Origin of the sequence: Congregibacter sp. (genome assembly GCF_965662665.1) — a bacterium.
Classification (GTDB): domain Bacteria; phylum Pseudomonadota; class Gammaproteobacteria; order Pseudomonadales; family Halieaceae; genus Congregibacter.
Map to the genome: position 1 here is coordinate 57,672 of NZ_CBFIIF010000006.1, position 57,671 is coordinate 115,342.

The window sequence follows — 57,671 nt, forward strand, 5'->3', positions numbered from 1 at the left end:
AAAACACAGCGGGCAATTGGTCCGAGCGGCGGTAGAACTGGCAAAAGCCTGGCGCACCGAGCGCTCCCTACGCCAGCTCGAAGCGCTGCTGGCCGTCGCCGACAAGGAAACCTCTCTCGTCATCTCCGGAAACGGAGATGTTATCGAACCGGAAAACAATCTGATCGCCATCGGCTCCGGGGGATCCTTCGCTCAGGCTGCGGCTATGGCTTTGCTGGATAACACAGAGCTCAGCGCCCGGGATGTTGTGGAGAAAGGTCTCGGCATTGCCGCCGACATCTGCATTTACACCAACCAGCAGCGCACCATCGAGCAGCTGGACTACTGATCAAATCACTATGCGGACCCCAAACATGTCGAACATGACGCCTCGCGAGATTGTCCACGAGTTGGACAAGCACATTATCGGCCAGCAGGACGCGAAGCGAGCCGTGGCCAACGCCCTGCGCAGCCGCTGGCGCCGTATGCAGGTCGAAGAGGCGCTGCGCGCCGAAATCACACCGAAAAACATTCTGATGATTGGCCCCACGGGCGTCGGTAAAACCGAAATCGCACGGCGCCTCGCAAAGCTTGCGAACGCTCCCTTTGTAAAAGTAGAGGCCACTAAGTTCACCGAAGTTGGTTATGTTGGTCGCGACGTAGAGTCTATCGTCCGCGATCTGGTCGAAATGTCGGTAAAAATGCTGCGCGAGCAGGCAATCGAAAAGATGCGTTTCAGGGCCGAAGAAGCGGCCGAGGAGCGCATCCTCGACATCCTGCTCCCCGGCGCCCGAGATCCCAAGGGTGACGAACCCAGCCAGGGCGACGGTACACGGCAGCTGTTGCGCAAGAAACTTCGCGAAGGCGATCTGGACGAGAAAGAAATCGACCTGGAGTTGAGCACCCCGAGCAGCGTCGAAATCAGTGCCCCCCCAGGCATGGAAGAAATGACCAACCAGCTGCAAAGCATGTTTTCCAACATGGCTCGCTCACAGCCTAAAAGCCGCAGGCTACCCATCCAAGCCGCCTTCGCTGCACTGTGTGACGAAGAAGCCGCCAAGCTGGTCAATGAGGATGAAATCAAGCAGCAGGCGCTTCAGGCTGCGGAGCAAAACGGCATCGTATTTATTGATGAACTGGACAAGGTTGCGAAGCGCGGTGAGACCGCGGGCGCTGATGTCTCTCGTGAAGGTGTGCAACGGGACCTGCTGCCGCTCATCGAAGGCTGCACGATAAGCACCAAATACGGCATGTTAAAGACCGACCATATCCTGTTTATCGCCTCGGGAGCCTTCCATCTTTCCAAGCCTTCGGACCTGATCCCCGAATTGCAGGGACGTCTGCCGATTCGCGTCGAACTGGCAGCTCTATCACCCGACGACTTCCGTCGTATTCTGGTGGAGCCGGATGCTGCACTCACGAGGCAGTACAGCGCACTGCTGGCCACCGAGGGTATGACGCTGGAATTTACTGAAGACGGTATTGCGCGCATCGCTGAACTTGCCTGGCAACTTAATGAGAGCACCGAGAATATTGGTGCGCGACGCCTGCACACGGTCATGGAGCGCTTACTGGAAGATGCATCGTTCAGCGCCGCTGATGACGGCCTCAGCGCAAGTGTTCTCGCTGTAGACGCCGCTTATGTCGATGGGCAGTTGTCTGATCTGGCCATGGATGAAGATCTATCCAGGTTCATCCTGTAAAGGAACGGGAATGACCGACGCTCCCCGCCCGATTCACATCCGCCTGCGCAAACAGTCTCGCGTGCTGGAGCTCGAGTACGCAAATGAGCAGGTCTACAGTCTGAGCTGGGAGTATTTGCGGGTTTACTCCCCCTCTGCCGAAGTGCGAGGGCACCACGAGTCTCAGGCCGTTTTGCAAGCTGGCAAACAACAGGTGGGCGTAAGCGAGCTCAAGCCTGTGGGGCACTATGCCCTTCAGATTGTCTTTGATGACGGGCACGACAGTGGCTTGTATGCCTGGGACTACCTCTATCGCCTCTGCACTCAAAAGGCAGAACTCTGGCAAGCCTATCTGGATGACCTCGCCGAGGCAGGCGCTTCCCGAGAACCCGATACTCAGGTGCTGCACTTCCAACCCTGATTGATCTCAGCCCTCCGGGCAGTAACTGCTCACAGTTCGTCTTATGAACAGGCACTGCTTATAAGGAGACTACAAGCTACAATGCAATCTCGCAGTTAGGACGCAGAGCATGAGCGAAGAAGACACTACGCACTTTGGCTACCGGGACGTGAAGACCGATGAAAAAGCGGGCATGGTTCGCGGGGTCTTTGACTCCGTAGCCAGTCGCTACGACGTAATGAACGACCTGATGTCCGCCGGTGTCCACCGCATCTGGAAGCGCTTCACCATAGAGCTCTCCGGTGTACGCCGAGGCAATCGCGTGTTGGACATCGCCGGTGGCACGGGTGATCTGGCCGCCAAATTTGCACCCATGGTCGGTGAGGAAGGCGAGGTGGTACTCGCTGACATCAATGCAAGCATGCTTATGGTCGGCCGTGACCGCCTGATCGATAAAGGTGTCCGCGGCAACCTCCATTATGTTCAGGCCGATGCCCAGTACCTCCCCTTTCCCGATGATCACTTTGACTGCATCACTATCGCCTTTGGTCTGCGCAACGTTACGGACAAGGACCTGGCGCTGCGTTCGATGCTGCGAATACTCAAACCAGGGGGACGGCTGCTGGTGCTGGAGTTCTCCAAGCCGCGCAATCCCTTACTCAGCCGTGCCTACGATGCCTATTCTTTTAGTGTCCTGCCGTTCATGGGTAAGTTGGTAGCCGGTGATTCCGAAAGTTACCAATACCTTGCAGAGTCCATTCGCATGCATCCCGACCAGGAGACGCTGCGCCAGATGATGGAAGACGCCGGCTTTGCTCGCTGTGATTATCACGACATGACCGGCGGCGTAGTCGCAGTACATCGCGGTGTCAAAAGCTGACAATGAACGACATCCGCATGCCCACGCTCCACACCGCTGGACTGGCCGCCGCCGAGGCGGCTGCCAATGCAGCGCTGCGCTTATCACCCCATAGCGTAGAGGCACTAAAGCCCATTGCCGGTCGAGTGTTGGCTCTGGAGTGCACCCGCCCGGCGATTACCCTCTATCTTCACAGCGAAGCGAACGGCGAATTACGACTGCAGGGTGTGCATGATGGTCCGATAACCACCCGCGTCACAGGAACTGCTCAGGATTTCGCAAGCCTTGCCCAGTCAGAGGACCCCGCAGCCGCGCTCATTAACGGCGGCATCCAGCTCGAAGGTAATAGCAGCACGCTTATCGATATGCAGCGCGTATTCAACGATCTGGATATCGACTGGGAGGCGCCTCTGGTAGCAGGCCTGGGCGACGTCGCAGGCCATCAGTTGGCGGGTATGCTCGGCGCGGCGTTTCACTGGTCGAGGCAGTCCGGAGATAATCTCAGACGGCAACTCGAGGAATTCGCCACAGAAGAAGCGCGTATTGCCCCCCCTAAGCTCGCGCTCGAACACTTTTATGAGGATGTGCAGCAGCTTAGTGAGCGCAGCGAGCGCCTGGAACAACGGGTGGAACGTTTGCGAATGCGTTTAGAGCGCCTGCGGCCCTCCTGATGTCGAGTCTTGTGCGCAGCCTGGAAATCATCCGCGTAGCCGGCCGCTACCGACTGGATGAATTGCTTCCGGAGCAGGCCAGACATCCCGTGCTAACCCCGCTGCTGCGACTGAACCCCTGGCGTCTGGGCGCGGTTTCCGGCACCCGCGGCGAACGCTTGCGCCGCGCGCTGGAAGATCTAGGCCCGGTCTTCATAAAATTTGGTCAAATGCTTTCGACGCGTCGCGACCTGCTTCCCGAGGACATTGCCGACGAGCTGGCCCTGCTCCAGGATCAGGTCCCCCCCTTTGATCAGGCCATTGCCGTCGACATCATAGAAACCGCTCTGGGCGGCAAGGTCGACACGCTCTTTGAACGTTTTGACCGCGAGCCTATGGCCTCCGCATCCGTCGCCCAGGTACACGGCGCCCGAACCCGGGAAGGCCGGGAAGTCGTCGTTAAGGTGATTCGTCCGGACATTGAGCCGGTAATCCTCAAAGATATGGCGCTGCTTGCGCGCATTGCGCGCTTTGTGGAGCGCTGGCTGCGGGACGGCCGGCGTCTGCGTCCCGTCGAAGTGGTGCGGGATTACCGACAAACTATTCTCGATGAGCTGGACCTCGGCCGCGAAGCTGCCAACGCATCACAACTGCGGCGCAACTTTGCCGACGGCAGCATGGTCTATGTCCCCGAAGTTTTCTGGGACTACAGCCGTCGCAACGTCATGGTGATGGAGCGAATTTACGGCATTCCCGTGACCGACCTGGAGACGCTTCGTGCAAAAGATGTCGATCTCAAGGTTCTCGGAGAACGGGGCGTAGAGATATTCTTTACCCAGGTTTTTCGTGATAGTTTTTTCCATGCGGATATGCATCCGGGGAATATTTTTGTGGATGCTTCGGACCCCAAAGACCCCCGATACATCGCCATCGACTGCGCCATCATTGGCTCTCTAAGCGAAGATGACCAGTACTACCTGGCGCGCAATTTACTGGCCATTTTCCGTCGTGATTACCATGAAGTTGCGCAACTCCATGTGGAATGCGGCTGGGTGCCTCCGGACACGCGGGTTCAGGATTTTGAATCTGCCATGCGCGCAGTCTGCGAACCGGTGTTTGAACGCCCCATCGCTGAAATCTCCTTCGGACAGCTGTTGGTTTACCTGTTTCAAACCGCGGCGCGCTTCGACATGGAGGTCCAGCCAAGCCTGGTGCTCCTGCAGAAAACTCTCCTGAATATTGAGGGGCTGGGTCGACAGCTGTATCCCCAGCTCAATCTTTGGGACACCGCCATGCCCTTTTTGGAAAAGTGGGTGGGCGAACGCTATTCCCCTCAGAGTGTGATTAAACGCCTGCAGCAGCAGGCGCCTAATTGGCTGGAACAGCTTCCCCAACTGCCCGAGGCATTGAGGTCAAGTCTCCAGGTCCAGCGCGACACCCAAAAACGTAGTGAGCAGTTGCTTGCGGTAGAGCGCAAGGAGCGGCGCCAGCAAGATCAGCGAGCGCGGCGATGTTATCTGGCCGCCATGGTCTGCATTGTCGCCGCGGGAGCTGCTCTGCCGGCAGTACGCAGTATGCTGGAGCAGGCGCCCACCGTAAGCTGGATTTTACTCGCCGTGGCTGCCGGGCTTGCCTGGCCCAGTCAGAGTGTCTAAATCGCAGCGCTCGCGCTCGGTTATGCGATAATCCTCCGCCTGATGGAAAAGCCCAACACAGCCGACTACCTCGACGAGCTTCGCTGGAATGACGATGGCCTCGTGCCAGCGATTGCAAAGGATCACAAGACGGGCAAAGTATTAATGATGGCCTGGATGAATGCCGAGTCCCTGCGCTGCACGGTTGAGGAAGGGAGAGCTGTGTACTGGTCCCGATCCAGACAGGCTTTGTGGCGCAAGGGCGAGAGCTCGGGCAATACCCAGGAGCTCAAAAGTCTTCGGCTGGACTGCGATGGCGACACCCTGCTGCTGGAAGTGGAGCAAATTGGTGGAATAGCGTGCCACACAGGCCGCGAGCACTGCTTTTACCGCCAGTTTGTTGATGGTGAATGGCAGACGGTTGAACAGGTTCTTAAAGACCCTAAAGAGATTTATGCAGCAAGCAGCTGACAATGAGGTGCTCAAAGCACTGGACAAGGTTCTGCAAGAGCGCAGAGCTGCGTCGGGTGACAGCTCCTATGTAGCGAGCCTCTATGAGAAGGGGCTCAACAAGATTCTGGAGAAGATCGGCGAGGAAGCGTCCGAAGTGATTATCGCTGCCAAGGATTGTGAGGGAACCCAGGGCCAGGAAGCGCTTCTGGGCGAAGTCGCGGACCTCTGGTTTCACAGTATGGTCCTCCTCGCACAACAGGGCCTGACGTCTGAGGACGTTCTGGCAGTTTTAGAAGAGCGTTTTGGCTTGTCGGGCCACGAAGAGAAGGCCGCGAGAAGCTAGTTACCCGTACACACCAGGTACTGACGGGCGTCATAAAAGTCATTTAGAGTCGCGGCAGCCACGAGCCGCTGCGATAAAAAGGAGAGAGTCATGGGATTAGGTGGAATCAGCATTTGGCAGTTGCTCATTATTCTGGCGATTGTGGTCATGCTATTTGGTACCAAGCGTTTACGCAGCCTGGGATCGGATCTTGGCAGTGCGGTAAAGGGCTTTCGAAGCAGCATGCAGGACGAAGGCGATGAACAAGCCGAGCAAAACGCGGCCGAGGGTGACGAACCCGAGACCAGTGATGCTGCAAAGAACAAGACTGACGTCTAGATCTTAAAACGTACCTCCGCGCACTCGCTAGAGCAGTAATTTCGCATGTTCGATATCGGCTTTGCCGAACTACTTATTATTGGTGTCGTCGCTCTGATCGTCATTGGTCCGGAGCGCCTGCCTGATGCGGTGCGCACTGCCAGCGCCTGGCTAAATCGCATTCGTCGCGGTTTTAACGATATCAAGCAGGAAGTTCAGCAGGAGCTGCATAACGACGCGGTTATGAAAGACCTGAGAGCGCTTAAAGATACCGGCGACGAGCTACGTCGCGAAACCCAATCGCTGGGTTCTGACTTAGCTAGCGGGCTCAATGTGCCCGAACCCTTAAACGATGCGGGGGAGTCCGAACCGGTGTCAGCAAAAGAGAAGCCGCTCAGTCAGGATGCGGCCGAAAGCACCGTAGAAGGACCCTCTGCATCGTCAGAGGGTGAGCTCTCAGAATCTGCGGACAACAAAACCGGTGACTGATACCGAGAACGATACGCCGCTGCCCCTGGTAGCGCATCTCACCGAGCTGCGAGACCGCCTCCTGCGCGCAATTCTTGCAGTGCTTGTCGTGTTTATCTGTCTTTTCCCGTTTGCCAACGATATTTACACGTTTGTTTCGGAACCTCTGCGGGCACTGCTGCCCGAGAATGCCAGCATGATTGCCACGGACGTTGCCTCACCGTTCCTCACACCCTTCAAACTAACGCTGTTTACTTCGCTCTTCGTCGCCATCCCCTATGTGCTCTTCCAGATTTGGTCATTTATCGCGCCGGGCATGTACAGCAAAGAAAAACGCTTTGCCTTGCCGGTGCTCGCGAGCTCCGTTCTGCTCTTTTACTGTGGCGCCGCATTCGCCTACTTTGTAGTGTTTCCACTGATTTTTGCCTTCTTTACCAGCGTGGCTCCCGACGACATCACCATCATGACGGACATCAACAGCTATCTAAACTTTGTATTAAAGCTGTTTTTTGCCTTTGGTCTGGCGTTTGAGATACCCATCGCAGCGCTCATCGCTATTTGGGCAGGCATCACTACCCCCGACGATCTAGGGCGCAAACGCCCGTACATCATTGTCGGCTGCTTCGTCTTTGGAATGCTCTTAACACCGCCGGATGTAATCTCCCAGGCTCTCCTTGCCATTCCCATGTGGCTGCTGTTTGAAGCGGGGGTAATTGCCGGCCGCCTGGTGTTAAAGCCGCAAGCTGGGTCCTGAGCAGCACCTTTTACATCATTTAAAGCATCGCAAAGCTGCTTGTGAAGGTGCGCAGGAGCGATACACTGTGAACTTTCTTAAAATCCGGATCCTCAAGCCATGACCCGTTCCCTGCGGTTGCTCAGCACATTTATTTTTCTCACAGCCATGCTATCGGCTAGCGTTTTCGCGCAAGACGAGGCAAGCGAGGTGCCTGCCGCCCCGGCAGAAGAGCAGGCGGAAAAAAAAGCCGAGGAGGTCGAGGAGGAAGCTGAAGTTGAGGCTGATACCGAGACCATGCGCGAGATAATTGAGACCGAGAAAAAGTCCGAAGCAGTCATCCGCGAAAAGGTTGCTGAACTCGGGAGTACCGAAGAGCTCCCCAGGACTCCGCTTCAACTGCTCGTATTGCTGGCAGATGCGGGCGCTCAAAAAGACCGGGAGCGCGCCGCCAGTTATCTGGATATGCGCTACCTGCCGGAAGACGTCGCCCAGTGGGCCCCCGTGGACCTCCTGGATGCGCTGCGGATTTTGTGGAACCAGCAAAACCTCATCGACATAACCAGCCTGAGCGATGAGCCAGAGGGCAAGCTCGATGATGGCCTTCCGTCCTACCGCGATCTTCTGGGCGTCATACGTAAAGACAATGGCGATGAAGTCCCCATCCTGTTGCAGCGAATTCCCGATGGCGCCGGAGGTAAGACCTGGAAAATCTCCAACGCCAGCGTCGCTGAGATCCCCGGGCTTTGGGAAGATCTGGGTTACGGTAAGTTCGCCGTATGGCTGGAGCGACATCTTCCGGACTATCGCGTGGCCGGCCTGGAAAGCTGGCAACTCATCGCAGGCATCGTATTTCTGATCGCAGCCTGGTATCTCGCCATTCTGGCCAGTTACGTACTGATGCGTATCGCCTTACTGGTCCCCAACCGCTTTCCCCTGGGTATCGAGAGCTTCTTTCAGGGGTCTCTGCGTTACTTCCTGTTCCTGCTGATTTTTCGATGGCTCATGGACCAGCTGGCGCTGTCTTTGGCGGCGCGGATCTACCTAAATTCCTCGGGCGTCGACTACATCGCCTTTACGATACTGCTTCTCGGCACGATCTCTCTGGTACGGGATTACAACATCCGACGTCTGGAGCGCGCCGGTAACCGGCAATATGTAGCGTTGCTGAAACCCTTCACAACCATTGTGAAGTTTGCAGCCATACTCGTCGTCGCACTGGTATGGGCGGAGCGCGCCGGCTACAACATGTCCACGATCATAGCGGGCCTGGGCGTGGGCTCCCTGGCAGTGGCACTTGCCGCTCAGAAGACCCTCGAGAACATCATTGGCGCAATTACTCTCTACTCTGCGCGACCCGTAAATCCCGGCGATCTATGCCGCTTTGGCGACATAGTGGGCTTCGTCGAAGAAATTGGCCTGCGATCAACCATGATCCGCACGCTCAACCGAACCATGTTGGCGGTGCCAAACGCCGTGTTTTCATCGGTAGAAGTTGAAAACTTCAGCCATAGGGATCGTATTCGCTATTACCAGCACATCGAACTACAAATGACTACGGCGGATCAGCTGCGCGTAATCCTCGCGAGGTTGAGGGAGCTGTATCTTTCTCACGAGGACGCCATGCAGGAGACCGTCAGTATCCGTCTTAAGCAGGTCGAGGCTGCAACCGCTGTCATTCGCATCGATGTGGGTATACGCACCACAGACTATCAGCGCTTTCTTGCAGTCGCCGAGGATCTCAACTTACGCATGATCGAGCTGGTCCACGAAGCCGGCGCTGTGTTTAGTGGTCCCGGGCAAGTGCTCCAAGTGCGCGATTTCTACCGCGCTTCGGAAGAAAAAATTGCCGAAGTACACGCGCAGCTTGAGAGCTGGAAAAGTGAAGAGAGGCTACCCTTTCCTGACTACACCGCCGCCGAGAAAGCCGCCCTGCAGGGAGCCATTGAGCTGCCAAATCGCAAGGACAACTTCTGAAAACTGCAAAGAAAGAAAAGGCCGCTGGCATCGCCCCACTCCGAGCGCTGGTCGGTCAGCTTGCACCTTACCGATGGCGGCTTGTAGCAGCAGCCATCGCGCTTATTTTTACTGCGGGCGCCACGCTCACTCTGGGCAAGGGCCTTCAACTACTTATTGATCGTGGATTCGGTGGGGATGATCCGGGAGCCCTGGGTGATGCGGTGCGTATTGTTATGCTCATCACGACGGCGATAGCCATCGGCACCTTCTTTCGCTTTTATTTAGTATCGTGGTTGGGAGAGCGCATCAGCGCGGATCTTCGCAGTGCGGTGTTTAGGAACATCGTCCGCCTGCATCCCGGGTTTTTTGAAGAGAACCGTTCCGGTGAAATCATGTCGCGATTAACCGCAGACACGACCGTGTTACAGACGATCATTGGATCTTCCATGAGTATGGCACTGCGCAGCTCTCTGACCCTGACCGGCGCTATCGTGATGATGCTCATTACCAACTTTAGGCTGACCTTGTTTATTGTCGCGACGGTACCCATGGTGCTGCTGCCGGTGATGATTTTTGGTCGGCGGGTTCGCACGCTCTCCAGCAGCAGCCAGGACAGCGTGGCAAGCGTGGGCTCCTATGCCGGCGAAATCATTCAGAACATCCGCACCGTTCAGGGCTTTAATCGAGAAGGTGCCGAATCCCAGGCCTTTGATGCGGAAGTTGAAAAAGCCTTTGTCATCGCCCGCTCTCGCGTACGGCAACGGGCACTGCTCATCGCCTTCGCCATCATTGTCTTGTCGGGCGGCATGATCGCCATGATGTACTCCGGGGGCCGGGACGTCATCAGCGGCGCTATGACCGGCGGCGAACTTGCCGCATTCATGTTTTACGCGGTAATGGTAGGCACGGGGTTTGCGACGCTGTCCGAGGTTTGGGGTGACGTCCAGCGTGCCGCCGGGGCGACGGAACGCCTGTTGGAGCTGATAGAAACAGATAGCGCTCTACCCGATACCGGCGACCGGGAATCAGTCTCAAAGAATCCTGCCATGCTTTTACGGGATGTTTCTTTTAGCTATCCCTCTCGTCCCGATACGCTGGCGCTGGACAATGTGTCGCTCAACATTGAGGCGGGAAAAAGCCTGGCGTTGGTGGGTCCCTCCGGGGCAGGCAAGACAACCCTGTTCGAGCTGTTCCAGCGCTTCTACGACCCCCAGTCCGGTGCCTTGTTACTGGATGGCATTGATCTTCGAGAAATGTCTCTGGCTCAGCTGCGCGCCAATCTCGCCATCGTTCCGCAACAGCCCACACTTTTCAGCGCCGATGTTCGCTACAACATTGCCTATGGAAAACCCGACGCCAGCGATGAGGAAATACAAGCCGCGGCGCGACGTGCCCATGCCCACGACTTTATCACCGCCCTGCCCGAGGGCTACGGCAGCTATCTGGGCGAACAAGGGGTTCGACTATCGGGAGGCCAGCGTCAACGCATTGCCTTAGCCAGAGCCATGCTCACCGATCCCAAGGTGTTATTACTTGATGAGGCAACCAGCGCCCTGGACGCCGAGAGCGAGCACCAGGTGCAACAGGCCATTAGCGAACTCATGCACGAACGCACCACCGTGATCATCGCGCATCGATTGGCGACGATTCGAGATGCCGACTGCATCGCGGTTTTGGAGGACGGCAAGGTCGTAGCCACGGGCACCCACGATGAGCTTCTGAAAAGCTCAGAGCTTTACGCCCGATTGGCCAAGCTGCAGTTTCGCAACGAGGCAGTATCAACCAGCGCTTAGGTTCAGCGCATCGTGGTGAGAAAGTGCAGGTGGTTCTCGTATTGACTCAATATGTCGTGGGTAATCTGCTCTCGCGTCCAACCCATAATGCAGTAGTCCTGACCGCCTTGAGATAAGTGCACCTCAGCACGGTAGTAGCGATCACCCTCGGCCATTGACGAAATGGCCTCTCCCGCTAAACGCTCATCAGGCATGGCGTGCACACGACTTCGAACCTCGTAAACAAAGTCAATCTCGCCACCGTTGAGCACCTCCATGCGCACTCTGGGCTGTTTATCAGATTCCTCGGTGACGTGGGCTTCCACATCGTGACTCTCAAGCTCTTGGGCAAACTCTCGAAGCGCAGGCCCCACCTGATCTTTAAGAAACTTCTGGACACTGCGGTCCTCGGGAAACTCCAAAAGATTCGACAGCCGGCTGCGCCAGTCGCCATCGGCTCCCGAGGCTGGAGATACACTCTGTGCGTTGCGCTGAGAGGCATCCAGCGACAGCGCCTTTGCAAAACCCCAAATTGCCCCCAGGAGAGCCAGCGAGAAGGGCAGTGCACTGGCAATAGCGGCGGTCTGGAGCGAGGACAAGCCGCCCGCCAGCAGCAATACCGCGGCAATTGCGGCAATCACCGCGGCCCAAAAAATCCGCTGCAGCACCGGCGTATCATCACGACCATTGGCCGACAGCATATTGAGCACCAGAGCGCCGCTGTCCGCCGACGTCACAAAGAAGACCACGATCATTGCCAGGCTCACCGCGGACAAGAAAGTGGAAAACGGCAAGAACTCGAGAAATCTGAACAGCGCCACCGCCTGATTGGCCGACACAGCCTCCCCCAGCTGCATCGCCCCCTCATTCAGTATCAGGTTAATCGCGCTATTGCCGAACACCCCCATCCACAGCAGAGTGAACCCGCAGGGGACCAGCATGGCACCAAGAGTGAACTCGCGGATGGTGCGACCTCGAGAGATACGCGCGATAAACAATCCCACAAAGGGTGACCAGCTCAGCCACCAACCCCAATAAAAAATAGTCCAACCCCCCAGCCAATCAGTGGGGTCGTAGGCGTATAACGTGAAGGTTTTGCTGATCAACTCGCTGATATAGATGCCCAGGCTCTCGAGCGTTGCACCGAGGATAAGAATAGTGGGTCCCGCAATGAGGACGCCGATCAAAAGTAGTACCGAAAGTCCTATATTGAGCTCGGACAATCGTTTGATACCCGCATTAAGCCCCATGGCGACTGAGATACTCGCCAGTGCCATGGTGCCAATGATCAACATCACCTGCACACCGGCGGAGATCGGGATACCAAACAGATATTCGAGTCCCGAATTAATCTGCAGAACGCCAAAACCGAGACTCGTGGCGATACCACAGGCCGTACAAACAATGGCGAATACATCAATAGCCGCACCGGCCGGGCCATAGATACGCTCACCGATGAGGGGATAAAAGGCTGACCGCATGGTCAACGGCAAACCATGCCGATAGGAGAAGTAACCCAGGAGCAGCGCGACGATCGCATAAATAGCCCAGGCGTGAAGTCCCCAGTGGAAGTAGGTCAGGGTCATGGCTTGACCCGCCGCCTCGATGCTGCTGCCCTCCCCATGGGGTGGCTCGAGGAAGTGCATCACCGGCTCGGCCACACCAAAGAACATCAGCCCGATGCCCATACCCGCAGCGAACAGCATGGCAAACCAGCTCAGCGAGCTGTACTCGGGAACTGAGTGATCCGGCCCGAGCTTGATGTCACCAAAACGCGAGAAGCTGAAGATCAATACGCTGAGCAACACGATGGCCACAACCAGTACGTAGTACCAACTGGCGTAGGTCACGATGGCACCCTGAACACTTTGCAGGAACGCATTGCTCTCATCAGGCGCAAGCGCAGCACCAAAGACCATCAATAAAAGCGCCGCGGTGGACGGAAAAAACACGCCCTTATCCACGCTAAAACCCATGAAGCCTTGGCTTTCAGGCGCCTTGTTGTCGGCTGGACCGGTCATCTGAACCTCTGTTTAGTGGAGCAAAGGCGGAAGGGTACGCAGATTATCTGATGTCAGCAAAACATTAATGCATAGTGTACAAATCTTTCTTTTAGTCGCTAATTGTAAAAACTTCATACAAATCAGTATTTAAAGGGCGATGCCGGTATAATCGGCAGAAGAATTGTTTTTGCTATAAACTATTAGCGCTTTTTTTGTGCACTATTTTTGTCAGGGAGACACCATGCTATCCAGAAATAAGCTGAACGCCGCCACCCGAGCTGCAGTCATCGCCAGTGTTACCGGGGGCAGCCTGGCCAGCGCCAGCGCCTACGCCCAACTCGAGGAAGTCATCGTCACGGCGACCAAGCGCTCGGCGAGTACGCAGGACATTCCCGTGGCGGTTCAGGCCCTGGGGGAAGACACCCTGAATGACATGGGCGTGACAAACTTCGAGGATTATCTCGTACAGCTGCCGGGCGTGACTGCCGGAGGTAGTGGTCCCGGACAGAACACGATTTACATTCGCGGTGTTGCCTCTACTACGCCAAACCTCACCACCGCTGGTGTTGCCGGGCTATCGCCCAACGTGGCGCTCTATCTTGATGAGCAGCCCCTCGCACAGCCCGGACGAAATCTGGATGTGTATGCCGCAGACATGAACCGTATCGAGGTTCTCGCCGGCCCCCAGGGCACGCTCTTTGGTGCCAGCTCACAGGCGGGCACGGTACGTTTGATTACCAACAAACCTGACTTCAGTGGCACCTACGGTCGCATGAAGGTGGGTACTGCCTTTACCAAGGGCGGCGAGATGAGTAACAACGTCGAAGGCATGATCAACGTACCGGTAACCGATAAGCTCGCGCTGCGCGGAGTTGTCTATGTTGATCGCATGGGCGGCTATATCGATAACGTCGCTGGCACATTGAACACCAGCGAGAGCGCACGCTTTAGACCCGCTGGCACCATGCGCGCCAACGGTGTTCCTGTTAGCGAGCAGCGCGGCGGATTTCAGGCCGAGGCGGACTTATCTGGCGTCAATTTCATCGATGCCGACAACAGCACCCGAACCGAAGACGACTTTAACGACACGACCTATGCAGGCTTCCGTCTTGCGGGTGTCTACACCATCAATGCTGACTGGGACCTGCAGGTATCGCATATGCAGCAGCAGCTTGATTCCGATGGAGTATTCTTCTCGGATCCGGAATTAGGTGATTACGAAGTCACGCGATTCCAGCCCGACAGCATCGATGATGAGTTTAGCAATACGGCCTGGACCCTCTCCGGACGCATCGGTGAACTTGAGGTGCTGTACTCCGGTGCATTCACGGATCGTCAAACTGACCAATTAGTCGACTATTCGGATTACCTGTTTGTGGGGCAATACCTGCCTTACTACATCTGTGACAGCTCTGTGTCCTACCCTGGCGATGCCGCACCCAGCGGAACCTGTCAGGCTCCGGACCTGTTTGTCGGCAGCATCACAAAAACCGAAGTGACAACCCACGAAATCCGCCTGAACACTGCAGAAGACCGTCGCATTCGCGCAACTGTAGGTGCGTTTTACAGCGATCTGGAGCTGACCGAACGCAACGACTTTACCTATCCAGGCTCCACGCAGGTTGATGGCTACGGTGTGCAAACCGGATTTTCGCCCAACTTCCCATTTACCACGGGCTACATCTCGGATCCGGGCCCCTTCCCTGACGGCGTAATTTTCCGCAACGACGTGCGCCGCACCGATGAGCAGATGGGTGTGTTTGGCGAAGTTACTTTCGATATCACAGATCAGCTGGCACTGACTGCGGGCGCGCGTTGGTATGACATCGAAGTCGGTCTTGAAGGCAGCGCTAATGCGTCCTTCTGTAACTTGTTCCAGCCGGATTCAAACTCTTTCGGTACGGACATCTCGGACTTGTACAACGGCGATGGACAAATCACCTTCCGTGGCACCTGTAATCCTGACGCCCAGCTGACCTACACCCTGGACAACATCGATGAAGCGCCGGACCAGGTAGCGGCTGCATTACTCAATGCGCCCACCAAGGCACAAACCGATGGTGTCATTGGCAAGCTGAGCTTGTCATACACCCCCACCGAGAATCAGCTGTGGTTTGTGACTTTGTCCGAAGGCTTTCGTCCGGGATTGCTGAATCGCCCCGGCGGTGCATCAGGCCCCAATGGCTATCAAGTACCCTTCGCCCTGGATACGGACGATGTCACCAACTATGAGCTCGGCTGGAAACTTGATTTGCTGGACCAGTCCCTGCGATTTAACGGCAGCCTGTTCTTTGTCGACATCGAGCGTCTGCAAACCACCATCTTTGATCCCAGCATCGTGAACCTGTTCTTCTCGGACAACGCGGCCAATGCTGAGGTTATGGGTCTGGAGGGCTCCGTAGACTGGGCGCCCATCTCCCTCCCGGGACTCGTGGTGAGCGGCTCCTTCTCTATGCTCGATACAGAGATCACAGAAGTACTCACGCCAACCAACGATGTGCGTAAGGGCGACTCTCTGGCTTTTGCACCGGAGCTGCAGGCGACCATTCGTGCGCGTTATAACTGGGATCTGAACAACGGCTTGCGCGCCCATGTAATGCCGCACCTTGCCTACTCCGACGAGTCCTTTAGCGACATTATTGCGATCAATCGTCAAACGGTGGCCTCATGGTTGATGCTCGGCTTTACCGCGGGCGTTTCAAACAACCAGTGGACGGCTGAGGTTTATGTGGACAACCTCACGGACGAAGCAGCGGAACTGTCAAACAACTTTGTCAATGACCGAGACCGCGTCACCCTGGCTCGCCCTATGACGGGCGGCGTACGCTTCACCTGGAACTTTGAGTGATGCCGAGCGCCCGGCTTCGTCGGGCGCGTCCTCTTCGGCGGCTGAATCAGTAGGGTCCCACGCTCAGAATTTGATGCGCAAAGGCCAAATTGCCGACGCGCTGAGCGTACTCGAGACTCACTTGCTCGCTGTCCCGCAGGACGGGGAAGCTCTGTACCTGGCGGCCGTTTGTGCGCGTATGAGTCAATCCTTTGACGCGGCGCAGAACTATCTAAATACGCTTTTGAGGAACGAACCGGGTAACGGTAGGGGCCTGCAGGAACAAGGGCACCTGTACCGGGATACCAAAAATCCCACCGCGGCAATCGATGCCTACGCCGAAGCCCTGCGCGTTAACCCTGCGCTACTGGCGAGCTATAGGCAGCGCCTGACCCTGTTACGGGAAGCGGGACGGGAACAGGAAGCAAGCCTGACCGCCGCCCAGCTGCACCGCGCCGAAGCGCTGCCCAAAGCGCTCATCGCCGTTACCGATTTAATAGCCCAGGGCCGGATACTCAAAGCCGAGCAACTCTGCCGACAATTTCTCAGGCAGTCCCCCCGACATACCGAGGGAATGCGTCTTCTTGCGGATATTGGCGCACGCCTGGGAGCGCTGGAAGAGGCGAATTTTCTTCTGGAAACCGCCTGCGAGCTGGAGCCCTCGGACGTCGCGCTGCGCATTGATCTTATTCGTGTGCTGAGCAAGCGTCAGCGCTTTGAAGAATCTCTGGCGCAAGCTGAGCTGCTTCTGGCCAGCGCACCACAGAACCTACAGTATCAATCCCTAAAAGCGATCGAACTTCTGCAATTGGGTCGCTACGAGGAAGCCATAAAAGGCTTTAACGGCATTCTCGATAAGTTACCCGGAGATGCGATCACCCTCACCTCAAAAGGCCATGCCTTAAAGACCCTCGGTGCGGGCGCGAACGCCATTGACGCCTATGAGTCTGCGAGCGAGGCCGTCCAGGGTGGTGGCGAAGCCTGGTATGCCCTGGCCAATCTCAAGACCTATCAGTTTAGTGAAGCACAGATCGACAAAATGCAGACGCAACTGGCCAGCAACCCTCCGATTCTTGATCGCGTTTACCTGGCCTTTGCATTAGGTAAAGCATTTGAGGATCGCAGCGAGTTTGCCAGCTCTTTCGAGAGCTATGCCCTGGGTAACAGCCTTAAGCGTGCAGGCCTCAATTATCAAAGCGAGGGCTTCGAGCGCGAGGTGGATGCCCAATGCCAGGGATTTACCGAGGCCTTGCTAAGCGCCCAGGAGGGCAAAGGCTTCAGTGCCCCCGACCCCATATTTATTGTGGGAATGCCGCGCGCAGGGAGCACCTTACTGGAGCAAATCCTGGCTACCCACAGCCAGGTCGACGGCACCCGAGAGCTCCCAAACATTTTGTCTCGTGCTCAGCGACTCCGTCGTCAGCGCAACGAAGCAGATGAGACTCCTGGCTACCCCAACATCCTCGCCGATCTTGATAGCGACACACTGCAGCAGCTTGGTAGAGATTTCATCGAGGAGACCCGGGTACACCGAGGCGCCGCGCCTTTCTTCATAGACAAAATGCCGAACAATTTTCGGCACATCGGGCTGATTAAACTCATTTTGCCTCGTGCAAAAATTATCGATGCCCGTCGCGAGCCCATGGCTTGCTGCTTCAGCAACTTCAAACAGCTGTTTGCCGAGGGACAGGAGTTCAGCTACGACCTGGCTGATCTGGGACATTACTACCGACAATACGAGCGCCTCATGACACACTGGGACGCGGTACTACCGGGCAGCGTGCACCGCCTGCAACATGAGTCCCTACTGGATGACTTTGAGGGAGAGCTGCGCAGACTCCTGGGATTTCTGGAGCTCCCCTTCGAAGAGCGCTGCCTGCGATTTTATGAAAATGATCGTCCGGTACGCACCCCCTCATCCGAACAGGTCCGTCAGCCATTGTTTCGCGATTCTGTCGAGCAGTGGCACAATTACGCGCCCTGGCTAGAAGCTCTGCGTCACGCTCTCGCTCCCGAGCTTGCTTGACCATGCCCCCAAACATGACATTTGTAACAGACGAAGCGGATTTCCACTGATGGCAGAATTACTTGATGACGTGCTTGTATCACTTCGCCGGATCTTGCGGGCGACCAGCATCCACTCGCGCAAGCTGGGGCGCTCCGTGGGGATCACGGCGCCGCAATTGATGGTGCTGCGTGCCGTCAAGGACAATGACGGACTTACCGCTACCGAAGTGGCACATGCGGTCAGCCTGAGTCAGGCGACCATAACGGCCATCGTATCGAAGCTCGAGGAGCGGGGGTTGTTGATACGTGAGCGGAGCAAAGTAGACAAACGACGGGTGCACGTATCTCTTACAGAAGCCGGTAGAGCGGTTCTCCTAGAAGCACCCAAGCCATTGCAAGAAAGTTTTTCCCGAAGGTTTGAGGCGCTTCCTCGCTGGGAACAGTATCAGTTGGTATCGTCGCTAGAGCGCATCGCGCTCATGATGGATGCGGAAGACCTGGACGCAGCGCCGCTGCTCACGGATCACGCTGAACTTCACTAGCAAGCAGGGCTAAATGACCTAGCCCGGTCGCCCTGCCCGTTTCAGGAGTCGCAGACGATCCTGCCGCTCACGGTTAACCCTCAACAGATCTGACACCGCATCACGGTAGACGCCCTGCATATCATCCAGCCACTGCACGGTGAGCCGCGTGTTATTTACGGCGCAGAGAAACGGCGCTTTGAGTGGCTGATCAAGAACAATGTAGCTGGCCTCTCGAAGCCCCCTCTTCAGCTGCTCCCGGGTGATGTCACGCCCACTCTGATTGGCCATACCCATGACTTCGTAGGCTTCAAAGAGAGACTCTATACTCACCCACTCCGCCACCGCCTGACGCTCGACCCCGCGGCGCAAACTCCGACGGAGCTTGCGTGCCATGTTTCTAAACTCTCGCTGTACGCGGCGACCAAAAACCGGGTCCCCCACAGGCTTCAGCTGATCATCTGCGGACAACTCTCGCCAGTCGGCATAGGTGAGCACCGCATCGATGACCGGGAACACCTCGCGCTCTTCAAAGCTCATATGTCCATAGGACGCCTGCACATACTCGCGGCCAAGACGTACCACCTCGGCTCCGCTGAGCTCGCCTCGACGCCAGTCCTCGACAGCTTGCAACAGATCTCGGCCATTGCGCGCCATATGGTCGTGGTCTTGCTCAAGGCGACGTCGGTCTTCAGCAAGCTTTTTATCGACATCGGCGGCGTAGCCGTAAATCAGATCTTCCCGGGGGTGATGAAATCGATCCGGCCAGGTGACCATGTAATCCATGATCTCGTAAATGACGTGGGTGTCCACAAGTTCACTACGCTCTATGGCATTCAGGTGATCGGATAACAAGGCGAGAACGCTCGCAATGTGTCGATGCTCCGCGCGCAGCGCCGCCAACATAGGCGCCTCGGAAACATCACTCTCATGCTGATCCGCAAAAGCCTGAAGATCCATAGGCTCTGAGCCCACGGTCTTCCCGCGGGATTCGTTGGATGTCGATCGAGACGTATTGACCGCCATGGAAGTCACCTCTCACCAAAATTGATCGGGCAAGCCTAACGGGGGAGGAAGATACGAGCAAGGCAGCTCCCGGGAGACCCCAAAGAGCAGCCTATAGCATTAGAGAGGGATCAGTTACTGCCCAGTTCTCGCACAAGGCTACCGATGGACTCCTTGGCATCACCAAACAACATCCGCGTGTTGTCTTTGTAGAACAAGGGGTTTTCGATACCGGCAAAGCCAGACGCCATAGAACGCTTGAGCACGAAAACTGTGCGCGCCTGATCCACATTAATCACCGGCATACCATAGATGGGCGAGGACTCTACATCCCTAGCGGCGGGGTTCACCACGTCGTTAGCACCAATCACAATCGCCACATCCACAGTCTCCATGCGGGGATTGATATCGTCCATCTCAAGGAGCTGATCGTAGGGGACATCGGCCTCGGCAAGGAGCACGTTCATGTGGCCTGGCATACGGCCCGCAACCGGGTGAATACCAAAGTTCACCTCAGCTCCGTTCTTCTCAAGAAGCTCGGTAAGCTCTTTGACCACGTGCTGTGCCTGAGCAACCGCCATGCCGTAGCCCGGGATGATCGCAACGTTAGTCGCGGCTTCGAGAATATAGTAGGCATCTTCAGCCGAGATCGGCTTGATCTCTCCCTCTACCACGGTCTCTTCATCGCTCACGGCGGCAAAGCCACTAAACAGCACGTTGGAAAGCGAGCGATTCATCGCCTTACACATGATCTGCGTCAGAATAATGCCCGATGCACCCACCAGTGAGCCCGCCACGATTAAGATATTGTTGTTGATCGCGAAGCCCGCAGCGCAGGCGGCGAGGCCTGAGTAGGAGTTCAGCAGCGAGATGACCACCGGCATATCTGCGCCGCCGATGGGGATTACGGCCATGATGCCGAAGGCCAGGGACAGACCGATCATAAGAATGAGCCAGAACGGTGTGTCCGGATAGAGGCAGAACAGCCAGCCACAGACGAAGATCGCGAAGATAATCACGCTGTTGACCATCTGCTGGCCGCTGAACTGTACGGCAGCGCTTGAGATCTTCTCACTCAGCTTTCCGTAGGCGACCAAAGACCCTGTAAAGGTTACGCCGCCGATCAATATCGACAGCACAATCGTAATCAGAGTAAACAGGCCCGCATCCGCACTAATCGCCGCGGCGCCCACCAAAAGGCTCGCAAGGCCACCGAAGCCGTTGAACAGTGCGACCATTTCAGGCATCGCAGTCATTTGCACGAGCCGCGAGGCTGAAGCGCCAATCGCGCCACCCACCACAAAACCTGCGAGTATCCACTGATATTCAACAATGCCCTGATCAAGGAGCGCAGCAACGATAGCCAGCAACATACCCGCTGCAGATATCGTGTTACCTCGCCGCGCGGTAGCGGCTGAGCCCAGAAGTTTCAGGCCATAGATAAACAGTGCCGCAGAAACGACATAGGCCAGCTCAATCCCAAAAGGAGATACGCTCACAATCAGCCCCCTCTCTTCTTGAACATGGCAAGCATGCGGTCGGTCACCATATAGCCGCCCACCACATTGATGGATGCTAAAGCCACGGCGCCCGCGCCCAGCCAGTTAGCAAGATCCTGCTGGCCGTTACCCGCCAGCGCGATCGCGCCGACGACGGTAATACCCGAAATGGCATTTGCGCCAGACATCAGGGGCGTATGCAGTGTCGCTGGAACTTTAGTAATGAGTTCGAAGCCGAGAAATATCGACAGCATTAAAATAAACGTTAGGAATATCGCATCCATGATCAGGCATCCCCCGCCAGAATGTTCTTGATGGTCTCGTTAACAACAGCCCCATCGTGCGTAATCACACAGCCCGGCAGAATGTCGTTCTCCATATCCAGCACAAACTCCCCGGCTTCCTTGTCCCAGGTATCTTCCACCAGATTAAAGAGGTTGTTCGCGTACATCACCGAGGCATCCCGGCAAACGTAGTTAGGCAGATTGCCAAGGCCTACGAGGGTCACACCGTTGATGTCTACCACTTCGTTGGGGACTGATCCCTCAACATTGCCGCCGGTCTCTGCGGCCATGTCCACAACCACAGCGCCGGGCTGCATGCCCTCGACCATGGAGCGGGGCACAATCACCGGTGGCTTACGACCAAATACCTGCGCCGTAGTAATCACAACATCAGACTCAGCAATCACGGCCGCCTGGGCGTCCTGCTGCTTTTGAATCTGTTCCGGGGTCAACTCTTTCGCGTAGCCGTCAGCGGTCTGGCCTGTGTCGCCGAGATCAATATCGAGGAAGGTTGCGCCCAGAGACTGCACTTGCTCAGCCACCACCGGGCGGGTATCAAAAGCGGTAACCTTCGCACCAAGCCGCTTAGCGGTCGCAATGGCCTGAAGGCCTGCTACACCAGCACCGATAATGAACACCTTAGCGGGCTTGAGTGTGCCCGCGGGGGTCATCATCATGGGAAAGATACGCGGCAAACGCGTGGCCGCAAGCATGACCATGACGTAACCGGCCAGGTTAGCCTGAGAGCTCAGGGCATCCATTTTCTGACTGCGCGTGGAGCGAGGGATCATTTCCATGCTGATAGCAGTCACCCCCGCTGCGGCGAACGCCTGTACCAACTCATGCTCGTTAAAAGGATCTAGATAGCTGATATGGATACAACCGCGCTTCATTTGAGCAACTTCAGCCACTTCAGGCTTGCGCAGGCGCAGCAACATATCGGCTGAACTTATGAGAGCGGCGCGGTCTGCAACGACCTCGGCGCCCGCGTCTAGGTATTCACTATCCTGAAACCCACTCCCAAGCCCCATACCGGCTTCTATGTGTATGGAAGCGCCCAGGCGCACGAGTTTTTTGGCTGTATCTGGCGTCATGGCCACCCGGTTTTCTCCCGGGTAGAGTTCCTTGGGAACGGCTAACTGCATGTTTGTTTCACCCTGTATCAGTCAGTTCTTGGTGCGCTGGTAAGACACCTCCTGGCGCCTTTAAAGCCCCCAGTTTTTGAGGGGGCAAGACTTTAGCACAGAGAGTGTGGGCTTCGAAGGGCGCAGTGCGAGTTTGATCCACTCCACCGCCGTCCCCTTTCTCGAGCCAAAGAGGCGCTGATAACCCTGGTTAGCGCGGTGGACTAAAAATCAACCTGCCTGAAGGCGCAGGAACGGATTCATCCAGCGATACTTCCAGCCGGTGAACCTTAGCGGAGCATCAATAACCGCCAAACACAGGCAATCTTCATTTGCGAAGGCGCGTGGTGCGTGGACATCGTTGGCGCTGCGATAGATGAAGTCGCCGGGATGATAACTGCCTCGCTCGTCACTAAATCCGCCCTGAAGGACCAGCGTCATTTCTGAGCCGCGGTGATCGTGAGGCGGGATCTCACCTCCCGCTTTTATGTGCAGCAAGGAGAATTCAAATTGCGGGTCGCCGGTACGAATCGGTGTAATACGCAGGGCATCAGTCACCTTCTTCCAGACCAGATCAGAAAAGTCACCCGCCATCAAACGGCTAAGTAGTGCCGGCGTAGCATCCTGGCCGCGGCGCTGAGCGGGCTGGTAGCTCAATGGGGGCTCTTCATCGAGTCGCGCCAAAACGCGATCTAAAAGTGCATCTCCCACGGGCTCAGGATCCAAAGATTCAAACATCGCCGCCCCCATGGTCTGCAGACCGCTCACCGTCTGGGAGCAACAATCGCAGTAATTAAGGTGTGCCGAAACACAGGCCGCTTGGGCCAGGGACAGACTCCCTGCCGCGTGCTCCGTAAGAATGTCCAGTTCTGGATGATGTTTAGCCATGGTCTTACCTACAACTCTATTCTCTTGTGTCATTTACTTACTCTCCTGGGCAATCTCGAACTGCACCTGCATCTTCTGCACTGCCAGTCTCACCCGTGATTTCACGGTACCCAGAGGTAAATCCAACTCGGAGGCCGCTTCGGCGTGCGATTTGCCCTCCATATAGACCTTGGCGATGATCTGCGTCTGGTCTGCCGGGAGATTTTTCATCACCTCCCTTATTCTGTCTGCGCTGCGACGGTTCTGGAGCTGCATAAACGGCTGCTCATCTTCCTGATCCGGACTGAAGTCCTCAGCCGCCAGTGGCGTATCGAACTTCTGAAGCCTACGGAACATGTCTGTCCGGCAGTTGCGCGCAATCGTATATACCCATGTACTCGCTGCGGCCTTTTCCGGATTAAAAGCTCCGGCTTTTTGCCAAATTTTCAACATAACTTCCTGCACAAGCTCGTCCGCATGAGTCGCGGACAGCGCAGAACCCGCCAAAGCAAAGGCTTTTATCAACGGGGCAAAATGGCGGAACAGACGTGTGTATGCCGCTCGATCCTGCTTCTCGGCGATCAAAACCAGGCATTCGCTCCACTCGTCGGTGCGACGCCCCGTAGGTATGGTTCTCACCGTGTCGGAGTGTTCCCGAGCAGTGCCAGATTTTTCGTCCACTTGAAGCCCCTTTGATTTATGCAAGGATATACGTCGACTGTGTCCATAATGGATGACTTTACTACTTGTATTAATGGTAGCTGATCCAGCACCCTGAGCGCCGCGTAATTTCAATGACGGCATCCTTCGCTGTGAGACCGACATCGGTCCCGCGGACCACTGCCGGAAACACCAAAGCAAACGTTCCGAATAATAGATAGGAGTCACCCCTAGGTGCAAATAGCGGTAATAGGTTCAGGCATCTCAGGGTTAGCGTGTGCTCACTATCTCAGTGCCGGGCATACGGTTACCGTGTTCGAGGCCAACAAGCGAATTGGGGGTCACACGGCAACTATGGACGTCCAGCTCGGGACCCGTCGATTTGCCATAGACACCGGTTTTATTGTTTTTAACGACTGGACCTACCCGAAATTCATCGCTCTCATGGACGAACTCGGGGTGAGCAGTCGCGCGACATCCATGGGCTTCAGCGTGCGAGACGAAGACACTGGATTAGAGTATTCGGGGACTAACCTCGACTCATTGTTTGCCCAGCGCCGCAACATCGTTTCTCCCCGCTTCTTAAGAATGGTCAGGGATATTTTGCGTTTCAATAAAGAAAGCCTGGCTGATTTGGAGTCCGGTGACCTCGCTGATGACGAAAGCCTCGGTAGCTATCTCACCCGCAAAAACTACAGCGAGGCCTTTAAACGTGACTACCTGATAGCCATGGGATCGGCCATCTGGTCTTCAGATTGTGCGAGCATGCTCGAGTTCCCGGTGCAATTTTTCGTGCGATTTTTCAAAAATCACGGGCTGCTGTCAGTAAAAAATCGTCCTCAGTGGCGCGTCATTGAAGGCGGTTCCAGGGAGTACATTGCGCCCCTCTGTCGCCGTTTTGAACAGCGTATCCATACGGGCATCCCGGTCAGTCGCGTTCGCAGGGATGCTTCGGGGGTCACGCTGGTACTCGAAGACGGTAGTGAGCAACGCTTTGATCAGGTGGTTATCGCAACGCACTCCGATCACGCGCTGGCGATGCTCGATACTCCCTCCGACGAAGAGCGGGAGGTGTTGGGAGCGCTTCCGTATCAATCAAACGACGTTGTGCTGCATACAGACACCCGACTACTCCCGGAGAATCGCAAAACCTGGTCCAGTTGGAACTATCGACTGGGGGTAGATGATTCAAGAGCCGTGCTCACCTACAATATGAACATCCTCCAAGGAATTCAGGCCCCGGAAACGTTTTGCGTTACGCTAAACGACACAGACTCTATCAATCCCCACAGAATACTTGGGCGCTTTAGCTATGATCATCCGGTATTCAGCCTCGCGGGGATGGCTGCCCAGCAGCGATGGGGCGACATCAATGGACAGCAGAATACGTGGTTTTGTGGTGCTTACTGGCACAACGGCTTCCATGAAGACGGCGTAGTGAGCGCACTGCGCGTGGTGGAAGCGATGAACGAGCAGGTCAGCGCCGCGGCATGAAGTCCCGGCTGTACACCGGTACGCTGCGACATCGGCGTCACAGACCGCGGGAACACGCTTTTAAATATCGTGTCTTCATGCCGTACCTGCATCTGGATGAAGTGGATGCGGTTCTTAAGTTGAGCAGACTCTGGTCTACCTCTCGTTTTGCGCCTGCCAGCTATCGTCGCGAGGATTTCCTTGGCGATCCGGCAAAACCCCTTAAGCAAGAGGTGCGCCGGCGCATTAGGGAAGAGACGGGGGCCGAGCATACGGGGCCTATCTATCTCCTCGCCAATCTGCGCTATTTCGGAATGCGCATGAATCCGATCATCTGTTACTACTGCTTTAACGACGACGAGTCCCGCCTTGAATACCTGGTCGCAGAGGTTACTAACACGCCCTGGGACGAACGTCACAGCTATGTATTGTCAGCGAAATCCGAGCAGCGGGTTCTGCGCCAGGACTTTGACAAAACGTTTCACGTCTCACCGTTTAACCCCATGGATATGCGCTACTCGTGGCGCAGCAATACACCAGAAGAGCGCCTGGCCATTCACCTGGAAAACCACAGCGAGGGTGAGCGGGTCTTTGACGCAACGCTCGCCTTACAAGCCGAAGAAATCAGCGCCACCAGCCTGCGGGGCATTCTGTGGAGGTTCCCATTGATGACCGCTAAAGTAGCCGGGGCTATTTACTGGCAGGCGCTTAAGCTATTTATCAAGCGTATCCCTTATCACCCACACCCCGGAACCAGCCTTCAATCTGGAGCACAATAATGAACGATGTCAGTGTCAGCAGGATCCCCCTACTGCCCCAGGCGAAATCTTTTCGCAACAAAACCGAGCTCGCCCGCCACTTCCTGTTGCAGGTCTTGTCACACATTAAGGTTGGCTACGTCACTATTCACGATGGCGAAGATACCCATCACTTCGGCAATCCGGAGACGCCGGGAGAGCCTCATGCAGAAATTGTGGTGCATAACCGCGAGGCCTATGGAAAAGTCTTGATCGGTGGAACCGTTGCCTCGGGTGAGGCCTATATCGATGGGGACTGGTCTACGCCGGATCTCACAGAAGTGACCCGGCTGTTCAGCGCCAATATGCAAACCATGGAGTCCATGGAATCAAAGCAACACTGGTATACAAAACTTGCTCTAAAGCTTGCACATGCGATGAATCGCAATACCCACGAAGGTTCCAAGCGCAACATCTCCGCTCACTATGATCTTGGCAACGACTTTTTCCGTCTGTTTCTGGATCCTACGATGATGTACTCATCGGCCGTGTTTGAGCAGCGGGACAATACCCTCGAAAAGGCCGCGGTAGACAAACTGGACGAGCTTTGCCGACAGCTTGAACTCAAGCCAGAAGACCATCTTCTGGAGATTGGTACTGGTTGGGGCGGTATGGCAATACACGCAGCTACCCACTACGGTTGCCGGGTTACAACCACCACTATTTCTCAAGAGCAGTTTGATTACGCCAAGGCCCGAGTGACCGAGTTGGGCCTTGAAGATCGCATTACCCTGCTATGCGAAGACTATCGTGCGCTTACAGGTCAGTACGACAAGCTCGTGTCTGTAGAGATGATCGAAGCGGTAGGCCACGATTTTTACAGCAGTTACTTTCAGTGCTGTAGCAAACTCTTGAAAGACGACGGAAAAATGGTGATTCAAGCGATCACCATCACCGATGACCGCTATGAGCAGGCGCGCCGTTCCGTGGATTACATCAAACGCTATATTTTCCCGGGCGGATGCCTTCCGTCGCTGGAAATCATTGCCAAGCACATTGCCAAAGACAGCAATCTGCAAATGGTGCACCTGCGGGACATCACCGCAGACTACGCCCTTACTCTGGAGCACTGGAGGCAGCGTTTTATGGACCGCCTGGACGAAGTACGCGAGATGGGCTTTGACGATCGCTTTATCCGTATGTGGGAATTCTATCTCTGCTACTGCGAGGGCGGCTTTCGCGAGCGCATTATCGGCACCGCGCAGCTAGCCTTTGCCAAACCTAATTATCGGAGCTCTTAAGAGCGTAGTTCCAACGCCATGTTTAGTCCCGGGACGGTGAGCTGCCCTGCTGAAGTATCACCCCCGGGACGATAAGCGCAAGACCTATTAAGGTTGCCGGATGTATCGCCTCACCCAGAATCAAGGCGATAAACACCAGCGACAACATAGGCGACAGGAAAATCAGATTGCCCACGCGGGACACATTGCTTGCTGCTCGCAGCGCGGTGGACCATAGCAACCAGGTAAAACCCATCTCAAAGAGACCCACGTAAACCGCGCTCGCCAGCCCACCGCCCAGCGGCGGAAGACCCCCTCCCCAAAATAGGCAGAGCAGCAGAGACAATGGCGCGGCGCAGACAAAGTACGCCGCGAGAGAAATTGTGGGATCCCCTTCACTGCGAGCACTCAACAACCAGAATATTGCCCATACCAGAGTACTTATCAGGGCCAGTGCCACTCCAATGCCGCTTGTGAACTGCAAAGAAAACGGATTGCCCTCAGTGGCAATAATGACGACTCCCAGATACCCCACAGCGACTGCCGCCCAATCCCGAGCCGCAAGACGTTGCCCTAAAACCGGAATCGAAAGCAGAGCCAGCATGATGGCCCAGGTGTAGTTGATCGTCTGTGCCTGTTGCGCCGGCAAACGATCATAGGCCGCCAGAAGAATGCAGTAATACAGAAGCGGGTTGAGACAGGCCATGCCCAGAAAGCTCAGAGGTGTACTGCTTAGCTGCTCCCAGAGTAAGCCAAGACGCCGTTGGAAGGCCAGGGTGCCCAGGAGAGCCAATGCCGACACCCAGATCGCAACAAAGAGCAACTGTAAAACCGACAGCTCAGCCAGGGCCAGCTTGAATGCCGTGGCAGCGGTCGACCAGAGGAGCACTGCGGACAAACCCAAAAGCAAAGCGCGTCGATCACTCTTCACTACTGATAACGCCTTAAATTAGCACCAAGGCCATGCAGTGTACTGAATGCAAGGGTATCTGGCTGTGTTTGTAGCGCTCTCGCTGTACCAGAACCGTCTTTTGCGGCATGCTCAGGATCTTTAGGCGATAGGTAACCGGGTTTTGAGCACAACGCGACACCACAACGAACGGCTCACGCCAGCTCTGGCTGCGGCTCCCATCGTCATGCTCATAGCCATGCTGGCGCTATCAGTATTCCTGTTTGGCTCCGATGCGTCCTACGGTGCCAATCAAATCGCCCTGGTCCTCGCCACGGGCATCACAGCACTGGTGGGACAGCGAACGGGCATCCAATGGCGAGAGGCCCAGGAAGGCATTATCGATGGTATCGGCGTTGGTCTCGGACCCACACTGATTCTTCTGGCTGTGGGAATGTTGATCGGCACCTGGATTCTCTCGGGCACCGTGCCCACGATGATTTACTACGGCGTCCAAATATTAAACCCACAGATTTTTTATGCCGCCAGCGCACTTATCTGTGCCATCGTAGCAATCAGCGTTGGTAGTTCCTGGACTGTGGCGGGAACCCTGGGCATCGGGCTTATGGGCATTGCCGGGAGTTTTGATCTGTCCCCCGCGGTGGCAGCGGGAGCAATTATTTCCGGAGCTTATTTTGGCGACAAGCTGTCGCCCATGTCTGACACCACGAATCTCGCATCGGCCGCTGCGGGTGTCGATCTGTTTGATCACATCCGGCATATGCTGTGGACCACCGTTCCAAGCTTTGCAATCGCGCTACTGGTTTTTTCACTCATCGGTGGCGGTGATGCATCCACACCTCAGGAAATTGAGGCCTTACAAAGCAGCCTTCAGGTTGAATTCAGCATCGGGCTCCACCTCTTACTACCGTTTGCTTTGATGTTGTTTCTGGTCTACAAACGTTTTCCAGCGTATCCAGCCATATTGATCAGTGCTCTGGCGGGCGGCGTATTCGCGCTGATTTTTCAGCCAGAGGTGGTGCAGCGTATGGCAGGAGATGAGGAACTGGCCACTGGCCTGGTCATGGTCAAGGGCGTGTGGGTTGCGCTTTTTGCCGGCTACGAGGCCAATAGCGGCAACGAGTTTCTCGATGCGCTTCTCAGTAAAGGCGGTATGAGCAGCATGCTCAACACGGTCTGGCTGATCATCGTTGCTCTGGGCTTCGGCGGTATTCTGGAGCGCACAGGCATCCTCAACTACTGGCTACGGCACGCCCTGCGCATGGTCAAAGGTACGGGCTCATTGATCGCGACAACCGTAGCTACCTGCATATCAACCAACATCCTTGCCGCCGATCAGTTTATGGCGGTGGCACTGCCGGGCCGGATGTATCGAGATGCCTACAAGGAATACCGCCTGTCGCCACTTAACCTGTCGCGCACACTGGAAGACTCCGCCACGATCACATCCGCACTCATTCCCTGGAATACCTGCGGCGCGTATATGTCAGCAACGCTCGGAGTTGCGACCATGACCTATGCACCGTTCGCGATCTTTAACATTGTGTGTCCGCTCATTGCCATCGTCTACGGCTTCAGCGGGTTCGCTCAAAAACCCCTTGAGTCCGTCGCAGACAGCGATGGCATCGCTGCGACTGCCTAAACAGTGACGATGGAAGATGACTGGGACTACGCCGAACCATTTGTTCGGCGTACGCGGGTTCATGCCGAAGATGTAGACGCCCTGCAACACACCAACAACACCATCTATGTTCGCTGGTGCGAAGAGTGTGCCTGGGAACATTCCGCCAGCCTCGGCATGGACATTGATGCCTACCACCGTCTCGACCGGGCGATGGCCGTGGTCGAAGGCCGTTACCAGTATCTCAAAGCTTCTCATCTGGATGATGAAATAGACACGGCGACCTGGATTACTCACTGGGACAAACGACTGACCATGACCCGGCACTTTCAGATACGACGAGTCGCCGATAGTGCAACTTTACTGCGTGCTCAGGTGCGCTTTGCGTGCATCGAGATCAGTTCGGGTAAACCCCGACGTCTGCACAAAGAGTTTCTTGCAGCCTATGCGCCCGCTATTTTGGGAATCGAGCCGCCCGAAGCCTAGAAAGTCTTGGCGAGGAAACGCTACTCGCCTAGCATCGAGACCAGTCAAAGGGCATGACTGCCGAAAGCCTATCAGCGCCAAGCTGGGCCATAAGTAGACGATCTACACCTAAGGCAACACCGCTACAGTCGGGTAAACCTTCCTGCATCGCCGCCACAAGGCGAGGATCTAAATCCCGGATTTCCTGACCCGATACTCGACGACGCTCATTGTCACGGAGGGCGCGATCAGCTAACTCTTGTACATCAAGAAGTTCACGATAACCGTTGGCCAGTTCGATTCCATCGACATAAAGTTCAAAACGCTCTGCCACGGTCCGTCCATTGCGATCAGCGCAGCGCGCCAGTGCTGCCTGCGAGGGCGGATAGTCACACACAAACTGCAGGCCCCTATTCGCCAGCCTGGGCTCCACCAGGTGACTCATGAGCAGGTCCAGCCAGCCGTCATAATCGAGCTCGAGACTCCCGAGATCCAATTGCGTGGTCGCGATTTCTCTGAGTTCTTCTGCGCTGGTCTCCCAGGGATCTATACCCAGCACATCTTCGAACAATGCGGCGTAGCTGCTAACGCTCCAACCATCACGGCCGAGACACTCACAGGCCAATGCACCAACTTCCTCAATGAGCTGCTCAAGCTCAAAATCCGGGCGGTACCATTCCAGTAGTGTGAACTCGGGGTTGTGTCTTCCGCCAACTTCGCCGTCGCGAAAAGCTTTGCCTAGCTGATAAATGGGCCCACTGCCTGCCGCCAACAATCGCTTCATGGCAAATTCGGGAGAGCTCTGAAGAAACATCGAGCGGGAGTCCACTCGAGAGGCGATAGTGCGCAAGGGTTCGATGGCAGAATCGGTGACACCGAAGCTGGCCAGAACCGGGGTATCTACCTCAAGAACATCACGCTGCGCGAAGAACGCGCGGAGCGTCCCCAAAAGCGCAGCGCGGGCCTCAAGAGCGGCACGGGTTGCCCCGGGCCGCCAGTCACTCATATCAGCTCTTGCTCGCGCGAGCGACGTACTCTCCAGAGCGGGTGTCCACGCGAATCACTTCACCCTGAGAAATAAACAGGGGGACGCGCACCACGGCGCCGGTAGAGAGTGTTGCGGGCTTGCTGCCGCCCTGAGCTGTATCACCTTTGAGACCGGGGTCGGTTTCTGTGATCTCGAGCTCCACAAAGTTAGGGGGGGTCACAGACAGAGGAGTGCCGTTATACAGGGTTACCTCGCAGGGCTCCTGCTCTTTGAGCCACTTATGGGTGTCTCCCACCGCGGCGGCATCCGCCTGATACTGCTCATAGGTATTGGGCTCCATGAAGAACCAAAATTCGCCGTCGGTATAGAGGTACTCCATACTCTGGTCCATGACATCGGCGCCCTCAAGGCTCTCACCGGACTTAAAAGTACGGTCCCAGACACGACCGGTCTTGAGGTTACGCATGCGCACCCGGTTAAAGGCCTGCCCTTTGCCTGGCTTGACGAACTCATTATCCAAAATGCTGCAGGGATCCCCATCCAGCATTACCTTTAGGCCAGAACGAAATTCATTAGTTGAGTAATTGGCCATACCTTTGCACCCCTAAGACTGATCGCGCGCGATGATACCGTACCGGCCGGGCAAAATCAGTGTTTGGGGTTAGCGTGAAACCCCGGATTTAGGCTATGCTCGGTGGAATCAGCTCCCGGCAAAAAGGACTGGGCGCCATGACGCCGAAAAAACTTTCAGGCCTGCGTCTTCCCCAGCAGGATCTCGACGCGTGTAGTTTGTTCGACTGCACCTCCGAAGCCGTGGAGAAATGGGTAGCCGAGCTGCCCATGGGTACTCATCTACGCGCAGGCTCGAGTCTGCGCAATGCGGTGTCCGAGCTCAATCGTGTGAAGTTGCCATCCCAGACGCGCTTCGAACTCCTCGAGCTTCTGCGTACACCCATTCATTCCGTATTGACGGTTTTAATCCGCGGACTGCTCAAGCAGTCAGCGCTTCTGGAAACGGACAAACAAATTCAGACGGATCTTATTACTGATTTATGCTCCTTGACCGCGGCCGGCTACACCCTGGCAGCGGTGCACACTATTCAGGACAACAGCAGCGTCAGTGGTGTAAATCCCGCGAAGCTGGCCTGCGAGTCTTTACACCGCGCGATGGTTCTCTCGGGACAGCAGATTCTCGTGGACTACATTTTGTATCAACCCGTAGATTTAAACGGTTGGGCTGGGCTTCATCAGCTGTACTCCCTCAGTGAGCGGCAACAGCTTGCAAAGCTCCCCGTAGAGGATGCTCTGCGCGAAACGCGCAGTAATATTGCGCAGGAATATTTGCCAGCACTTCTCCTTGCATGCTCCAAACCAAACCAGCTTCGCCAACACGACATCACCAGCGCTTACCGAGCGTTTCAGGAGTGGCGAGACCTGGCGGAGCTACAGGACCCTGAACTTGGTGAGGGTTTGTTCGCCGTCGACATGCTGAGCGATCAGGCCCCGGCCTTCTCTGAGCTTCTTGTGCGAAGGGGACGAACACAGTTCCGCTACATCAATACCAAGGCCTTGGTCAGCCATCTCGAGGAACTCAAGAAGTCGCGCGGCACACAGGGACTGAGTGTTATTGAGTTTGACCGGGAAACGCGTCTCGACGCCAATCTCCTGGGGCACCTGATCAAGTCCCTGGGCGAGATTAGCCAGCGAAACTTTGCTCGACAACAATCCCGCGTCTCGCTGGAGCTAGCCACAGGCCTAAGCAACGTGCACTACTTTGTTGCCGGACAGCGCAGTCTGAACGAGGTTTTTCGCGGGCTGGAGTATGACGAATCAGAAGAGTCCACAGACGGACTGAACCCGTTTATCACGCCTGCCAGCCACGGAGACGCATGGCAGGAAGCCAATCCAGAAGACGAAGTGGAAGAACATGCTTCCGATCAGGAAATCGACCTCGGTGTAGACGTCGACAAATTTTCCAAACTCGCGCAGGAGCAGGACGCTCAGGCTCAGGCAGTAAAACCCGTTCGCCATACCGTTTTTTCAGTAAAGACAACCAACACCAGTCCGGGAGGCTACTGCGTCGAGTGGATTGACCCACCGGATAGCGTGCACATCGGCGACATCGTATGCGTTCGGGAGTCCAGTATGGAACAGGCGGACTGGACCATCGCGGTGATTCGCTGGATCAGCCAGGTAAAGCACGCGCCAACGTTCTTAGGTCTGGAACTCATCAGCCCTCGCGGCGCCGCTTACGCCGCACAGATTAAGATGCCCAATGGGGAGTTCTCCAAACCTATTCGCGTACTGCTGCTGCCAGAGATTCCTGTGGTCGGACAGGCCCATACCCTGGTGGTCCCTCGAATGGTGTTTAAAGAGGGGCAGCGTATTACCGTGACCTGCGAAGAAGACTCGTCGCTGGTGAAGCTTAAGCGCCAAGTGTCCTCTACCGGTTATTTTGGCCAGATGGATTTTGAATACATACGACAGCTGGAAGACGATATAGAGAATTCCAAAAAGGAAGATTTACCCACGGCTGCTTTCGATTCAATCTGGACAGATATCTGATCTGTTCAGCTCACGGCCTTAAGCGGGAGCCCCCAACACGTAAAGCAATGCCTCTAGAGAGGCAATATTAACTGCGCAAGGAGCTGTTTCACGAACCCGCGGTTTGGCGTGGAAAGCGATTCCCAGACCTGCAGTCCCCAGCATTGGCAAATCGTTCGCACCGTCACCCACGGCGACCGTATCCCCCATATCAAAGCCCTCTCGTTGAGCAATCTCTTTAAGCAGCATCACTTTACGTTCAGCATCAACGATTTCGCCGTCCACGTCGCCCGTCAGCTGGTTCTCAATAATCTGCAGGTGATTGGCGTGAACCTCATCAATAGCAATCATGGATTGTACTTCCCGGGCAAAATAGTCGAATCCGCCGGACAAAATCACCGTATAATGGCCTTGGGAGCGGAGTACCCGCAGCAAAGCCGCGGCACCCGGCATCAGTGAAAGGTTCGCACTCACTGCCTTTATCTCAGCAGCATCCAGGCCTCGCAACTTGCTCATGCGCTCGCGAAAACTACTGCGAAAATCAAGCTCCCCCCGCATAGCTCGCGCGGTGACCGCCGCCACCTCATCGCCAACGCCCGCGCGGTGGGCAAGCTCATCGATAACCTCACATTGGATGAGGGTTGAATCCATATCAAAGGCAATAAGCCGACGTCGGGGGCGTTTACTGTCGCTGGGCGCAAGTGTGAGATCGACTTCCCAGCGTGTTGCCAGCTCCTGCAGAATCGAGCGTCGATCAGCACAGCGCGCCCAATCATCCAAGTAGAACTCCACTGCCAGTTCCTGCCCTGATGTTGCACCGGGTCTTGGTGACAATCGCCGCAATGCCCGCAGCTCAAGGTTCCACTCTGCAAGTTTCGCGGGGAGTTCCGCCGGCAAGTCACCACCGGGAGGAACAATCAATGTGAGCACCGCATCAGCATGCCGATAAAGTGGTGTATCGCCATCGCCTGCACTGCTGGATACTGTCTGCGCCTGCCAATGCAAACCCAGTTCAGTCAACGTGTGGGCCACTTGATCGCTGATCGGATCCGTAGTCGTCTCGCAGAGTAAAGTCAGGGCCGGCGGTTCAGCCGTAAAATGCGCCGAATCGGCAGCAACCAACAGCGGCAAAAGCCGCTGCAATGAGGAATAAGTGAGTGTTCCCGGCAAGGAAAAACCGATTGTCGTCACAATAAAACCCTGTACGTGAGAAAACTTGGTGGCTAAGTCTAACTCAGCACCGTAACACCATGACGTCGTGGCTTGCCCCCGCTTATACTTTGACACACCACAGTGCAAACGAACGAATCCATGCAGCGATTTAAAGACCTCAGCCTTAGTTCACAGCTGCCCATACTGGCAGCCGGCTGCACACTCATTGTGGGTCTATGCTTACTGTGGCTCGCCGGCACCTCCAGCGAATACTTGCAGAATGAACGCGAGCGACTGTATGGCGAATCCCTTGCGCAACAGGTATCGGCCACTGTTCGCGAGGCTTTACAGCGCGGCGACCTTCTTAGCGCCCGGGCGTCACTCCAGCGATTCGTGGACAGCTCTCTCGCTGGCGGTATCACCATCCGCGATGTCGAAGGCATGGCGATGGGCACTGCAGGCATTGTCAGCGGCCCAAATCTCACGCAGTACAGTGCGCCTATACGCATTGCAGACGGCATTGCGGGAGAAGTGCTGGTTGCGGTTGACAGCAGCGCAGGACAGGAGAGCCGCTGGCGATTCCTGTTTTCTCTATTAGCCCTGGCCGCTGCCTTAAGCCTCTTGGTGTTCATGACAACGCGATTTTTTGCCCAGCGCCTGGCGACATCACTAGACGCTATAAACACGCGACTCGCACTGCCCGAAACCGTCGATGGAGATTTGGAAAATGAAATCTCAAGACTTCAGCGTAGCGTAGAAGCCCTTCCTCTGGAGATGCTCCGGGGTCACGCCCCGGTACCAGCGGCAGCAACGGAGTTTCAACAGGTGTCAATTCTCTTTGTCCATCTGGCGAGCCTGGCACGCTATGTAGACACGCTGGGGGAGTCCAATCTTCATCGTTACACTCGCAGGCTTCAACAAATCGTGCAGGCAGCCGCTCAGTGCTACCGGGGAAACCTCATCGTTGTGCGACCTTTCGGTGTCATTATTAGCTTTAGCCCGCAGACCAACGCCGGCAGCGAAGCGCTGCGAGCGGCCAGCTGTGCGCGGCTTATCGCGTCGATTGCATTGGGCCTGACCGAACGCACTAACCTGTCCCTGGAACTTGCCATGGCTCTTGGGCAATGCGAAGAGGGTATGGATCAGTCGAGCGACATTTACCCCCAGCTACATCTTCAGGGCACCATTGACGAGCTGCGGGACGCCTGTCTGCACCATAAGCGATACCCGGTGATTCTTCTGGCTGAGAGCGCTTTTACCGATGAGCAACTTAACGCCGCGGCGCAGCTCGCTAAGGATGGGAAGGAAGACGCCCTAAGCCGCGAACTCCTGACGCTGGCAGAGGAACAGGAAAGCCTCATTGCACATCAGGCGCAGATGATTGTTGAGCGGATTAAACCTTTGAACCCCGCGGACAAGGCTTAGAGGTGCATCAGAGTTCGACGCGCTTTACGTAGCTCTCAACGCTGCTCTCTGCTCTTTAGTCCGCTCTTTAGTCTGCTACGTCCATTCTTTCCACGCGCTGAAAACCCCGGGGTAACTTGTTGCCGCGACGTCCACGCTCCCCGTGATAGTGATCCAGCTCTGAACGCTTGAGTGTCAAGTGACGCTTCCCGGCCCACACGGTCAAACCATCGTCGTCCTTGAGCACCGCCGTCGCAATCACGAACTCCTCTCTATCTCGGGCTCTGGGCCCGGGAATAGCTATGATTTTGTTGCCTTTTCCGCGGGCCAAACTTGGCAGGTCCGCCAAGGGAAAAACCAGTAGCCGACCCTCGTTGCTGACCGCCGCCACCCATTGCGCGCCCTCCACAATGGGCACCGGACTGACCACTTGTGCGCCGGCAGGCAGGCTCAAAGCCGCCTTCCCTGCTCGATTCTTGGTTTGCAGCTCACCCAGAGTCGTGACAAAACCATAGCCCGCATCGGATGCCAACAGGCAACGCTGATCGTTGTCGCCCATCATAAGACCGTCGAAACCGGCGCCTGAGGGCGGATTGATACGCCCGGTCAGAGGCTCACCCTGCCCCCGGGCGGACGGCAAATTGTGCGTCGCCAGCGTGTAAGCGCGACCCGTCGAGTCAAGAATCACCGCGGGTTGGTTACTACGCCCTCGCGCTGCAAGTTTGAAGCTATCCCCGGATTTGTAGCTGAGTGTCTCGGGGTCCATATCATGACCCTTCGCGGCTCGAATCCAACCCTTCTCAGAGAGCACAACGGTGATGGGGTCCGCGGTCATGAGCTCCAGCTCACTGAAGGCCCGGGCTTCCTCGCGGCTTGCCAGCGGCGAGCGCCGGTCATCGCCATACTTCTCAGCAATCGCCGCAAGCTCTTTTTTGATCAGCGTCTTGAGGCGCGCCTCGGAACCCAGGGTTTTCTCAAGCCAGTCGCGCTCTTTCTCAAGCTCGTCCTGCTCTCCACGAATTTTCATCTCTTCGAGCTTGGCAAGATTTCGTAACTTCAGCTCTAGAATGGCTTCCGCCTGCATATCCGATAGCTCAAAACGCTGCATCAGCGCCGGCTTGGGATGCTCTTCGGTGCGGATGATATGAATCACCTCATCGATATTCAGATAGGCTGCGAGATAGCCTTCCAGAATGTGCAAACGACGCTGCACCCGTTCCAGCCGGTAGTCCAAACGCCGGCGCACAGTCTCCCGGCGAAACTTGAGCCACTGCTTCAAAATGCCATCCAGGCTGCGCACCCCGGGACGACCATCGATACCAATCATGTTGAGATTGACGCGGTAGGTGCGCTCCAGATCCGTAGTCGCAAAGAGGTGACTCATGAGCCCCTCGCGATCGATACGATTTGAGCGTGGCACGATGACCAGGCGAGTCGGATTTTCATGATCCGATTCATCACGAAGATCGGCAACCATCGGCAGTTTCTTGGCCTGCATCTGCTGCGCGATCTGCTCAAGTACTCGTGAGCCAGAGGCTTGATGAGGGAGTGCGTGGACGACGATATCGCCATGCTCAAGCTCCCAGACAGCGCGCATGCGAATGCCCCCGCGGCCCGTGGCATAGATTTGAGCGATATCCTCGGGCGGTGTGATGATCTCCGCTTCCGTAGGGTAGTCCGGGCCCTGAACAATCTCGCAGAGCTCCCCAAGACTGGTCTTTGGCGCATCCAATAAAGTAATCGCCGCTGTCACTACTTCACGGAGATTGTGTGGCGGAATGTCTGTCGCCATACCCACGGCAATTCCCGTGGTCCCGTTGAGCAGTATGTTGGGGACCTGCGCGGGCAGCAGCGACGGCTCATCCATGGTGCCATCAAAATTGGGGGTCCAGTCTACGGTGCCCTGCCCCAGCTCGCCCAACAACACATCCGCGTAGGCGGTGAGACGTGATTCGGTGTAGCGCATCGCGGCGAAGGATTTGGGATCGTCCGGTGATCCCCAGTTGCCCTGCCCATCGACCAGTGGATAGCGATAGCTGAAGTTCTGCGCCATAAGAACCATGGCCTCGTAAGCCGCGCTATCACCATGGGGATGAAACTTACCAATCACGTCGCCCACGGTTCGCGCGGACTTTTTAAACTTGGCGTTCGCTTTTAAGCCCAGCTCACTCATAGCGTAGACAATGCGTCGCTGTACGGGCTTGAGCCCATCACCGATGTGCGGCAGCGCACGGTCCAGAATTACGTACATGGAATAGTCGAGGTACGCTTTCTCGGCGTACTGCTTTAACGATATGCCCTCGACGCCATCGTCATCGATGGTATTGCTTTCAGTCATTTATGGGTCTCTCAGAAGGTGCTGGCAACACCATGCCATCACGAAGGAATTCGCGGCCGTTTGTACAATCTGTGCAGGTCAGGCTTCGTCGCCTCCCTGGGTATCTGAATTACTTCCAACTCGCTGCTGTACGACTTGCTCGTTCAGACTGACAATGGAATTTGCCATATCCGTTAGCAGCGCTTGAATCGTCGCCGGGTTGCTCTTGATGAGCTCTGTAAACTGACTCGTGGGCACCTTCACTACACTGCAGCGGCTTCGCGCTCGCACTGTGGCGCTGCGATCAGCGTGCGTGAGTGCCGCCATGGCGCCGAAAATTTCTCCCGGGCTGATAATGCCCACGGGCACACCGTCCACCATAACGTCCGCCAGGCCGGACGTGAGATTAAAAACAAATTGAGCACGTTCGCCCTGAGTGATGATGACCTCACCAGGTTCATACAATGCAAAACCGGGCGTCGTAACCACATCAACTTGCGTATGCATGGCAGTCAGACGAAGCAGCATCCCGCTGTAGGTGACCAGGAGCCGGGTCCAGAGCTTGGTCATGCTGGGACGGGCAAATACCTGCTGCATAAACTCCAAAGCGCTGAAGCTGTTGAGGCTGGCGCCTGCCTCACTGCCATAGAACACGGCCGCATCGGGATCCCGACTACCGGTGACATCGGGGAGGAGAATATCCCCCTCCTCGAGGAGATAAACCGCACGATCCGAGTAACGGACTGTCACCGTTCCGCTGGCGACAAGATAGAACTTAGCCGGATCAAAACCGCGGAAGTTACCGCTGAGGGTCGGAGCCACCTCCACGCGAATCGGCAGGAGCTCAATGTCAGCCAAAAGCGCCTGCACTAACCCCCGGTACTGCTGGTTCAGCAGCTTAAAATCATCAGGTAATTCAACGCTTGCTAGCATGATGGGTTAGGGTGCTATCTCCTGGGAGCGCATTGCTTAGCGCTAATCGTAAGATGATAACAATTTCTCCACCCAGCGAGAACAACTGAAGTAGCGAGATTCCAGGCAACTCGCTAGCATGTTCACCTCTTTTACTATCAGGCAAACAGGATGCTCGATGAATCCGGCTGGTCCTGCCAGCCCTTCTCCGCCCTCTCCGGCAGCGATGTCTACGACATACTGCAGCTTCGCTCGGCAGTCTTTGTAGTTGAGCAGGATTGCGTGTATCTGGACCCCGATGGCCTGGATAGCGCAGCGTGGCATTGGTCTTACCGCGAAGCCGGTCGACTGCTGGCCTATCAACGCTGCCTGCCTCCGGGCACTCCCTACGAGGAGGTGAGTTCCATGGGCAGAATCATCGTAGACCCCTCACAACGAGGGAAAGATCTGGGCAGAGAGTTGGTGCGCAGAGGTGTCAATTTTAATCTCGCCAGCTGGCCCGAAAGCCCCATTCTCATCGGTGCCCAGGCCCAACTTCAACGATTCTATGAATCCCTGGGTTTTGTGGTGTGCTCTGAGCCCTATTTGGAAGACGGTATCCCGCACATCCACATGCAACACCCGAGTACCGGTCAGACCTAAAATCTTGCAGGAACACGCTCAGGCTTAAGACGCACTCAACAAAAAAGTCACCGGACCGTCGTTAATCAGGCTTACCTGCATATCGGCGCCAAAGCGCCCTCCGGCCACTGATGGGTAAACACTCTGTAGATGGCTATACAGCTTCTGGAACAAAGGCTCTGCTTCGACCGGCGGCATCGCAGTAGAGAACCCTGGGCGCAAGCCTCGCGTCGTATCAGCCGCCAGTGTGAATTGCGATATCAGTAGCAGACCACCGGACACATCGCGAAGACTGCGGTTCATGCGACCCTGATCATCGGCAAAGACCCGATAACTCAGCGCACGCTCGAGAAGCTTCTCGCCCAGGGCTTTGCTATCCCCCGGCTCCAGACCCAGGAAGACCAGCAGGCCAGCATCAATGCTTCCCACCACCTCATCATCGATGGATACCGACGCGCTCTGCACGCGCTGCAGCAAGGCGCGCACGGGGGCTAGCTTCGCGCGGCGCGCTTACGTTCGTGCTCCAGCAGGAGCTTCTTACGCAGGCGGATGCTCTCCGGCGTTACCTCAACCAGTTCATCGTCCTCGATAAACTCCAGGGCCTGCTCGAGGGTATGTCGTGTGGGAGGCGTCATGACCAAGGCCTCGTCCGTACCCGACGCACGCACGTTGGTAAGCTGTTTGGCCTTGGTAGGATTAACCGTCAGATCATTGCCACGACTGTGCAATCCGATGATCTGTCCTTCGTATACCTCGATATTCGGATCAACAAACAAACGCCCACGATCCTGCAGATTAAAGAGGCCGTAAGCGAGAGTCTTTCCCTTGACCATAGAAACGAGCACACCATTGTTTCGATGACTGATCGGCGCGTCTTTCACCGGCCCGTAGTGATCGAAAATATGCGTGAGCGTGCCGCTGCCCGATGTCAGCGTCAGAAACAGCGATCGAAAACCAATAAGTCCACGGGCCGGCACGATGAACTCCAGTCGGGTCCAGCCTTTTCCATCAGGGCTCATGTTCTTAAGCTCAGCGCGACGGGCACCCAGCTCTTCCATCAGCGCGCCCTGATGCTGGTCCTCGCAATCGATGACCAACTCCTCGAAGGGCTCATGGATCACGCCATCAACTTCCTTACGGATAACTTCCGGACGGGACACGCCCAGTTCAAAGCCTTCGCGACGCATAGTCTCGATAAGTACAGAAAGGTGCAGCTCTCCGCGACCCGACACCTTGAACTTGTCGGGGCTATCACCGGGCTCAACGCGCAGGGCTACGTTGTGAATCAACTCCCTTTCGAGGCGCTCTGCAATATTTCTGGAGGTAACGTACTTTCCTTCCTTGCCCGCAAAAGGCGAATCATTGACCTGAAAGGTCATGCTCACCGTGGGCTCGTCAACGCTCAAAGGAGGCAGAGCATCGGGGTTCGCGGGATCACAAAGCGTGTCAGAAATATTCAGTTCTTCGATACCCGTCACGCAGACGATATCGCCAGCAGAGGCTTCATTGGTATCAATACGCTCAAGGCCCATGTAGCCCATGACCTTCAGGACACGACCGTTACGCCGTCCGCCTTCGCGATCAATCACCGCCACCTGGGTATTGGGTCGCAACACGCCCCGGGTAATACGACCCACCCCGATCACGCCGACATAACTGTTGTAATCCAAAGCACTCACTTGCAGCTGCAGCGGTCCATCGACATCAACGTCGGGAGCAGGCACGTGCTCAAGAATAGTTTCGAACAATGGCGTCATATCGGTCGCCATGTCCTCGTGATCCAACCCCGAAATACCCTCTAGAGCCGATGCATAGATGATCGGGAAATCCAGCTGCTCTTCACTAGCGCCAAGGGCATCAAAAAGATCGAACACCTGATCTACCACCCAGTCAGGCCGAGCACCGGGCCGGTCAACCTTGTTAATCACCACGATGGGTTGCAGTCCCTGCGCAAAAGCTTTGGAGGTTACGAAGCGCGTCTGGGGCATGGGGCCATCAACCGCGTCGACCAGCAAGAGCACAGAGTCGACCATGGAAAGCACTCGCTCCACTTCGCCACCAAAATCGGCGTGGCCCGGGGTGTCCACGATGTTGATGCGGTGGTCGCCGTAGGTAATGGCCGTGTTCTTCGCCAGGATGGTAATGCCACGCTCTCGCTCCTGGTCGTTGGAGTCCATGATGCGCTCGGCGTCCGCATTGCGACGATCGAGGGTTCCGGACTGCCGAAGGAGGCAGTCGACCAGGGTGGTCTTGCCATGGTCTACGTGGGCAATAATGGCGATGTTGCGAAGCTTTTCGATCACAGCGATAGTCCGGCCCCGGCGCAGTCAGCGTTATCCGGCAGCTCTTTAAAAGGGTTGGGGGTTAAAAAAGGCCGCGATTATAGCGGCGGATTGCGAGCCTGCACAGCGGCGCGAGGCGGCACAATGCACACACTGCGAGAGTCTTATTCAATAATTGCGCTAAATTGGTGCGTATCAGCACCAAAAGGCCGCATTTCGTCACAGGGAGCGCTCACCACTGCGTAAAACCTTTTAGTTATCAATCGTTTGTAAAAGGCACCGTCGTGGCACAGGTCTTGCTGTTTCCTAACGCACTTTTACTGTTAAGGTGCATGTCCCCGGGAGGTATTTTCCCGGCGTGATTAGCACCAACTTTCCCAACTGGAGGACCCATAATGTCAGAGAAGACTCTGAACCTGATTAAAGAAAGCGAAGCCGGTTGGGTAGACCTGCGCTTCACAGATACCCGCGGCAAGGAGCAGCACGTCTCTATCCCGTCCAGCGAAGTCGACGAAGACTTTTTTGACGGCGGCAAGATGTTTGATGGCTCCTCCATCGCCGGCTGGAAAGGCATTAATGAGTCAGACATGATCCTCATGCCCGACGATAACAGCAGCGTGCTGGACCCCTTTACCGACGATACAACCGTTATCTTACGTTGCGACATTGTTGAGCCTATGACCATGCAAGGCTACGAGCGTGACCCCCGCTCTGTTGCACATCGCGCTGAGGAATACCTCAAGTCTACAGGCATTGGCGATACCGCTTACTTTGGTCCCGAGCCCGAATTCTTCGTCTTCGACGACGTTAAGTGGCATGCGGACATGTCGGGTGCCGGCTACTCTATCAATTCAGAAGAAGCTGCCTGGGCATCGAACCACAGCTTTGACGATGGCAACATTGGTCACCGCCCGGGCGTTAAAGGCGGCTACTTCCCGGTGCCTCCGGTCGATTCACTGCACGACATCCGTGCAGCGATGTGTGCTGCCATGGAGCAGATGGGACTTCCTATCGAGGTTCACCACCACGAAGTGGGTACCGCGGGCCAGTGTGAGATCGGCGTAAAGTTCAACACCCTGATCGAGAAGGCTGACGAAGTACAGATTCTCAAGTACTGCGTGCACAACGTAGCCCATGCCTACGGCAAGACCGCAACCTTTATGCCGAAGCCTTTGGTCGGTGACAACGGTTCCGGCATGCACGTACACCAGTCCATCAGCAAAGACGGCGAGAACGTTTTTGCCGGCGACGGATACGCTGGCCTGTCTGAGACCGCGCTGTATTACATCGGCGGTATCATCAAGCACGCCCGCGCCCTGAACGCGTTCACTAATGCCTCTACCAACAGCTACAAGCGACTGGTTCCTGGCTTCGAAGCACCTGTAATGCTGGCCTACTCAGCGCGTAACCGCTCTGCGTCTATTCGTATTCCCTACGAGCCGAGCCCCAAAGGCAAGCGCGTAGAGGTTCGCTTCCCGGATCCAACGGCAAACCCATACCTGTCATTCGCAGCAATGCTCATGGCTGGCTTGGACGGCATTCAGAACAAGATTCACCCTGGCGATGCTGCGGACAAGGACCTCTATGACCTACCTGCTGAAGAAGCACTCGCGATCCCAACCGTTGCATCCAGCCTCACCATGGCACTGGAAGCGCTGGACGCCGATCGTGAGTTCCTCACGGCGGGCGGCGTATTCACCGACGATATGATCGACGGTTACATCGCCCTTAAGTCTGAAGAAGTTGAGACACTCGACATGACAACTCACCCTGTTGAGTTTGATATGTACTACTCAGTCTGATCTGCCCAAGGGCAGCAGCACAGGAGCCCGCTCATTGAGCGGGCTTTTTTTTGCCCATTGATCTGCTACGGTAAGCTCAGACTCTATGGAGAGCTGCCATGATCCGTTACAGAAAAGCCATTCTTGTTGCCATGACCCTGACCCTGGTGGCTCCCGCAAGCTACGGCTGGGGCCAGGTGTACAAAGTGATCGATAGCGAGAATGGAGTGGTATTCACCGATACCCCTCCGACTATGGGAAACAGCACTGACAAGACTGTTGAGAAAGTTGAGCTCAATGAAATCAACACCGCCGCTCCGGTAGAATCCCGCCAGCCAGCAAGCTCAACAGCGAGGTCAGAATCTGAGCCGGAGGTCGAGACTGCAGTGACAATTGTCTCGCCAGCCAACGAAAGTACCATTGCCATGGGTCCGGGCAACTTTACTGTCAGCGCCTCCGCAAGCCCCGCTTTAGGTCGCGGTGAAGGACTCGTACTCCTCATAGATGGAGTAGAGCAGGGCCAGGCGCAGTCTTCAGGAAGCTGGTTCGTCGAAGGCGCTCTGCGCGGCCCCCACGACCTGATGGTGCGGCGCACTACGTCCCAGGGAAAGATCGTTGCCACCTCCGAGAGCGTGCGTATCTACGTCCTGCGACCAGGTATTGGCCGCTAGTTCATCAATAGCCTTCTCTTGCACCGTATTGGTGCATATGTTCAATTAGGGTCGCCTGCTCGGCTTTAACCGCTTATTCATCGCGCACAAACAATCAGTAAGTGTGTACTTACTTACTTAAAAAGCTCTAAATCCCTAACTCCGAAGCGCGACTCGACAAAAGCACGGACATGGCTCCATTTTTGCTTCATTATTAAGCACTGTGGTCCAACTTGGTCGCGTAACAGCTTCAAATGCTGCAACAAGACATCATCGATAGCATCAATAGCGGCATCATCGGATTGGATGCCGACTATCGTGTGCGCCTGATAAACCCCGCCGCCGAATCATTGCTCCAGTTGTCTGAGGCGCGCATTCTCGGAATCATGATCTGCGAACTCGAAACCCCCGATGTGCCGTGGCGGGCGACGCTAGACCAGGCGGCAGAAGAAGGTCGCGCTATCGTGCGGCGAGGCCTCCCTCTGGACACTGGCGACGGCAAACCCATTTTCGCCGATATCGTCGTCTCCCCCATGCGCGAGATTGCAAACCTGGCCTATCTCATTGAGCTGCAACCCGTGGATCGTCTCCTGCGCATCAGCCGCGAAGAAAATATCGTGAGTGCCCAGGAAACAACACAGGCTGTAGTTCGCGGTCTTGCTCACGAGATCAAGAACCCTTTAGGCGGCATTCGCGGCGCTGCTCAGCTACTGGAGCGCGAGCTGCCCGAAGGCTCACTCCAGGAATACACGGGCATCATCATCCAGGAAGCAGACAGACTGAGAGACTTGGTTGACCGCCTCCTCGGTCCCAACAAGCAACCTGCTTTAACGTCGTTAAATGTGCACGAAGTTCTGGAGCACGTGTTACAGCTGGCAGTGGTCGAAGCGGGCGAGCGAATGGCCATTCAGCGCGATTACGACCCCAGCCTCCCCGCGATCAACGGTGACCGCGGCCTGCTGATACAGGCCTTGCTGAACATCGTCGGAAACGCACTTCAGGCAACAGAGAATCAACCCCAGTGTGCTCTGACGCTTCGCAGTCGCTCGCAGCGGCAGTTCACCATTGGCGAGAAGCGTCATCGCCTTGTGTGTCAAGTAGACATCATCGATAACGGTCCGGGCATCCCTCAAGAACTGAGCGAAACACTGTTTATCCCCATGGTAAGCGGGCGGCCCGAGGGAACCGGTCTGGGCCTCTCCATATCCCAATCTATCGTTAGCCGCCATGGAGGCTTGTTAACTTGCGAAAGCCGCCCCGGGGAAACCTGTTTCACCATCTATCTACCTATGGACAATTAACATGCAAAATTCCCGCTCGGTATGGATCGTCGACGACGACCAATCCATACGCTGGGTCCTCGAAAAGGCCCTGTCCCAGGCGGATATCGCCCGCGAGTGTTTCGCAGATGCGGAATCAATGCTCCAGCGCCTGGAGGACGACCAGCCGGACGTGGTGATAAGCGATATCCGCATGCCCGGCATGGACGGTCTTGACCTGCTTAAGAGCATACGTGAGCACCACCCCGATCTGCCGGTAATCATCACCACAGCACACTCCGATCTGGACAGTGCAGTGGCTTCTTATCAGCAAGGTGCCTTTGAGTACTTGCCCAAGCCCTTTGATATCGACGAGGTTGTAGCGGTAACGGAGCGGGCCTTAGCGCAAGCTCGAGAACTGGGGCGACAACCTGCAAAAACTGGCTCCAGCAAGAACGAGACACCCGAAATTATTGGCGAAGCGCCGGCAATGCAGGAGGTATTCCGGGCGATTGGTCGTCTCGCGCACAGCAATATCACTGTGCTGATCAATGGTGAATCCGGTACCGGCAAAGAACTCGTGGCTCAGGCGCTACATCGGCATAGCCCGCGAGCAAATGCGCCCTTTATCGCGCTCAACATGGCGGCAATTCCCCGGGACCTCATGGAATCAGAGCTCTTTGGACATGAAAAAGGCGCGTTTACCGGTGCTAACACCCGCCGGGAGGGTCGCTTTGAACAGGCCAACGGAGGAACACTGTTTCTCGATGAAATCGGTGACATGCCTGCAGAGACTCAAACCCGGCTGCTGCGCGTCCTCGCAGATGGCGAGTTCTATCGTGTAGGCGGTCATACCTCCCAGCGCACTGATGTACGAATCATTGCCGCGACACACCAGGACCTTGAGGGGCTGGTGCGCAAAGGCGATTTTCGTGAGGACCTTTTCCATCGCCTGAACGTGATTCGCATCCACATCCCAAAACTATCCGAACGTCAGGAAGACATACCGCGTTTAATGGAGTTCTTTTTCGATAAAGCCGCAAGAGAACTCGGTGGCGAACCTAAAATTCTTCTGCCAGAGACGCAGCAGTTCCTGAGCTCACTGAGTTGGCCCGGAAACGTTCGTCAGCTGGAAAACACCTGCCGATGGCTAACCGTCATGGCATCGGGGCGTGAGATTCACTTGTCTGATCTACCGCCGGAACTCGGCCGAAACAGCGAAGAGGCAGCGGGAGAGCAGGAGATGCAATGGCAGGAACTGCTCTGCCAGTGGGCGCGCACGGAACTGGTCAGCGGCAAGCAACACATTCTTCGCGACGCGATGCCGGCGTTCGAAAAAGCCCTTATTGAAGTGGCCCTTGCGCATACCCGAGGTCGCAAGCGCGACGCGGCTGAGCTCCTGGGTTGGGGAAGAAACACCCTGACACGGAAAATGAAAGAACTAGGTAGCGAAGATATCTGAGCCATGCTCCAAGTAGCGCTCTACGAACCGGAGATACCCCCCAACACGGGTAACATCATGCGCCTGTGCGTAAACACGGGCTGCCCTTTGCACCTGATCAAGCCTCTGGGGTTTACCCTGGATGACAAGCAACTGCGACGTGCGGGTCTTGATTATCGTGAGTTCGCCAAAGTGCAGGTGCACGACAGTCTCGAAGCGATGATTAGCTCACTGGACGAGCCACGCATATGGACTCTCAGCACGCGGGGAACGCGGAACTACACGGAAGCAAATTATCGCGATGGAGACGTACTGCTTTTCGGACCAGAAACGCGCGGGCTGCCAGCAGCGACCTTAGACGACCTGGGCGTCCATCGTTGCCTGAGAGTGCCTATGTTTCCGGATAGTCGAAGCTTGAACCTGAGCAATACGGCCGCTCTGGTGCTGTATGAGGGGCTGCGCCAGCAGGGCTTCCCGGGCATGGCCTAAGCCGCACTCAGGAAGCCGCATCACAGGTAACTTAGTTAGCCGCTGGCTCTTCAGCAGCCGCTTGCTGCTGGGCTTGCTGAGCCAAAGCCTGCTCAAACAAGGCATCAAAGCTAACGGGTGACAACATGAGTGCCGGGAATCCACCCTTCACTACCAGGTTATCAATAGTCTCACGAGCGTAAGGGAACAGGATGTTTGGCGCTGCAGTACCCAGTACGCGACGAAGCTGATCCGGCTCAAAGCCCGTAATAAAGAAGATTCCAGCCTGCTGAACCTCTACCAGAAACGCCGTGTCCTCTTCCATTTTTGAAGTCACAGTGATGGTAAGTACAACCTCAAAGTTGCCTTCTTCGTCGATGGCATTGCTGCGCGTATTGAGGTCGACATTGACCTTGGGCTGCCACTGCTTCTTGAAGATTTCCGGGGTAGCGGGGGACTCAAAAGACAGGTCCTTGTTGTAAATACGCTGCAATACAAACTGCTGCTGCGCCGGTTCCTGGGTTGCTGCTGCCTGTTCTTCAGCCATTGCTCATACTCCTATCAGTAAGAAAATTAAAAATTTTATCGCGAATATTGTGCTAATCGTTTGCTGTCGCGCTCAAAAGACCATCGAGAAGTCCACGCTGCTCAAGAGCCGCAAGATCGGTGTATCCCCCTACGTGGCTCTCTCCGATCCATATCTGCGGAACTGTACGTTGCCCCGCGCGTTGGCTCATTTGCTGTCGCAGCTCCGGATCACCATCCACAGGTATATCGCGGTAAGAAACACCTTTGGCGTCGAGCAAGCGCTTTGCGGCCACGCAATAGGGGCAAAATCGAGTGCTGTAGAGGGTAACTTCGGAGCTCATGTCGGGGCGGTCTACTTGTTAACCGTGGGCAGTTGCAAGCTTGACCACTCCATCATGCCCCCCGCCATCTTATAAACCTGGTTGAAGCCCGCTGCGCGCAGTTGCTTTCCTGCTGTCGCTGCCTGTTGGCCCATTTTGCACACCAACACCACGGGCTTGTCCTTGTAGGAATCAAGCTCTGCGCTGCGTTCCTGCAGTTTGGTCATGGGTATATGAACTGCCTCGACGATGTGTCCCTGCTTAAACGCGGCAGCATCTCGCAGGTCCACAAACACGCCGTCCTCGCGATTCACCACGTTAATGGCCTGCTGAGGACTCAGTGCAGGGCCGGACTTGCGTCCCTCGTGCGCGACAAGCATCGCTATCGTGGCCGCCAGTGCGGCCATAAGTATCCATTGCTGCGCTGCAAATTCTAAGAAGAGTTCCATGATCCCGTAGGTATACCGACAAGGCCCGAAGACCGAAAAGGTCGGGGAGTATACAGTTTGACCGTAGGCGGCTCCACCCCGAAAAATGCGCCTTTGGCCGACAATCGGTAGAATCGCAATAGTAGGGGACAGGGCCAGCCGGCTCACCCTGTCTGCACTTCTCATTGATTCAGCAAACCGAGTGACCCGAGCATGCAAGAACAGCTAAAAACCCCGACAGTTTTGATCATTCTCGACGGCTGGGGCTATCGCGAAGATACCCGGGATAACGCGATCGCCAACGCAGACACCCCCACCTGGGATCGCCTGTGGAGCACAGCGCCCCACACCTTGATATCGGCGTCCGGGCTGGATGTGGGTTTACCCGAAGGACAGTTTGGCAACTCGGAAGTCGGGCATATGAGCCTGGGTTCGGGTCGGGTGCTGTATCAGAGCATTTCGCGCATTGACAAGGCAATCAGCGATGGCAGCTTCAACCGCAACTCAGCCTACTGTGATGCTATTGACGGAGCTATCGCTGCAGACGGCGCTGTTCACGTCATGGGCCTATTGTCTCCCGGTGGCGTGCACAGTCACGAACGACAAATTTTGGCGGCACTGCGCCTCGCCGCAGAGCGAGGCGCGGCGAAGGTCTATTTGCATGCCTTTCTGGACGGCCGCGATACGCCGCCGCGCAGCGCCGAGGCGTCATTGCTTGCGGCGCAAACCTGTCTGGAGGATCTCGGTGTTGGCCGAATCGCTACTGTTACCGGCCGCTACTACGCTATGGATCGTGATCAGCGCTGGGAGCGAGTAGAGCCAGCGTATCGCCTGTTAACGCAGGGAGAGAGTGACAATGTCGCCAATACGGCGGTCGAGGCCTTGCACGCTGCCTATGGCCGGGACGAGAACGACGAGTTTGTTGCTCCTACGCGCATCGGCGAGGCCGCCCCCATCAGTGATGGCGATGCCGTCCTGTTTATGAACTTTCGCGCTGATCGCGCCCGAGAACTGGCGCAAACATTCGTCGATGACGACTTTAGCGGCTTTACTCGGGTACAACGACCCAAGCTTTCGGGTTTTGTGATGACTACCGAGTACGCTGCGGGGATGCCCGCTGCCTGCGCGTTCCCCCCGAGCAAACTCAGCAACGTGTTAGGAGCCTGGGTGGCGGACAAAGGCCTCTCACAACTGCGTATTGCTGAAACAGAGAAGTATGCTCACGTCACATTCTTCTTTAGCGGCGGTCGCGAAGAGGAGTTTGAGCATGAAACCCGCATTCTCGTGGCCTCGCCGGATGTCGCGACTTACGACCTGCAACCCGCCATGAGTGCCCCCGAAGTCACTGACAAACTCGTGGAAGCTATTTGCTCTCGCGAGTACGACCTTATCGTTTGCAACTACGCCAACGGCGACATGGTCGGCCATACAGGGAGTTACACCGCTGCAATGCAGGCCGTGGAGGTGTTGGATAGCTGTCTTGCACGTGTCAAGAACGCACTTCAGGAGGTTAACGGACAAGCTTTGGTAACTGCCGACCACGGTAATTGTGAGCAGATGCAGGACTACGATTCCGGACAGCTGCATACCCAGCACACGACGGAGCACGTGCCTTTGATCTATATGGGCGACACCGCACTCACGCTCAACCCCGAGGGTGGCATTTTGGCTGATATCGCGCCCACGCTCCTCACTCTCATGGCCCTTGATCAGCCCGAAGAAATGAGTGGCCGCAGCTTGATTACGTCCACCAATGAGGAGTCTTGATCGCTGCCTGTGAGCTACAAAGCGTCAGCACGGCAAATAGCCCGGAGACTTCTCGGCGGGCTCACGGTCGCGTTGCTGCTCGTGGCTGTTGCTATAGAAGCTCCCCAGCTAAAGGCTCAAAGTGCATCTGGTGCAGACGCCAAGGAAACTCGAGAGCGGCTGGCACAGCTCGAGAGAGACATCGCAAAAATCACCGCAGCGCAGGCCAAGCGGGAGAAACAGCGGAACTCGCTACAGGCCGAACTGCGAACTAGCGAAACCGCTTTAGGTCGTCTGCAAGAGCAACAAAAAGCCACGCGCTCAGCCATCCGCAATAATCAGAACGAAATCTCTCGGCTCGGCGCCGAAGAAAGCCAACTTCAGAATGACTCTGAGGCTCAGCGCGATGCCGTGGCCGCAGAGATCCGCGAAGCCTACAAGGGAGGAGGCAATGACCAACTCAAGCTTCTACTCACGGAGGAGGATCCCCAGCTCCTAGCCCGCATGCTTGCTTACTACCGCTACATTCTCGCGGCACGGAGCGAACTTCTTGATGGTTATAGAGCCACCCTAAGCTCGCTGATAGAGCTGCGCCAAGAGCTGGAAACGCGGGAGAGCCAATTGGAGGAGCAGCGCGCGGCTCTGGACAAACAACAACGGGAGCTCGAAAAACAGCGCCAGGGTCGACAAGTGCTGCTCACAGAGATCAACACCTCGCTCAAAAGCGACGCGGCGCAGCTCGCCGCCCGAGAGCAAGACCGTGAGCAACTGGAAAATCTGCTTACAGAGATCGACGCCGCCCTTGCGCAACTTATCCCGGAAGACGATGTCGAACCTTTTAGTGCCGCCAAGGGCAGCATGAACTGGCCTGTGCAGGGCCGCAGGACCAATCGCTTTGGCGGTCCGAGAAACCAGGGAAAAATGCGCTGGCAAGGGGTTCGTCTGAAGGCCGAGGCGGGCAGCACCGTGGCTGCTATTCATCATGGCCGCGTTGTCTATGCGGACTGGCTCCGGGGCTCAGGACTACTTCTGGTGATTGATCACGGTGAGGGCTATCTGAGCCTTTACGCACACAACGAAAGCCTTCTTCGCGAAGTTGGCGACTGGGTTAACGCAGGGGCTCCGGTATCTACCGTAGGTGATAGTGGGGGACAGAGCGAGCCTGGGCTGTACTTCGAGATTCGAAAAGATGGCAAGCCTACGGACCCTCAGGGATGGTGCCGAGGTTAGATGAAGATAGACCACCTGCGGATTAGGCTACACTGAGGTTGCAAAACTACTGTATGCAAACCGTGAATACGTTACGAAGACACTTTATGGACACCACCATGAGCACAGACAATAGCGCCGGTAGAGCGGCAAAAGCACGCCGAATTCTTACCGCCGCCGTCGCGGGCTTTTTACTGAGCAACGCGCCAGGCACGTTCGCACAAGAGGACACAGACGCCACGGCGTTGCCTCTGGATGAACTACGCACCTTTGCTGACGTGTTCAATCAGATTCGAGTCGGTTACGTCGAAGAAGTCGACGACAGCACCCTGCTGGAATACGCCATCAAAGGCATGCTCAGCGGTCTCGATCCCCACTCCGTATATCTTGAGCGAGACGCCTATGAAGATCTGCAAACCTCCACAAGTGGCGAATTTTCCGGTCTGGGCCTCGAAGTGGGTATGGAAAACGGTTTTCTGAAAGTCATCTCACCTATTGATGGATCCCCCGCTACCGATGCCGGCATCCAATCGGGGGATGTCATCCTCAAGTTGGACGGCACCGCTATTCGCGGGATGAGCCTGAACAAAGCTGTCGAGAAAATGCGCGGCCCAAAGGGAAGTGAGATCGTGGTATCCATCGGTCGTCCCGGCGAGCAGGAGCCTTTTGACGTCACTCTCGTTAGGGACACTATTCGCGTGGCGAGCGTGCGCGAGCGATGGCTCGAGCCTGGCTTTGGGTATTTGCGTATTTCACAGTTTCAGCAAAAGACCGGCGACGACGTAAAAACCTCCATCGAAAAGCTCATGGCAGAACAGCCTCTTAAAGGCCTGGTCCTTGATCTTCGGAACAACCCCGGCGGCGTCCTTGGCGCCAGTGTCGACGTGGCTGGATTGTTTATGGACAGCGGCAATGTGGTCTACACCGAGGGCCGTCTGAATAACGCAGCGCAGAACTACGGCGCCGCTGCTGGCGATATTACCGACGGTACACCGTTGGTTATTCTTATTAATCGTGGCTCTGCCAGCGCCTCGGAGATCGTCGCCGGGGCACTTCAGGATCACGCTCGAGCCGTCGTCATGGGTACCCAGAGTTTTGGTAAAGGCTCGGTCCAGACGGTCTTGCCAATTTCGGAATCCCGCGCTGTAAAACTCACAACGGCGCGCTACTTCACACCCAACGGCCGATCCATTCAGGCTGAGGGGATTAAGCCGGACATTGTTGTGGAGCGGGCCAAGGTAGAAACCTTTGACGAGTCCGGCAGGGTTAGCGAAAAGGATCTTGCAGGACACCTGGACAACACCAGCGCTCAGGAGGCTGTCGAGGCGGAAGCCAGCAAGGGCCTCATCTCCCGGGACAACCAGCTGTATGAAGCGCTGATCCTGCTAAAAGGAATCAACATCATTAATCCTCGAATGCCCACAAGTTTGCCTGAGGGGCAGCAAACCGCTTCTGTTGACGATGACGGCATCGAACCCTGATCACAGAGACCATCAAGCCTGCCAACTCAAAGTCACGTTGATCACAAGGTAATGACCGGCAAAAAGATGATCCTAAGCCTACTAGGCATAACGGCTGTCGCTATTGTTCTGGGTGGATTGGCGACCAAGCCGGCTCGCTTGCCCGCTGAGCCGCCTACCGCAGTAATTCCTGACGCCATTGAAGATTATCTCCGCAAGCAGGAAGCCAGCGCTGACGCGAGCTTTGGCATAACGGACGGTGCTGAGAAGCGAATCCTGTGGGCTGGTCAGCCGGGGACGCGCAGTGAGTACGTGCTGGTATACCTGCACGGATTTTCTGCAACTCGTCAGGAAATTGCGCCCGTGCCCGAGCTTGTAGCGCAGTCGCTGGGTGCGAACCTGTTTGAAACACGTCTCGCAGGCCATGGCCGTAAGCAGCAACAACTCGCGGATATCGATGCTGAGGACTGGCTGGATGACGGCGCGGAAGCGCTCGCTATCGCAAAGGCTCTCGGTGACAAAATCATCCTTATGGGGACATCCACTGGCGCCACAGTCGCTCTGGCTATGGCCAGGCATCCGGACTTTTCATTAGTCGATAGTCTGGTTTTGGTATCGCCTAACTTTGGACCTGCCGGAGGAGGCTCGGGAATCACCACGGGACCCTACGGACCTCAGCTCGCACGATTAATCCTGGGAGAGCGGCGATCCTGGGTCGCGGCAAACCCGCTGCAGGAAAAATACTGGTCAACGGATTACCCCACGGCATCCATCGTAGAATTGATGCGTCTGGTCAATCTTGCTGTGGAGCTGACTCCTGAAGCTGCCAGCCCCAAATCGATGCTGATTTACTCGCCTCAGGATGACGTCGTGTCAGTCAGCAAATTGCTCGCAGGCTTTGAGCAACTACCTGCAGATCAGAAGAAAATCCATAAAGTGGAGAATCCTGAGAGCCTCAGCCCTCACGTACTGACTGGCGATATCCTGGCGCCGGGCACCAGCGAGGAGTCTGCCAAGCTCATTAGTGCATTCATCGCGGGCTCCGGGAGCTAGCTAGCAAGACCCTGGGCCGAAGTTAGCGGCGCACCTCTATGCCTGCCTCGGCCATATAGTCCTTCGCCTGACCCACGGTGAACTCCCCAAAATGAAAGATACTCGCCGCAAGAACCGCGTCAGCACCGCCCTTATTCACGCCATCAACCAGATGCTCAAGGGTACCTACACCACCTGAAGCAATGACTGGAATATCAACGGCGTCGGTGATCGCACGCGTAACACCCAGCTCAAAGCCGTCACGGGTGCCGTCACGATCCATGCTCGTAAGGAGAATCTCGCCCGCGCCGAGCTCAGCCATACGCTGCGCCCATTCCACAGCATTGATCCCTGTGGGTTTGCGCCCACCATGGGTAAAAATCTCGTAGCGGGGCTTTCCGTTCACGTCATCTACCCGCTTTGCATCGATAGCCACCACAATGCACTGGGCACCAAATCGCTCGGAGGCGCGACGTACAAGATCAGGATCATGAATGGCCGCGGTATTGATACTTACCTTGTCAGCACCCGCGTTGAGCATGCTACGAATATCTTCGACACTGCGAATACCACCACCTACGGTAAGCGGTATAAACACTTCCCGGGCGATTGCTTCTACCATGTGAACCGTCGTGTCGCGGTCTTCGTGGCTGGCGGTGATATCCAGGAAAGTGATTTCGTCCGCGCCTTGCTCGTTATAGCGCGCTGCAATTTCGACGGGGTCGCCGGCATCACGGATATCGACAAAGTTCACGCCCTTAACGACACGGCCATTGTCCACATCCAGGCAGGGGATGATGCGCCTTGCAAGACCCATCAGGCAGCATTCTCGTCGCAGTATTGCTGCGCTTCTGCAAGATCAAGGCTGCCTTCGTAAATGGCTCTCCCCGTAATCGCCCCGGTAATGCCGGCACTGTTGAGCGCTGCCAGCGCGCGTATATCGCGCATATTGGTAATTCCACCCGATGCAATGATAGGGATACCTCCCGCCTGCGCCATGTCCAGCGTGGCCTCAACGTTTACGCCCTGCATCATGCCGTCACGGGCAATATCCGTATAGACGATGGCACTGACGCCATTATCGGCAAAGCGCCTTGCAAGATCCGTAGCCTGCAGCGCAGAAACCTCGGCCCATCCATCGGTAGCGACGCGACCATCTCGAGCATCCACGCCGACGATAATCTTGCCCGGGAACGCCCCACAGGCTTCAGCTACAAAGGTCGGTTGCTTCACGGCTTGGGTGCCAATGATTACGTAGCTAACGCCCGCATTCAGATAAAACTCGATGGTCTCAAGATCACGGATACCACCGCCAATCTGAATAGGCAGCTCTGGAAACTCTTTGGCAATCGCAGTCACGGCATCGCCATTAACGGGTGTACCGGCGAAAGCGCCATTTAGATCTACAAGATGCAACCGTCGGCATCCCTCATCCACCCAGCGCTGCGCAGTAGCAACGGGATTGTCAGAGAACACCGTGCTGTCATCCATCTCGCCCTGACGAAGACGAACACACTGCCCATCCTTAAGATCAATTGCCGGAATAATCAGCATGTTCCATCCCAGTTCAAAAAGTTACTCAACAACTGCAGTCCTGCCCGGTGGCTCTTCTCAGGGTGAAACTGCACGGTAAACAGGTTGTCCCGCGCCAACGCCGCATCGGCTTTGACACCGTAGTCCACACTGCCGGCCAGCAGCGAGCGATCACTCGCATCCACGTAATAGCTGTGCACAAAGTAAAAACGCTCACCGTCGGCTATGTTTTGCCACAGCGGGTGAGGCCGCTCCTGATGAACACGGTTCCAACCCATATGCGGGACCTTGAGTCGCCCCCCGTCCTGATCCTGAAGCGGTGCGCCAAAATGACGAACCTGCCCCTCGAGTAAGCCCAGACAGTCAACGCCGCCGTTCTCCTCTGAGTGCTGCATAAGAGCCTGCATACCAACGCATATCGCTAGCACCGGCTTGTGCTGCTCGCGAAGCGCCGTATCCAGCAGATCGTCACAGTGCAAACGTCTTATCTCGGACATGCAGTCACGGATCGCCCCCACTCCGGGGAAAACCACCCTGTCAGCGCTACGAATCAAATCGGCGTCGTGAGTCACGATCACTTCATCAGCACCGGCATGGAGCAGAGCACTCTCCACGGAGTGCAGATTGCCCATGCCGTAGTCAATGACAGCTACGCTATTGTTTTTGGAAGAGCCGTTCACAGTCGTCTCCGGAACGTGTTCTGCAGAAAACCCCCGGCTTAGAGGACGCCCTTAGTTGATGGCGTCACGCCAGCCATAGCCGGGTCTGCGCTGAGCGCCATGCGCAATGCACGACCAAAAGCCTTAAACACCGTCTCAACCTGGTGATGGCTGTTATCTCCGCGGAGATTATCGACGTGCAGGGTTACGAGGGCGTGATTAACAAAACCCTGGAAAAATTCGTAAAACAGATCCACGTCGAAGTTGCCCACGGCCGCACGGGTAAACGGCACATGAAACTCCAGACCCGGCCGACCCGAAAAGTCGATCACAACACGCGACAAAGCCTCATCCAAAGGAACATAGGCGTGCCCGTAACGCTGTATACCCTTGCGCTCGCCTACCGCCTTGGTAAAAGCCTGGCC

The 57,671-nt window shown here is 56.1% G+C and carries 55 protein-coding genes (2 of these 55 cut by a window edge); 33 read left to right on the top strand and 22 right to left on the bottom strand.

The annotated features are described in order from the left end of the window. From hslV to ACTG39_RS04165, 13 genes are all read left to right on the top strand, one after another. Positions 1 to 328: the 3' portion of an ATP-dependent protease subunit HslV gene (hslV, locus tag ACTG39_RS04105; RefSeq protein WP_439106260.1), read on the top strand. The gene continues 212 nt to the left of window position 1, outside the view; the window shows 328 of its 540 coding nt (coding positions 213-540); the start codon falls outside the window, past its left edge; the stop codon is at positions 326 to 328. Between the two features lie 25 nt (positions 329 to 353). Further along, the gene (hslU, locus tag ACTG39_RS04110; protein ID WP_439106261.1) at positions 354 to 1,682 is read left to right on the top strand and encodes an ATP-dependent protease ATPase subunit HslU; all 1,329 of its coding nucleotides are present in this window, start codon (positions 354 to 356) and stop codon (positions 1,680 to 1,682) included. 10 nt (positions 1,683 to 1,692) lie between these two features. Then, positions 1,693 to 2,082, top strand: coding sequence for a gamma-butyrobetaine hydroxylase-like domain-containing protein (locus ACTG39_RS04115; RefSeq protein ID WP_439106262.1), 390 nt, complete (start codon positions 1,693 to 1,695; stop codon positions 2,080 to 2,082). Between the two features lie 109 nt (positions 2,083 to 2,191). After that, complete coding sequence (gene ubiE / locus ACTG39_RS04120) at positions 2,192 to 2,941, top strand: bifunctional demethylmenaquinone methyltransferase/2-methoxy-6-polyprenyl-1,4-benzoquinol methylase UbiE (protein ID WP_439106263.1); 750 nt, start codon at positions 2,192 to 2,194, stop codon at positions 2,939 to 2,941. Positions 2,942 to 2,943: 2 nt separating this feature from the next. Then, positions 2,944 to 3,591, top strand: a complete 648-nt coding sequence (locus ACTG39_RS04125) for a ubiquinone biosynthesis accessory factor UbiJ (protein ID WP_439106264.1) — start codon at positions 2,944 to 2,946, stop codon at positions 3,589 to 3,591. Beyond that, positions 3,591 to 5,225, top strand: a complete 1,635-nt coding sequence (gene ubiB / locus ACTG39_RS04130; protein WP_439106265.1) for a ubiquinone biosynthesis regulatory protein kinase UbiB — start codon at positions 3,591 to 3,593, stop codon at positions 5,223 to 5,225. Before ACTG39_RS04125 ends, ubiB begins: the two co-directional genes overlap by 1 nt. 42 nt (positions 5,226 to 5,267) lie before the next feature. Continuing rightward, entirely contained in the window at positions 5,268 to 5,675 is a 408-nt protein-coding gene (gene hisI / locus ACTG39_RS04135) for a phosphoribosyl-AMP cyclohydrolase (protein WP_439106266.1), read from the top strand. Then, the gene (locus ACTG39_RS04140) at positions 5,659 to 6,000 is read left to right on the top strand and encodes a phosphoribosyl-ATP diphosphatase (protein ID WP_439106267.1); all 342 of its coding nucleotides are present in this window, start codon (positions 5,659 to 5,661) and stop codon (positions 5,998 to 6,000) included. The genes hisI and ACTG39_RS04140 overlap by 17 nt, the downstream gene beginning before the upstream one ends. A gap of 90 nt (positions 6,001 to 6,090) precedes the next feature. Further along, the gene (gene tatA, locus ACTG39_RS04145) at positions 6,091 to 6,318 is read left to right on the top strand and encodes a Sec-independent protein translocase subunit TatA (RefSeq protein WP_439106268.1); all 228 of its coding nucleotides are present in this window, start codon (positions 6,091 to 6,093) and stop codon (positions 6,316 to 6,318) included. A gap of 45 nt (positions 6,319 to 6,363) precedes the next feature. After that, on the top strand, positions 6,364 to 6,786 hold the full coding sequence (gene tatB, locus ACTG39_RS04150; protein WP_439106269.1) for a Sec-independent protein translocase protein TatB: 423 nt from the start codon (positions 6,364 to 6,366) through the stop codon (positions 6,784 to 6,786). Then, the gene (gene tatC, locus ACTG39_RS04155; RefSeq protein ID WP_439106270.1) at positions 6,779 to 7,519 is read left to right on the top strand and encodes a twin-arginine translocase subunit TatC; all 741 of its coding nucleotides are present in this window, start codon (positions 6,779 to 6,781) and stop codon (positions 7,517 to 7,519) included. Before tatB ends, tatC begins: the two co-directional genes overlap by 8 nt. Before the next feature lie 99 nt (positions 7,520 to 7,618). Beyond that, on the top strand, positions 7,619 to 9,475 hold the full coding sequence (locus tag ACTG39_RS04160) for a mechanosensitive ion channel family protein (protein WP_439106271.1): 1,857 nt from the start codon (positions 7,619 to 7,621) through the stop codon (positions 9,473 to 9,475). Positions 9,476 to 9,504: 29 nt separating this feature from the next. Next, on the top strand, positions 9,505 to 11,250 hold the full coding sequence (locus ACTG39_RS04165) for an ABC transporter transmembrane domain-containing protein (RefSeq protein WP_439106334.1): 1,746 nt from the start codon (positions 9,505 to 9,507) through the stop codon (positions 11,248 to 11,250). A 2-nt stretch (positions 11,251 to 11,252) separates the two neighbouring features. On the opposite strand, the gene ACTG39_RS04170 is transcribed toward ACTG39_RS04165, so the two are convergent. Beyond that, a complete protein-coding gene (locus ACTG39_RS04170) occupies positions 11,253 to 13,250 on the bottom strand; it encodes a BCCT family transporter (protein WP_439106272.1) in 1,998 nt (665 codons plus the stop codon). Between the two features lie 223 nt (positions 13,251 to 13,473). Between ACTG39_RS04170 and ACTG39_RS04175 the strand changes: the two genes are divergently transcribed. The 3 genes from ACTG39_RS04175 (at position 13,474) to ACTG39_RS04185 (ending at position 18,608) form a co-directional block, all read left to right on the top strand. Continuing rightward, entirely contained in the window at positions 13,474 to 16,080 is a 2,607-nt protein-coding gene (locus ACTG39_RS04175) for a TonB-dependent receptor (RefSeq protein WP_439106273.1), read from the top strand. 70 nt (positions 16,081 to 16,150) lie between these two features. After that, a complete protein-coding gene (locus tag ACTG39_RS04180; RefSeq protein ID WP_439106335.1) occupies positions 16,151 to 18,085 on the top strand; it encodes a tetratricopeptide repeat-containing sulfotransferase family protein in 1,935 nt (644 codons plus the stop codon). A gap of 49 nt (positions 18,086 to 18,134) precedes the next feature. Beyond that, the gene (locus ACTG39_RS04185; RefSeq protein WP_439106274.1) at positions 18,135 to 18,608 is read left to right on the top strand and encodes a MarR family winged helix-turn-helix transcriptional regulator; all 474 of its coding nucleotides are present in this window, start codon (positions 18,135 to 18,137) and stop codon (positions 18,606 to 18,608) included. An 18-nt stretch (positions 18,609 to 18,626) separates the two neighbouring features. On the opposite strand, the gene ACTG39_RS04190 is transcribed toward ACTG39_RS04185, so the two are convergent. The 6 genes from ACTG39_RS04190 to ACTG39_RS04215 all read right to left on the bottom strand — a co-directional run bounded on the left by ACTG39_RS04190 (position 18,627) and on the right by ACTG39_RS04215 (position 24,047). Then, positions 18,627 to 19,613 carry a hemerythrin domain-containing protein gene (locus tag ACTG39_RS04190; RefSeq protein WP_439106275.1) on the bottom strand — a complete coding sequence of 329 codons (987 nt, stop codon included), beginning with the start codon at positions 19,611 to 19,613 and terminating at the stop codon, positions 18,627 to 18,629. A 110-nt stretch (positions 19,614 to 19,723) separates the two neighbouring features. Further along, complete coding sequence (locus ACTG39_RS04195; RefSeq protein WP_439106336.1) at positions 19,724 to 21,097, bottom strand: NAD(P)(+) transhydrogenase (Re/Si-specific) subunit beta; 1,374 nt, start codon at positions 21,095 to 21,097, stop codon at positions 19,724 to 19,726. Then, complete coding sequence (locus tag ACTG39_RS04200; RefSeq protein WP_008293208.1) at positions 21,094 to 21,375, bottom strand: NAD(P) transhydrogenase subunit alpha; 282 nt, start codon at positions 21,373 to 21,375, stop codon at positions 21,094 to 21,096. The genes ACTG39_RS04195 and ACTG39_RS04200 overlap by 4 nt, the downstream gene beginning before the upstream one ends. Positions 21,376 to 21,377: 2 nt before the next feature. After that, positions 21,378 to 22,520 carry a Re/Si-specific NAD(P)(+) transhydrogenase subunit alpha gene (locus ACTG39_RS04205; protein WP_439106276.1) on the bottom strand — a complete coding sequence of 381 codons (1,143 nt, stop codon included), beginning with the start codon at positions 22,518 to 22,520 and terminating at the stop codon, positions 21,378 to 21,380. Between the two features lie 210 nt (positions 22,521 to 22,730). Beyond that, on the bottom strand, positions 22,731 to 23,420 hold the full coding sequence (locus tag ACTG39_RS04210) for a ChrR family anti-sigma-E factor (protein ID WP_439106277.1): 690 nt from the start codon (positions 23,418 to 23,420) through the stop codon (positions 22,731 to 22,733). Then, on the bottom strand, positions 23,421 to 24,047 hold the full coding sequence (locus tag ACTG39_RS04215) for a sigma-70 family RNA polymerase sigma factor (RefSeq protein ID WP_439106278.1): 627 nt from the start codon (positions 24,045 to 24,047) through the stop codon (positions 23,421 to 23,423). 213 nt (positions 24,048 to 24,260) lie between these two features. Between ACTG39_RS04215 and ACTG39_RS04220 the strand changes: the two genes are divergently transcribed. Genes ACTG39_RS04220 through ACTG39_RS04230 form a run of 3 tightly spaced genes read left to right on the top strand, consistent with a single transcriptional unit; the run spans position 24,261 to position 27,537 of the window. Beyond that, entirely contained in the window at positions 24,261 to 25,520 is a 1,260-nt protein-coding gene (locus ACTG39_RS04220; protein WP_439106279.1) for an NAD(P)/FAD-dependent oxidoreductase, read from the top strand. Beyond that, entirely contained in the window at positions 25,517 to 26,278 is a 762-nt protein-coding gene (locus ACTG39_RS04225; protein WP_439106280.1) for a DUF1365 domain-containing protein, read from the top strand. Before ACTG39_RS04220 ends, ACTG39_RS04225 begins: the two co-directional genes overlap by 4 nt. After that, the gene (locus tag ACTG39_RS04230; protein ID WP_439106281.1) at positions 26,278 to 27,537 is read left to right on the top strand and encodes a class I SAM-dependent methyltransferase; all 1,260 of its coding nucleotides are present in this window, start codon (positions 26,278 to 26,280) and stop codon (positions 27,535 to 27,537) included. The genes ACTG39_RS04225 and ACTG39_RS04230 overlap by 1 nt, the downstream gene beginning before the upstream one ends. A 22-nt stretch (positions 27,538 to 27,559) precedes the next feature. Here ACTG39_RS04230 and ACTG39_RS04235 read toward each other — a convergent pair whose 3' ends face one another. Then, entirely contained in the window at positions 27,560 to 28,447 is an 888-nt protein-coding gene (locus tag ACTG39_RS04235) for a DMT family transporter (RefSeq protein ID WP_439106282.1), read from the bottom strand. 142 nt (positions 28,448 to 28,589) lie between these two features. Here ACTG39_RS04235 and nhaC point away from each other — a divergent pair, with 142 nt between their 5' ends. Together nhaC and ACTG39_RS04245 are read left to right on the top strand one after the other, a co-directional pair. Further along, positions 28,590 to 30,068, top strand: a complete 1,479-nt coding sequence (nhaC, locus tag ACTG39_RS04240; protein WP_439106283.1) for a Na+/H+ antiporter NhaC — start codon at positions 28,590 to 28,592, stop codon at positions 30,066 to 30,068. Positions 30,069 to 30,077: 9 nt separating this feature from the next. After that, positions 30,078 to 30,533, top strand: coding sequence for an acyl-CoA thioesterase (locus ACTG39_RS04245; protein ID WP_439106284.1), 456 nt, complete (start codon positions 30,078 to 30,080; stop codon positions 30,531 to 30,533). A 28-nt stretch (positions 30,534 to 30,561) separates the two neighbouring features. Here ACTG39_RS04245 and epmA read toward each other — a convergent pair whose 3' ends face one another. Continuing rightward, positions 30,562 to 31,518: an EF-P lysine aminoacylase EpmA gene (epmA, locus tag ACTG39_RS04250; protein WP_439106285.1), complete on the bottom strand. Its 957-nt coding sequence runs from the start codon at positions 31,516 to 31,518 to the stop codon at positions 30,562 to 30,564. Position 31,519: 1 nt separating this feature from the next. Continuing rightward, a complete protein-coding gene (gene efp, locus ACTG39_RS04255; RefSeq protein ID WP_439106286.1) occupies positions 31,520 to 32,092 on the bottom strand; it encodes an elongation factor P in 573 nt (190 codons plus the stop codon). A 137-nt stretch (positions 32,093 to 32,229) separates the two neighbouring features. Here efp and ACTG39_RS04260 point away from each other — a divergent pair, with 137 nt between their 5' ends. Next, positions 32,230 to 34,065: a GTPase gene (locus ACTG39_RS04260; protein ID WP_439106287.1), complete on the top strand. Its 1,836-nt coding sequence runs from the start codon at positions 32,230 to 32,232 to the stop codon at positions 34,063 to 34,065. Between the two features lie 18 nt (positions 34,066 to 34,083). Here the strand turns inward: ACTG39_RS04260 and serB are convergent, their stop codons facing one another. Next, a complete protein-coding gene (serB, locus tag ACTG39_RS04265; protein WP_439106288.1) occupies positions 34,084 to 35,235 on the bottom strand; it encodes a phosphoserine phosphatase SerB in 1,152 nt (383 codons plus the stop codon). Between the two features lie 120 nt (positions 35,236 to 35,355). Here serB and ACTG39_RS04270 point away from each other — a divergent pair, with 120 nt between their 5' ends. Next, a complete protein-coding gene (locus tag ACTG39_RS04270; RefSeq protein ID WP_439106289.1) occupies positions 35,356 to 36,621 on the top strand; it encodes a hypothetical protein in 1,266 nt (421 codons plus the stop codon). Positions 36,622 to 36,688: 67 nt separating this feature from the next. On the opposite strand, the gene parC is transcribed toward ACTG39_RS04270, so the two are convergent. Then, positions 36,689 to 38,938 carry a DNA topoisomerase IV subunit A gene (parC, locus tag ACTG39_RS04275; RefSeq protein WP_439106290.1) on the bottom strand — a complete coding sequence of 750 codons (2,250 nt, stop codon included), beginning with the start codon at positions 38,936 to 38,938 and terminating at the stop codon, positions 36,689 to 36,691. A 78-nt stretch (positions 38,939 to 39,016) separates the two neighbouring features. Beyond that, complete coding sequence (locus ACTG39_RS04280; RefSeq protein WP_439106291.1) at positions 39,017 to 39,850, bottom strand: cyclic nucleotide-binding domain-containing protein; 834 nt, start codon at positions 39,848 to 39,850, stop codon at positions 39,017 to 39,019. A gap of 150 nt (positions 39,851 to 40,000) precedes the next feature. Between ACTG39_RS04280 and ACTG39_RS04285 the strand changes: the two genes are divergently transcribed. After that, entirely contained in the window at positions 40,001 to 40,471 is a 471-nt protein-coding gene (locus tag ACTG39_RS04285) for a GNAT family N-acetyltransferase (protein ID WP_439106292.1), read from the top strand. 24 nt (positions 40,472 to 40,495) lie between these two features. Here ACTG39_RS04285 and dtd read toward each other — a convergent pair whose 3' ends face one another. Then, a complete protein-coding gene (dtd, locus tag ACTG39_RS04290; protein WP_439106293.1) occupies positions 40,496 to 40,936 on the bottom strand; it encodes a D-aminoacyl-tRNA deacylase in 441 nt (146 codons plus the stop codon). A gap of 5 nt (positions 40,937 to 40,941) precedes the next feature. Then, positions 40,942 to 42,753 carry a translational GTPase TypA gene (gene typA, locus ACTG39_RS04295; protein WP_439106294.1) on the bottom strand — a complete coding sequence of 604 codons (1,812 nt, stop codon included), beginning with the start codon at positions 42,751 to 42,753 and terminating at the stop codon, positions 40,942 to 40,944. A 374-nt stretch (positions 42,754 to 43,127) separates the two neighbouring features. Between typA and glnA the strand changes: the two genes are divergently transcribed. From glnA to trmL, 5 genes are all read left to right on the top strand, one after another. Then, positions 43,128 to 44,534 carry a glutamate--ammonia ligase gene (glnA, locus tag ACTG39_RS04300; RefSeq protein ID WP_439106295.1) on the top strand — a complete coding sequence of 469 codons (1,407 nt, stop codon included), beginning with the start codon at positions 43,128 to 43,130 and terminating at the stop codon, positions 44,532 to 44,534. Positions 44,535 to 44,632: 98 nt separating this feature from the next. Next, positions 44,633 to 45,184 (top strand): hypothetical protein, encoded by a 552-nt coding sequence (locus ACTG39_RS04305; RefSeq protein ID WP_439106296.1) that lies wholly within the window; start codon positions 44,633 to 44,635, stop codon positions 45,182 to 45,184. A 233-nt stretch (positions 45,185 to 45,417) separates the two neighbouring features. Beyond that, positions 45,418 to 46,464: a nitrogen regulation protein NR(II) gene (gene glnL, locus ACTG39_RS04310; protein ID WP_439106297.1), complete on the top strand. Its 1,047-nt coding sequence runs from the start codon at positions 45,418 to 45,420 to the stop codon at positions 46,462 to 46,464. Position 46,465: 1 nt separating this feature from the next. After that, positions 46,466 to 47,884, top strand: coding sequence for a nitrogen regulation protein NR(I) (ntrC, locus tag ACTG39_RS04315; RefSeq protein WP_439106298.1), 1,419 nt, complete (start codon positions 46,466 to 46,468; stop codon positions 47,882 to 47,884). A gap of 3 nt (positions 47,885 to 47,887) precedes the next feature. Next, complete coding sequence (trmL, locus tag ACTG39_RS04320; RefSeq protein WP_439106299.1) at positions 47,888 to 48,352, top strand: tRNA (uridine(34)/cytosine(34)/5-carboxymethylaminomethyluridine(34)-2'-O)-methyltransferase TrmL; 465 nt, start codon at positions 47,888 to 47,890, stop codon at positions 48,350 to 48,352. Positions 48,353 to 48,383: 31 nt separating this feature from the next. On the opposite strand, the gene secB is transcribed toward trmL, so the two are convergent. The 3 genes from secB to ACTG39_RS04335 are packed head-to-tail and all read right to left on the bottom strand — an operon-like array spanning position 48,384 to position 49,628. After that, a complete protein-coding gene (secB, locus tag ACTG39_RS04325; RefSeq protein ID WP_439106300.1) occupies positions 48,384 to 48,878 on the bottom strand; it encodes a protein-export chaperone SecB in 495 nt (164 codons plus the stop codon). A 52-nt stretch (positions 48,879 to 48,930) separates the two neighbouring features. Then, entirely contained in the window at positions 48,931 to 49,200 is a 270-nt protein-coding gene (gene grxC / locus ACTG39_RS04330) for a glutaredoxin 3 (RefSeq protein ID WP_439106301.1), read from the bottom strand. A gap of 11 nt (positions 49,201 to 49,211) precedes the next feature. Then, positions 49,212 to 49,628, bottom strand: a complete 417-nt coding sequence (locus ACTG39_RS04335; RefSeq protein ID WP_439106302.1) for a rhodanese-like domain-containing protein — start codon at positions 49,626 to 49,628, stop codon at positions 49,212 to 49,214. A 192-nt stretch (positions 49,629 to 49,820) separates the two neighbouring features. Here ACTG39_RS04335 and gpmI point away from each other — a divergent pair, with 192 nt between their 5' ends. From gpmI to ACTG39_RS04355, 4 genes are all read left to right on the top strand, one after another. Then, complete coding sequence (gene gpmI / locus ACTG39_RS04340) at positions 49,821 to 51,374, top strand: 2,3-bisphosphoglycerate-independent phosphoglycerate mutase (protein WP_439106303.1); 1,554 nt, start codon at positions 49,821 to 49,823, stop codon at positions 51,372 to 51,374. Positions 51,375 to 51,383: 9 nt separating this feature from the next. Beyond that, entirely contained in the window at positions 51,384 to 52,583 is a 1,200-nt protein-coding gene (locus ACTG39_RS04345; RefSeq protein ID WP_439106304.1) for a murein hydrolase activator EnvC family protein, read from the top strand. 98 nt (positions 52,584 to 52,681) lie between these two features. Continuing rightward, positions 52,682 to 54,043 carry a S41 family peptidase gene (locus ACTG39_RS04350; protein ID WP_439106305.1) on the top strand — a complete coding sequence of 454 codons (1,362 nt, stop codon included), beginning with the start codon at positions 52,682 to 52,684 and terminating at the stop codon, positions 54,041 to 54,043. 51 nt (positions 54,044 to 54,094) lie between these two features. Then, a complete protein-coding gene (locus ACTG39_RS04355; RefSeq protein ID WP_439106306.1) occupies positions 54,095 to 55,075 on the top strand; it encodes an alpha/beta hydrolase in 981 nt (326 codons plus the stop codon). Between the two features lie 22 nt (positions 55,076 to 55,097). On the opposite strand, the gene hisF is transcribed toward ACTG39_RS04355, so the two are convergent. The 4 genes in view from hisF to hisB are tightly spaced (at most 38 nt apart) and all read right to left on the bottom strand, a layout consistent with a single transcriptional unit that may run on beyond the window. Further along, entirely contained in the window at positions 55,098 to 55,871 is a 774-nt protein-coding gene (hisF, locus tag ACTG39_RS04360; protein ID WP_439106307.1) for an imidazole glycerol phosphate synthase subunit HisF, read from the bottom strand. Further along, the gene (hisA, locus tag ACTG39_RS04365; RefSeq protein ID WP_439106308.1) at positions 55,871 to 56,608 is read right to left on the bottom strand and encodes a 1-(5-phosphoribosyl)-5-[(5-phosphoribosylamino)methylideneamino]imidazole-4-carboxamide isomerase; all 738 of its coding nucleotides are present in this window, start codon (positions 56,606 to 56,608) and stop codon (positions 55,871 to 55,873) included. The genes hisF and hisA overlap by 1 nt, the downstream gene beginning before the upstream one ends. After that, positions 56,602 to 57,267, bottom strand: coding sequence for an imidazole glycerol phosphate synthase subunit HisH (gene hisH, locus ACTG39_RS04370; RefSeq protein WP_439106309.1), 666 nt, complete (start codon positions 57,265 to 57,267; stop codon positions 56,602 to 56,604). Before hisH ends, hisA begins: the two co-directional genes overlap by 7 nt. Before the next feature lie 38 nt (positions 57,268 to 57,305). After that, positions 57,306 to 57,671, bottom strand: the 3' portion of a protein-coding gene (gene hisB / locus ACTG39_RS04375) for an imidazoleglycerol-phosphate dehydratase HisB (protein ID WP_439106310.1). The gene runs 228 nt beyond the window's last position; only the last 366 of its 594 coding nucleotides appear in the window; the start codon falls outside the window, past its right edge; its stop codon occupies positions 57,306 to 57,308.

Coding starts and splice junctions, on each gene's coding strand:
- hisF (WP_439106307.1), bottom strand. CDS start 55,871: ATGGGTCTTGCAAGGCGCATCATCCCCTGCCTGGATGTGGACAATGGC.
- ACTG39_RS04270 (WP_439106289.1), top strand. CDS start 35,356: ATGCAGCGATTTAAAGACCTCAGCCTTAGTTCACAGCTGCCCATACTG.
- efp (WP_439106286.1), bottom strand. CDS start 32,092: ATGGCCAATTACTCAACTAATGAATTTCGTTCTGGCCTAAAGGTAATG.
- grxC (WP_439106301.1), bottom strand. CDS start 49,200: ATGAGCTCCGAAGTTACCCTCTACAGCACTCGATTTTGCCCCTATTGC.
- glnL (WP_439106297.1), top strand. CDS start 45,418: ATGCTGCAACAAGACATCATCGATAGCATCAATAGCGGCATCATCGGA.
- ubiE (WP_439106263.1), top strand. CDS start 2,192: ATGAGCGAAGAAGACACTACGCACTTTGGCTACCGGGACGTGAAGACC.
- tatA (WP_439106268.1), top strand. CDS start 6,091: ATGGGATTAGGTGGAATCAGCATTTGGCAGTTGCTCATTATTCTGGCG.
- ACTG39_RS04225 (WP_439106280.1), top strand. CDS start 25,517: ATGAAGTCCCGGCTGTACACCGGTACGCTGCGACATCGGCGTCACAGA.
- ACTG39_RS04200 (WP_008293208.1), bottom strand. CDS start 21,375: ATGGATGCGATATTCCTAACGTTTATTTTAATGCTGTCGATATTTCTC.
- hisI (WP_439106266.1), top strand. CDS start 5,268: ATGGAAAAGCCCAACACAGCCGACTACCTCGACGAGCTTCGCTGGAAT.
- ACTG39_RS04230 (WP_439106281.1), top strand. CDS start 26,278: ATGAACGATGTCAGTGTCAGCAGGATCCCCCTACTGCCCCAGGCGAAA.
- ACTG39_RS04245 (WP_439106284.1), top strand. CDS start 30,078: ATGGAAGATGACTGGGACTACGCCGAACCATTTGTTCGGCGTACGCGG.
- ACTG39_RS04210 (WP_439106277.1), bottom strand. CDS start 23,420: ATGACACAAGAGAATAGAGTTGTAGGTAAGACCATGGCTAAACATCAT.
- ACTG39_RS04335 (WP_439106302.1), bottom strand. CDS start 49,628: ATGGAACTCTTCTTAGAATTTGCAGCGCAGCAATGGATACTTATGGCC.
- ntrC (WP_439106298.1), top strand. CDS start 46,466: ATGCAAAATTCCCGCTCGGTATGGATCGTCGACGACGACCAATCCATA.
- ACTG39_RS04140 (WP_439106267.1), top strand. CDS start 5,659: ATGCAGCAAGCAGCTGACAATGAGGTGCTCAAAGCACTGGACAAGGTT.
- ACTG39_RS04175 (WP_439106273.1), top strand. CDS start 13,474: ATGCTATCCAGAAATAAGCTGAACGCCGCCACCCGAGCTGCAGTCATC.
- ACTG39_RS04305 (WP_439106296.1), top strand. CDS start 44,633: ATGATCCGTTACAGAAAAGCCATTCTTGTTGCCATGACCCTGACCCTG.
- ACTG39_RS04205 (WP_439106276.1), bottom strand. CDS start 22,520: ATGCAGTTAGCCGTTCCCAAGGAACTCTACCCGGGAGAAAACCGGGTG.
- ACTG39_RS04170 (WP_439106272.1), bottom strand. CDS start 13,250: ATGACCGGTCCAGCCGACAACAAGGCGCCTGAAAGCCAAGGCTTCATG.
- glnA (WP_439106295.1), top strand. CDS start 43,128: ATGTCAGAGAAGACTCTGAACCTGATTAAAGAAAGCGAAGCCGGTTGG.
- ACTG39_RS04160 (WP_439106271.1), top strand. CDS start 7,619: ATGACCCGTTCCCTGCGGTTGCTCAGCACATTTATTTTTCTCACAGCC.
- secB (WP_439106300.1), bottom strand. CDS start 48,878: ATGGCTGAAGAACAGGCAGCAGCAACCCAGGAACCGGCGCAGCAGCAG.
- trmL (WP_439106299.1), top strand. CDS start 47,888: ATGCTCCAAGTAGCGCTCTACGAACCGGAGATACCCCCCAACACGGGT.
- ACTG39_RS04185 (WP_439106274.1), top strand. CDS start 18,135: ATGGCAGAATTACTTGATGACGTGCTTGTATCACTTCGCCGGATCTTG.
- ACTG39_RS04355 (WP_439106306.1), top strand. CDS start 54,095: ATGACCGGCAAAAAGATGATCCTAAGCCTACTAGGCATAACGGCTGTC.
- ACTG39_RS04350 (WP_439106305.1), top strand. CDS start 52,682: ATGAGCACAGACAATAGCGCCGGTAGAGCGGCAAAAGCACGCCGAATT.
- ACTG39_RS04285 (WP_439106292.1), top strand. CDS start 40,001: ATGCTCGATGAATCCGGCTGGTCCTGCCAGCCCTTCTCCGCCCTCTCC.
- parC (WP_439106290.1), bottom strand. CDS start 38,938: ATGACTGAAAGCAATACCATCGATGACGATGGCGTCGAGGGCATATCG.
- gpmI (WP_439106303.1), top strand. CDS start 49,821: ATGCAAGAACAGCTAAAAACCCCGACAGTTTTGATCATTCTCGACGGC.
- ACTG39_RS04260 (WP_439106287.1), top strand. CDS start 32,230: ATGACGCCGAAAAAACTTTCAGGCCTGCGTCTTCCCCAGCAGGATCTC.
- ACTG39_RS04125 (WP_439106264.1), top strand. CDS start 2,944: ATGAACGACATCCGCATGCCCACGCTCCACACCGCTGGACTGGCCGCC.
- tatB (WP_439106269.1), top strand. CDS start 6,364: ATGTTCGATATCGGCTTTGCCGAACTACTTATTATTGGTGTCGTCGCT.
- epmA (WP_439106285.1), bottom strand. CDS start 31,518: ATGAGTGACTGGCGGCCCGGGGCAACCCGTGCCGCTCTTGAGGCCCGC.
- ACTG39_RS04115 (WP_439106262.1), top strand. CDS start 1,693: ATGACCGACGCTCCCCGCCCGATTCACATCCGCCTGCGCAAACAGTCT.
- ACTG39_RS04190 (WP_439106275.1), bottom strand. CDS start 19,613: ATGGCGGTCAATACGTCTCGATCGACATCCAACGAATCCCGCGGGAAG.
- hslU (WP_439106261.1), top strand. CDS start 354: ATGTCGAACATGACGCCTCGCGAGATTGTCCACGAGTTGGACAAGCAC.
- ACTG39_RS04280 (WP_439106291.1), bottom strand. CDS start 39,850: ATGCTAGCAAGCGTTGAATTACCTGATGATTTTAAGCTGCTGAACCAG.
- hisA (WP_439106308.1), bottom strand. CDS start 56,608: ATGCTGATTATTCCGGCAATTGATCTTAAGGATGGGCAGTGTGTTCGT.
- ubiB (WP_439106265.1), top strand. CDS start 3,591: ATGTCGAGTCTTGTGCGCAGCCTGGAAATCATCCGCGTAGCCGGCCGC.